Consider the following 57,207-nt stretch of genomic DNA (forward strand, 5'->3'; position numbering starts at 1 on the left):
GGAAGGGTGCTGTGGTGGGTGTGAAGGGGCCGGAGAGCGGCGGCGTGAGCGAGGTGGGGAGTGGGCCTGTGCTGAGTTTTGAGCATGGGCCTGTGCCGGAGCGCAAGGGTGGAAGGCAAGTGGATGAGAAGGAGGCGATGAAGCAGTATGTGGAGGCTGTGAATGAGCAGTTGCGGGAGTTCGGGGCGAGTCCGATCCGCGAGAAGATGAATGAGTTTACGGAGGAGATGCAGTATGTGGTGGAGCTGGGGGACAGGCCGGAGTTTTATGATACGTATGATGATGCGTATGAGGCCGTGCTGCGGCATTTGGAGGAACGGGAGGATGAGGTGGTGGCCGGGCTGAAGAGCAGCTTGCGGCAGTACCGGGATAAGGATGAGGGGTATGTTGGGAGGGTGCAGGATGAAGCGAATGAGGAGATGATGCAGCATTTGAGCGATGTGGGGCAGGATGGGCGGATGAGTTTTGACCGGAGCAAGTTGAGTGTGCCGATGACGTTGGCGCAGTTGAAGACACAGGGTGATTTTATGCGTAAGTCTGCCGAAGGCCGGGAGAGGATTTATGCGGCGCAGATGGGAGTGGAGGCCGGGGTGGATGCTGCCCGGTTGCGGGTGTACGGAGCCAATGTGGCGCAGGAGTTTGCGAACGGACGGTATGAGGTGGTGAGCAGATTGTACCGGGGGGCTAATCCGTTTGACGTTTATGAGGAGTGGACGGAGGGGATGACGAAGGTGTTGATTAAGGATAATGAGTGGACGGTGGCGGAGTTTGAGGATGAACTGAAGCGGCTGGAGGGTGCAACGGGTGAGACGTTTTTGGCGACCGGGGAAGGGGTGGACAGGTTACAGGCGGTTTGCGAAGGGGTGAGCAAGGCGGCGCGAGCACATTTGATGGGGCACATTTCCGATGAGAGGCTGCCGGATAAGTTGCGGCGGTGGTTCAAGATGTTCGCTTTGTTGTTTGCCAAGTATTTTGAGTTTGCACAGGATGTGATGCTGGCGAAGAAGATGCTGGGCGCGGACGTACAGGGGAAGATGAGCGAGAAGTTTCGCCGCCTGTTGAATGATTTTGCCGGGTTTGACGAGGCGGCGATTGCGGAGCGCGCGAGGAGGGAGGAACAGGCGCAGATTGAGGCGGAGGCGATGGGGGATGTGCCGGAGATTGGAGAGTGGGTGGCCGGGAGGCTGCCGCACCCGAAGACGGCGGCTGAGGCCGGTTCCGATTTAACCGGAGAGCTGCAACGGATTTATGATGCCCTGACGACGACGCGGACGGCCAAGGGCAGACGCAGGAAGGATGGTACGCTGGGGAAGAGTTTTGAGCAACGGGTGGTGGCGCGTGCAGAGCAGTTTTTCAGCCGGGAAGGGCGTGTGTCCGATGTGCTGGAGGCGGCGAATGAGGCCGGGTTTGATTTTGCCGATTCCGGGGAGTTGTTGAGCGCGGTGTATGATAGCGTGGTGTATGGGTATAAGCGGTATGCGGCGCGAGGGGAAGGGCAGGAGGTGAGTTTCAGCATGGGGGACAGGGTAAGGCGCGTACCGATGGCGGAGGCCCGGCGTGTGGCTGATGCGTTCCACCGGGTGGAGGGGATGGAGCCTGTTGCTGCGGATGTGCCGGCAGCGTATGCTTCTGATTTGAAGGATGCGCTGGGGGATATTCGGGAACGGTATAGAGTGTTGCAGAAGGAGACTCAGGAACAGGGGTATGCGCTGGTGATGGGGGACGGGAAGCGGGTGCAGGTGGGAGGCAAGGGGTGGAGGGAAGTGAAACAGCATGCAGCCGATAGACGGGTTTTGGCTGCGTTAGCCGTGCTGCCGGAGTTGGCCGGGCGGGCTGAGTTTATTTATTCCGGCGAGAATTCAGATTTGAAACGTAAGCCTAATATAGCCAGATTTCATTATTATTTGACGAAAGCGGATTTCAAGGGGGCTTCCGATGATGGGAGTGCTGATTTGGCCTATGTGAATATTGCCGTGGCAGAGGGGAAGAATGGGGAGTTGTTTTATGATCTGGATGCTTCCACGGTGGAGGACGTAGATAGCATGAAGGGTACTTCCGCCACCCTGCAACGACCCCGCGTCCCAAACACGGGCGAGGCAGGGGATGGAGTACCCCACAAGGGAAGGGTAGCGTTGTTGAAGGAGTTTGTCAATTATGTTGACAGAGATTTAGCTGGACAAGGAAGAGAAGGGCGTGAGGTGAGTGTGCAGGATGTGGAGGCGCAAGGTGGTTTTGATGAGCATGGGGTTCTGGCTGCGGAGAATGCGGTGGTGGTGAAGCCGGATGGCGATGTAACGATGTCTGTCCGCGCTCTGCATGCAAGTCCTCACAGTTTCCGGAAGTTTGATACGGCGTTCATGGGCAAGGGCGAGGGAGCGCAGGCGTATGGCTGGGGGCTGTATTTTGCGGAGAATCCGAAGGTGAACCGGAGTTATCTGAACCAGTTCGCGCAGGACAAGGCGACATGGAGGTTCAGGGAGTTGGAGGCTTCCAATGTGGATGATATGGCCAGAGGGTTGCGCGACCGAATAGTTTTCCCGGAACATGTCAATCGGTTTGAACCAGGCGTGTTGGATGCCGTTTATAGTGTTCTTGGCGATTTGTCTGACGCCAGAGGGGATAAGGGGAAGATAGAAGCGATTAAGGAGGAATTGAGGGAAGATATCCGCATCAATGAAGGTTATTCTGACCAATATCCCCAGGCAAAAAGACAGGCCGATGCTGAAAATATAGCTTACCAATATTTGCTTGATCATCTGGACGAGATAGAGGTCAGGACGGGCATGCCTTCCAATTACCGCGTGGAGCTGAATGTGGAGGATTATTTGGACTTCATGGAAGGAGGGGAGCTGCTGTTTTGGGATAAAGGGTACGGCTCATCTACAACATCCAGAATAGGGGATTGGCTTCTGGATGAGGGCAAGGAAGAAGCGTATTCTTTGTTCAACGACAAGGATCCGGAAAATGGGTATTGGATGGGGGGCAAGATTTACCGCTCGTTGGAGGATGCTTTGGGAAGCCCCAGAGAGGCGAGCGAGTTTCTGTTAAGGCATGGAGTGAAGGGCATCAGGTACGCAGACGGTTTTTCCCGCTGGAAGGCGGAGGAGAAGCAGACGTATAATTACGTGATTTTTGACGGGAACGACATCAAGATTACGGCGTTTGCGGACGAGTCCACCGGGGGAGCGTGGGCGGATTATGTGGATGGGTCGGCGACGTTTTCTATAAGGGAAAAGGCGTCCATCAAGAAGAAGGCGGTCGCTGACGGGACGTTCATGAAGGCGCCTAACGGAGCGAATACGAATCTGACGGAAGACCAGTGGCTTTCCGTGCGCACGGAGGCGTTTAAGAATTGGTTTGGGGATTGGGAGCATGACCCGGAGAATGCCAGCAAGGTAGTTGACGAGAACGGGGAGCCGAGGGTGGTGTATCATGGGAGCGGGGCGAAGTTCAACACGTTCTCACATAAGTTCGCCATGAAGAACGGCGCAGTGAAAGGACGCGGCTTTTATTTCACGGATGATCAAGGTTATGCGGAAGGCTTTGCGCCGAAGGGCGGACATCTTTTTAAAGTTTTTCTGAATTTGCGCAATCCGTTTGATGCGGAAAAACTTTCACTGAGCAAGAAAGACGTCGAGCGCGTGATAGAACATCTTGACCCTGACGGAGATCTTATTGTTTCTGATTATGCGAGTAGCGCGAATGGTTATCCTGGGAAAGCGTGGTATCGGAAGGCGTTGAAAGAAACGGTTGATGCGATTGTGGACAGCAGCGTGAACGACGCGGATATTATCAGCGAACTCTATACTATTGGTGGTCAGGAAGCGGCTCTTCGTGCGGTCGCGGAGACGCTTGGACGTGATGGCTTCATGTCCCGTGGGCCTGTTAATATGCAGATAGTGTTCTCTTCCACGCAGATCAAGTCCGCCACGGATAACCGGGGGACGTATGATCCGAAGAATCCGGATATTACGTTTTCCATGCGGATGATGCGTGGTGGGCAGAGTGTGTGGGATTATCTGGCTGGGGTGCAGGGGCATGCTTTTGAACAGGAAGCAAGGTTGTATGAAGCAATGCAGAAACGGCTGGAGAGCGCGTTGCAGGCGAACGGGTTTACAAGGGATGGAGTGTATAAGGATGAGCAGGGAAGAGATGATGAGGCTGTGAGGGAGCGGATGCTGGCCGTGATGGCCGTATGTGATGCCGTGGTGACGGAGCTGCCGAAGGACGTGCGCGGAGGGATCAGGCCGGAGGTTGTTGCTTCCTACCGGGAGGAGGTGATGGCGAAGAAGACGTGGAGAGGGCGGATGAATGCGCTGATGCGTATGGTGAAGTATGTGGATTGGCATATTGTGAATGAAGGGAAGAAGAGCCGATTTAAGGAGTTTGAACGGTTTAGAAAATGGGCGGCGGCAAGCGTGGGCGAGAACCGGGTACGGCGTGGGAAGATGAATGCGGAGATTCAGAAGCGGCTGGATATGGTGGAGAGGGCGTTAGAGTTGGATGCGGATGAGCTGGAAACGGCGAAGAATACGGCTGAGAAGGTGGTGGAGGAGAAGGCATTGATTGGCGGGGCTGAGTATGATGAGGCGGTGGAGTGGGTACGTGCGCTGGATGCGTTTGGCGGGTTGTATGAGAGGAATATGCACGGGAGGCTGACGGCTGATTTGGAAAGAGTGCAGGCCGCGCTGGATGCCCTGAAGGAGATGTATTCTGCCGGGAGGCTGGCGAATGAGGCGTTTTGGGAGGATCGGCGTGAGCGTATTGCGGATTTGCTGGATGAGGCCGGGAAGGGGCTGGGGCGTGAGCAGCCGGTGAGCGTGAATGAGCGCACCGGAGCGGCGAAGCATGATGTGGGTGTGGGTAAGGGGATGCGGAATTTGGTGCGGGGGTTTGTGAGTTTTGAGAATTTGATGGAGGATTTGTTTGGAGAGGGGAAGGTGACGGAGTATTTTGCAGAGGGCATCAGGAAGGCGCGGCTGGAGTTTAATGATGTGCGACAGAGGCGAGTGTTGCGGTATTACGGTGCCTTGTACCGGATTGCGAGGCCGGAGGAGTTTTTGAAGAGGGCTGACAGAAAGGTGGATGGTCAGGTGAAGCTGGGCGTGAGGCGTGTGGTGGATGGTATGTTGAAGGATTTAAGCGAGAATCGGACTTGGGGGATTGAGGTGAAGATGCCAGGCGAGTTCAGGAGTGAGCGGGTGCGGATTGAAGAGGCGCTGGCGGTTGCGGAGGGTAAGATGGAAGCAGAGCAGATGCCGAAGTGGGCGAAGAATCAGAAGGCGATGGATGCCCTGAAGATGGCGTTGAGCGAGATTCCGGCGAAGAGCAGGAAGGAGTTTGTGAAGTTTTCATGGCTGGAGCAGGGCGCGGAGCTGGTGGAGATGGAGATGAGCGATTTGGAGGCGGCGTATTTGCTCCAGATGTCCGCGATGCCGGAGTATGAGGATAATCTGGAGGCGTTGGGTTTTGACGAGGCTGCGATTGGGAAGGTGAGGGATCATATTGATGTGCGGGCGTTGCGGGTGGCGGAGTATTTAGGGGAGGAGTATGAGCGGGGATATAAGGAGTATAATGAGGTGTACAGGAGGTTGTTTGGGTGTGATATGCCTAAAGTACAGAATTATGCTCCGGGGTTTTTCGTGACGGATAATGCCGCTGAAGCCGTTGATCCGATGGAGTCCAGAGGGAGCGGATGGCTGAGTGTGGGGAGCATCAAGATGCGTCGGAAGCATTATGCGCTGCCGCGTGTGGTGAGTTGTGTGAATGCGTATTGGGCGCACAGTATGCAGATGGATCACTGGGCGAGTTTTGCGGAGATTATGAGGGATATGAAGGCCGTGTTGCTGAATGGAGAGCTGGGGAACAAGATTGATGCGGTGCATGGGGCGCAGGCAAGGACACATTTGACCAAGTGGGTAAAGGATTTAGAATTTGACGGTTCGCAGGATTCGGGCGGAGCCGGACAAGCTCAGCAAGTAGTGAGCCGGGTGTTGGGGGCGATGGCTCAGGGTGCGCTTTCATATAACCTGAAGACGTGTCTGAAGCAGCTCCCGGCCATGTTTTCCAGCATGGCGGATATGTCCCCCTCAGATGCCATGAAAGGGTTTATTGGGGCATTGGCGAATCCGGGACAGTTGGCGGAGGTTTGGATGAGTCCGACGATACAACAAAGGCTGATGCAGGGCATGAGCCCTGAAATGAGGCAGGCTTTGACGGCGAACAGGATGAAGGTGAGCATGCTGGGGGATGCCGTGGAAGCCGGGATGTTGCCGATTGGATTGACTGATGCGGCATTTACAACGTTTTCCGGGGGTATTGCGTATATGGCGGCCAAGAAGATAGCCATGAAAGAGGGATTGAGTGATGAGGTTGTGGAGCAGAGGGCGTTGGCCGCGCTGGACAAAGCGGTGCGGAGGACGGCTCAACCTATTGAGACAGAGCAGAAGAGCCCTTGGGAGATTCATGCGAACGCGCTGGGGCGTATGTTTATGATGTTCCGCTCTGATCCGCGCAAGCAGATAGCGTTGAGTTATATGGCGATTGCGAAGTGGAAGAGGGGAGAGATTGGTATGGGAGAGGCTGCGTGGCGGTTTGGTCAGGCGTGGGTAGTGTATGGGATCATGAATCAGGTGATTGTGGAGTTTCTTAAGTGGGTGATGGGGCAAGGTGACGATGAGGAAGAGTTGGATTTGTGGGATAGGTGGAAAGGGTTTGCGGTGAGTGGAGCGATGGGGGCGTTTTCCGGTATTTTTGGATTGGCTGAGGTAATAGAGTTCATCTATTCAAAACTGGCTGGCGAAAAGTACATGAAGTTTAGTAATACGATGGTCGATCATGCTGAGGCGTTATGGAGAGGAGGAGAAGGTGTAGTGAGGATGTATAACGGTGAGGAAGAGGAGTATGGGAAGGTAATGAATCAGTTGGGAAGAGGGTTGAATGGTATGGGATTGTTTGCGGCGGCAGGAAGGCCGGAGATTGGAGCCGCGGTGCAGGTGATGGGGCGTATTGTGAAAGAGACGAAGAGTATGGCCGGAACATGGGGGCATCTGTGGGATAATGAGATGGCTAAAGCCAGAGAGCAGCAGAGATTGATCCAAGCGACTAAAAAAGAAGAGAAGGAAGCACGGAAAGCAAAAATGGAAGAGAGGAAGGAGTTGATGGCGCGAGTGAAAGGTTTGGATTTGGCAAGCCGTTTGAGAGTGTACCAAGAGGCGGGTTTAGACAAAGATGAAAGGAAACTTATGGAAAACCGGGTGAAGATGGATGGAGCTTCCGAGGTTGTGAAGGCTGTGAGCCGGGTAAAGAAAGATAAGAGGAAAGAGCTGGTAGAGAAGTTGAAGGGGACGATGAGTGACGTAGAGTATGAGGAGTTTGTGACTGAGCTGAAGGAGAAGGGAGTGAAGTGGAAGTGATATGGCAGGTAATGCTATTTATAATGCTATTATTTCATAATATACTTATTATTAAATAGAAATATAGTTCTCCGTGTACCATCAATAAACCCTGCGAGTTCAAAGGCTTGCGGGGTTTTCTTTTGAGATGGTTTATCATGATGCTGTATGCCGGGTTCCGTTCCCTTTTTGAATGTTTCTACTTCCCTTTTTCATTTTTCCTGAAGTGTTGTTTAACATTCCGGGTTTGCTGATAAAAAACGGCTGCCGCGCCTTTTGGCGGGGCAGCCTGTATTGGGAAGCGGTTCCTGAATAAGGAACGAATCTAGGCGCCGAAATCAAGGGTTTTAGGCTCGCGGCTCCAGACGCGGTGCTGTTTCATGGCCGTGATGAAGGAGGGCATCAGGGATTTGGTGTCCTTCGGCATGAGCAGTCCGGCATCATCCATATCCTGGGGCAGGGAGGCTGCCTCAAGCATGGCTCTGGCGTTGCCGGGCAGTCCGATGGCTTTCAGGTGCCTGTAGGCCTGGCGCAAATGATACTTGGCATCTCCGTCTTTCAGGAGCGCTGCGATGCTTTGTTCCCCTTCCGGGACGATGACGGAGTCAAACAGGACGGAAGGAGTGCCGGACAGAGTCCCGTTAACCGGCAGACTTTCCCCTTCTTCCGTTGTTACGCTTCCCATGTGCGGGGCAATGATTTGGGGATGGATACCTTCTTCATGCAGGGCGTCGCAGATTTCTTTCACGGATTTCAGGCTGACGCCGTCCGCTGCCAGTAAAGAGACGCGGAGGCCTTTAAGGTTTCCGTCCGTATGGGCGTACAAGCTCAATGACGGATCTTTTTCCAGTCCGCAGACGGGCCTGGGCAGTTCCCTGCCGAGTTGTTCCCTGGTGAGTTCAATTCCCAGGTTGCGGGCCACTCCGCTTGCCAGGTCCGGATCAATGCGCGTCAGAAGGTCCACCACGCGTTCCCGGATATAGGGGCGCGTCACCTTCCCCAGCTCAAAACTGAACGCGTTGATGATATGCTCCTGTTCCACGGGAGTTTGACTCATCCAGAACAGCCGCGGGTGGGAATAGTATTCCGCGAAGGAGGGGCTCCGCAGACGTTCCTTGACACCGCTTACCGTCTGGGGGCTGGTGGTGAAGCCGCCTTTCTCCGGGGGAGTTTCTCTCGGCCAGTTGTTCCCGATGGAATTGGGATCATAGTTGGCCGGAGAGGCGTCTATCTGCATACGGTGAAAGCCGTCCCTCTGGTTGTTGTGGAAGGGGCAAATGGGGCGGTTGATGGGAATTTCCGTGAAATTGGCTCCTCCCAGCCGGTGCCGCTGGGTATCGCTGTAAGAGAAAATACGGCCCTGGAGCAGAGGATCGTCGGAAAAGTCAATGCCCGGCACGATATTGGCGGGGCAGAAGGCTGCCTGTTCCGTTTCCGCAAAGAAGTTGTCCGGGTTGCGGTTCAGCACCATTTTCCCGACGATTTCCACGGGAACCAGTGCTTCAGGAATGAGCTTGGTAGGGTCCAGAATATCGAAGTCGAATTGGTCTGCGTCCTCTTCCGGGATGAGCTGCAGCCCCAGCTCGTATTCCGGATAATCTCCGGCTTCAATGGATTGCCAGAGATCCTTGCGGTGGAAGTCAGGATCGCGTCCTGTCAATACCTGGGCTTCATCCCACACCAGGGATTTTTTCCCGTACAGCGGTTTCCAGTGGAAACGGACGAAAGTGCTTTTTCCTTCTTCATTGACCAGCTTGTACGTATGAATGCCGAACCCTTCCATCGTACGGAAGCTTCTGGGGATGCCGCGGTCCGACATGGCCCACATGACATTGTGCAGAGTTTCCGGCTGCAGGGAGACGTAGTCCCAGAAAGAATCATGGGCCGTCTGTCCCTGGGGCATTTCATTGTGGGGTTCCGGTTTGACGGCATGGACGAAATCCGGAAATTTGATGGCATCCTGAATGAAGAAGACGGGCGTGTTATTGCCTACCAGATCATAGTTGCCTTCCTTGGTATAGAATTTGGTGGCCCAACCGCGGATATCCCTTACTGTATCCGGAGATCCTCTGAAGCCCTGCACGGTGGAAAAACGCACAAAGACCGGGGTTTTTTCTCCCGGATCCTGCAGAAAAGCCGCTTTGGTGTACTTGGAAAGGGATTTATACACCTGAAAATAACCATGTGCCCCGGAACCTCTTGCGTGAACCACGCGTTCCGGTATCCGCTCCTGGTCAAAATGAGCCATTTTCTCCAGAAAGTGGAAGTCCTCAAGCAGAGATGGGCCTCTGCTTCCTGCTTTAAGTGTGTTTTGATCATCGGATATTTTAATTCCCAGGTTGCTTGTGAGGGCCTGTCCCATGCCGTTGGAGCGCATGGCATCCAACGCCCTGATTTTTTCCGTAGCGTTATCCGGCATTTTCATGGAACCGGGCGCGGAAGGTTCCGCATTGGGCGGCGTAGGTTTCGGAGTGGGTTTGATTATCTCCGGATCAATCGTATCCGTATAATGGGGAGCGGCTTCTTTTCCGTTGGGAAAAGGGGCGATGTTGTTTTCCATGGGCGGTTTCTTTTTTTTCATTGGCTTGTTCATGAGGGACCGAATTTTTCTATGTGGGTAATAGTTCGACTTCCCTTTTTCCGGGGATGTTCCGCCCTGTTTTGTCATCAGTATTTCTCCGGATCTGATGAAAAATTTTTTATAGAAACTGGTATTTAATATTTTATGGGATAAAGAACGGGCTGTGTGGAGAGGGCTTTTTGATTGGCATGTCTGTGATCTCTGTATCCCATGTTTCATTGTTGGCAGGGAGAAGCGGAGATAACCGGGATATGGCCGCGGGCTGGCAGAAAACAGTCGATTTCCTTTCTGAGCGGTGTTTCCTGCATCTGGAGCCGAAGGGAGAAACGGAACCGCGTTGCCGGAACGGCAGGGCAGGGACAGCTTTGCGTACATGAAATGGAACGGAGCTTCCACAAATTTTCATAGACGAGGGGAATAAATAGGTTATGATTTTTATGTCAATCGGGTATTGGAGAGAAGGCCCGCGCCGTCCGGCGCGAGACGGTTTTTCCGGTATGGAACCTTTTTCCTGTTAATTTAAAGTAATGACGGTGCAAGAAATAGCTGAACAGAGTTTGAAGAACCTTCTGGCTTCGCTGGGGTTTTCCGCGGATATCGAAGTAACGGAGACGGACGGCATCGTGTGCCTGAATATTGCTTCTCCGGATTCACAGTACATCATTGGGGGGGACGGGGACAGGCTGGATGACCTTCAGTACCTGGTCAACCGCATGATCCAGCGCAAGATGGAGAATGCTCCCCGCGTGAAGGTGGATTGCGACCATTACCGGGAGCGCAACGAAGCCCGCCTGCTGGAAAAGGCCCGTTCCCTGGCCGAACGCGTCCAGGAGAGCGGCAGGCCGATGAAGATGCCGCCGTTGAATGCCTACCACCGCCGCCTGGTGCATAATGCCCTTCAGTCCATGGAAGGAATTGTGACGGAGTCCGAAGACGGAGACAGCCGTTACAAGCGCATTACCATCAGAAAGGGCTGATGGATGGCAGTTTATTCATGAGGGCTTTAGCGGTCATTGCGTTTTTGGCGCTGGCGTTTCCGGGACGTGCGGAAATGGATGCCCTTTCCGTCTCCTGTTCTGCGGCTCCCTCCCTTCCCTCCCCTGTTCTGGTTGTGTACGGTTCAGAGGAACCCGGTTCAGCGGAAGCCCGTTGGTTGAAAGCTCTCCAGCCGGGCACGGAAGAACGCCGCGCGCTGGATGAATATGTGCGTGACGTGCAGTTTGTCACGGTTCCCAGACATCCTTCCGTGAAGGATTGGGAAGAAGACGGCAGCCTGTCCCGTGCGGCGATGCATGGTGTGCGCATGCTGCCTTCCGTGGTTTTTCTTGACTCCAAGGGACGTGTATTCGACTTGGTGGAAGGAGGGGCCTCTGCAGCTTCCCTACGGGAAAAAGTGTCCCTGCTTGCGGAAAAAGCGCAGCGCGTGCGGCCGGTGACGCGGGTGAATGATATTCCGAAGGGCGGGGACCCTGCGGCAGAAGCCTCCGCCATTTGCCGGGAGCTGGAACAGGTGCCTCCGGAAGCCTGGTTCCGGGATTATCCTGGCACCATGAAGCGTCTGGAAAAATTGAACTGTACGGTTCCGGCTTTTCTGAACGCCCGGGAGGTGGCCCTTCGTCTGGAGAAAAACAGGAAAACGGCTGAATTGCTTGGCGAGTCTTTCCGGGCCAGCAAAGCTTCTTCCATACGAACATGCCTGGAAGCATGGCGTGCCTGCGCGGATGACCCCTCGTTATCCGTGGAGGAGCGCCAGTTAATTCTGCTCTCCATGGTGCATCCCCTCTGGGTGCGGCTGGAAGAGGTTCTGTACCGGGAAGCCCACACTCCGGAAAGCGAGGATGCCTTCAACCAGGCGGTTGCGGTTTTGGAAGAGGTCCGGGACATGAACCGTTCCAGCGTTTGCGGCAGACGGGCGCACCAGCTCAGGGAAGAGCTGAGAAGAGCCCGTCTGGCGGCTGCGCGGTATGATTGATGTGTCTTTCCTGAGTTGCCGGAAATGGACAGGAAGGCCCCCCTGCTTCCGTCACGGAATCAAGGGATGCGTTTTCCTCCGTGATTCCTCTTTCCACAGGAAGGACCGGGCAAATTGGCTTGATTTTGCCCCTGTCCGGGGCTAGTCTTCGAACCGTTATGACAGATTCATCCATCCCGGACATGATGGCGGAGGCTCGCCGAGGCCAATGGACTGACCAGCAACTGGCCGCCAAGGCTGTGGAACTGGCGGAGTCCATTTTAAAGCAGTCGAATGCCGGGATGAGAGGGAAAGAGAAGAGGCAGGCGCAGCAAATGGAGCGTATGATGAATGATCCGGCGGGCAAGGCGTTTACGCTGGCGCTGGCGGATCGGGTGTTCCGTCCTTCTTCTCCGGCGCGGGGCGCGGAGTTGTTCCGCTATCTTCTGGACGGATATGGCGTTCCCCGTTATTTGTCTGCGGCCGACCGTTTCGCCATGAAGATGGGGGGGAGATTTTCCGCTCAATTTCCGGGTGTGGTCATTCCCGTGATTACCAGCCAGTTGAGAAAGGAGAGCTCCAATGTAATTCTTCCTGCCGAGGATGGAAAACTGCGCCCCCACCTGCGCCGCAGGCGCAAGGGCGGCATCCGGATGAACATCAACCAGTTAGGGGAGGCCATTCTGGGTGAAAGCGAGGCGCACCACCGTCTTCAGCAGGTCGTGGACCGGCTGACAGACAAGGACTGTGACTATATTTCCGTCAAGATTTCAGCCATTTTCAGCCAGATTCATCTGGTAGCCTTTGAAGAAACCGTCAAATTGATTCAGGAGCGTCTGCGCATCCTGTACCGGGCGGCCATTACCAATGCGGTAACGTTGCCGGACGGTTCCAGAAAGCCCAAGTTCGTGAATCTGGATATGGAGGAATACCGTGATCTTCATCTGACGGCGGAAGCGTTCAAACGTACGTTGATGGAGGATGAATTCATGCATCTGGAGGCGGGAATTGTGCTCCAGGCCTATTTGCCGGATTCCTGGGAGGAGCAAATGAAGCTGTGCGCCTGGGCGAAGGAACGCGTGGAGCAGGGGGGAGCGCGCATCAAAATACGCCTGGTGAAAGGCGCCAACCTGGCGATGGAGAAGGTGGAGGCCTCCATGCATGGCTGGGCGCAGGCCCCATATGGCACGAAAGCCCAGGTGGATGCCAATTACAAGAGAATGCTCCATTACGGCTGCATGCCGGATAATGCCAGATATGTGCAGTTCGGCGTGGCTTCCCACAACCTGTTTGATTTGTGTTATGCCATGCTGTTGCGTGAGCGGGAAGGCGTGCGTGACCAGGTGGAATTCGAAATGCTGGAAGGGATGGCGAACCATCAGGCGCGGGTCATCCGCCAGGCGGCGGACGGTTTGCTCCTTTATGCCCCCGTGGTTCTGAAGGAAGACTTTCACAGCGCCATTGCCTACCTGGTGCGGAGGCTGGATGAAAATACCAGTGAGGAGAACTTCCTGCATGATCTCTTCGGCATGACGCCGGGGTCCCGGAGCTGGGAGGTCCAGAAAAAGAGGTTTTTGAAGGCCTGTCAGGAAAAGGATGAGGTGAAGTACGGACCCAACCGCACGCAGAACCGCGCTGCGGACCCCATTCAGCCTTCACATTACCGGGATGCCTTTGCCAACGAGCGGGATACGGACTGGTCTCTGAGGCAGAATGCGGAATGGATCAACGGGATGATTGCCGCGGAGAAGGAAAAATCCGGCGAGGAAATCCCTCTGGTTATAGATGGTGAGGAAATTACGACTAATCTGTGGGGCGTGGGGCGCGATCCGTCCCGCCATAATGAAGTTTCCTATAAATTCGCTTATGCGGACTTTGACCAGGTTGAACATGCCTTGGTCACGGCGGACAGGGCCCGTTCCTCCTGGGCGTCCAAAAGCATTGGCGAACGCGCTGAAATCCTGCACCGGGCGGCGCAGGAGCTGTCCAGAATCAGGGGGGAAGCTATTGCTGCCATGGTGAGGGATGCCGGGAAGGCTCCCACGGAGGCTGATGTGGAGGTGAGCGAGGCCATAGACTTCTGCCGCTATTACGCGGAAGGCCTGGACCGCGACGGAATGAACGACGGCGTGGAAATGTCCCCGCTGGGTACTATTTGCGTAATGTCTCCCTGGAATTTCCCCTTCGCCATTCCGACGGGCGGTGTAGCTGCCGCCCTGATGGCGGGAAATGCCGTGGTGTTCAAACCGTCTGAACTGGCCGTTTATACGGCTTGGCAGATTGTACAGGCGTTCTGGCGCGCCGGTGTGCCTAAAAACGTCCTTCAATTCGTGCCGATGCCGCGCAATGAAATTTCCCGCAAGTTTTTGATGGACCCCCGCTTGAACGGCGTGATCATGACGGGATCCTTCCGCACCGGGAAAATGTTGCGCGAACTGCGGCCTGACCTGCATGTGCTGGCTGAAACCAGCGGAAAGGATGCCATGATCATCACCGCTACGGCTGATCCGGATCAGGCTGTAAAGGATTTGGTGAAAAGCGCTTTCGGTCATTCCGGACAGAAGTGTTCCGCCGCCAGCGTGGCTATTGTGGAGGCTTCCGTTTATGACAATCCCGCCTTTTTGCGTCAGTTGAAGGATGCCGCCGCCAGCCTGAAGGTAGGCGGGTCCTGGGAAGTCAACTCCGTGGTGACGCCGCTCATCAGGGAGCCGGAAGGGAATCTGCTCCGTGCGCTGACGCAGCTGGAACCCGGGGAGGAATGGCTGCTCAAGCCGGAACCTTCGGAAGACAACCCGTGCCTCTGGTCTCCCGGCATCCGGCTGGGGGTGAAACCGGGAAGCTGGTTCCATCAGACGGAATGCTTCGGTCCGGTATTGGGAATCATCCGTGCGGAAAACCTGGAGGAAGCCATTGACATCCAGAACGACTCCGAATTTGGCCTTACCGGCGGCCTTCAGTCCCTGGATGAACGGGAAATTGCCTTGTGGAAAACTAAAGTGCAGGTGGGCAACGCGTACATCAACCGTGTCATCACCGGCGCCATTGTCCGCCGCCAGCCGTTCGGTGGGTGGAACCATTCCTCCATGGGGCCTGGAGCCAAGGCCGGAGGTCCCAACTACCTTACCATGCTGGGAAGTTGGGAGGAAAAGGCGCTGCCCCAAAAGCTGCGTACGCCGGGTGAACGTATCTCCGGACTGGTGGAAAAACTGTGTTCCGAGCTGCCGGACTGCGCCAAGCGCATCCGTTCTGCGGCCGGGTCCCAGGCCAAGTGGTGGATGGAGGAATTCGGCGTGGAACATGATCCCTCCCGTGTTTACGGAGAAAATAATACCTTCCGCTATATCCCGGTGAAGGGAATTCTGGCCCGTGTGGAAAACATGTCCGACGATAACGTCGCCATTCTGCTGCTGGGGGCGAAACTGTGCGGGGTGCTCCTGCACCTGAGCATAGGGACGAGCCGCCCTTGGGTTCAGAAAATGCATGGTTACTATGCTTCCCTGACGGTGGAAACGGAAGCGGAATTGATCGTCCGGATGCCGGAAGCGCTTCAAGGCGTACGGTTCCTGCGTGGAACAGATATTTCCGAGGCTCTGGCCAATGCCGCCCGTGCCCGGGATGTGGAAGTACTGGACCGTCCCGTGCTTGCCAATGGGCGGTTGGAGCTGCTGGGTTATTTCCGGGAACAGGCTGTTTCCGAAACCGTTCACCGCTACGGCAATCTCATCCCGCCGCCGGGCAGTTTTAAAACAGACAGCGTGTGAAGGGTAGGGAAGGCCTGAATCCCGGCTTCCGGGTATCTTAGCCATAAAAATGAAGGGAAATCCTCCTGCCGGTTCAAAAGGAAAACATGGGTGTTGGGGGTGTTTCCCTTTCGTTTCGGAATAGCTCTTCACCGAAAGGAGAGGGGGGAAAGTTTCACTTGCAAGGAGGGAAGAGGAGTATCCTGTTGAATGAAATATGAACTTCGCCGAATGAGAAAATTTTCACCAGGCCTCACGGTGAACAATTCCGGTGGGGCGGGAAAAGGTTCCATGATCCTTATGGAGGAAGAGGCGTGGAAGTCTGCAGGAAGCGCAGGCTTTCCCGAAGAGCTTTCCCCTGTTGCCGGGGGAGGGATTGGGTGCTTTTTGCTTCTTTTCTCCATTTAATGATAGAACGTTTCCGGGAAACGGGTATATTATCAGGAACGTTTGCGATGACGCGGCGCTGTTTTTTCCACGTAACCATGAACACCAACCAATCATTGAATTCCCGCGGCAGCCACATCGTCTGGGTGGATTTTCTGCGTATCCTGGCCTGCTTCCTCGTTGTCCTGGCCCATTGCTGTGATCCGTTCGTTGGAAGTTTTGACGGTTCCTTCAACTTTAAATCCGCTGTCTTCTGGGGAAGTCTGGTACGGCCGTGCGTGCCTTTGTTTGCCATGATCTCCGGAGTGTTGCTCTTTCCCGTCACCTTGGAAATGGGCGCTTTTTACTCCAGGCGCCTCAAGAGGGTGCTGGTTCCGCTCATTGTCTGGTCACTGGCGCTTCCCTTGCTCTACTTCGGATACTTTGCCGCAGGCGTTCAAACGGCCAGCCCCAATATCGTGATGGACACTTATACATGGAGCGCCACCGTCGGCAAGCTGTATACCTTCTTCTTCAACTTCAATTATGATACCACGCCCCTGTGGTACGTATACATGCTGGTGGGCCTGTACCTCTTCATGCCCATCATGAGCGCGTGGCTGACGCAAGCCAGGAGGAAGGATGTGAAAATCTTCCTGGGCATCTGGATATTCAGCATGACTCTCCCCTACATCCAGATGCTTGCTCCGGCACTGGGGTATGAGGGCAATTACGGCAATATGGGTATTCTGGGTGTTTGCGATTGGAATCCGTATGGTATGTTTTATAACTTTTCCGGATTCCTGGGATACATGGTGCTGGCGCATTACCTGACCAAATACCCGCTGGCCTGGAGTTGGAAAAAAACGCTGTCCATTACTATTCCCCTCTTTTTGATTGGTTTTGCCGTTACGTTCTTCGGCTTTCTGGAAACGCAGAAGCACTTCCCCGGTCAATATTCCAAGCTGGAAGTGCTCTGGTATTTCTCCGGAATCAATGTATTTCTGATGACCTTTGCCATCTTTACCATCGTCAGCCGGCTCAGAATCAAGGCTGGTCCAGTGCTGAGCAAGGTGGCGGCGCTTACTTTCGGCGTGTATCTGTGCCACTTCTTCTTTGTCCAGTGCTCCTATGACTTCGTGAACTTCATCGGGCTGGGAAGGCTGCCCTCCGCCGTAAAAATTCCGTTGATGGCCTGTCTGGCCTCCGCTGTCTCCGCGGCGTTGGTATGGCTGTTGAGCCTGAACAGGTGGACGCGCAAAAGCATCATGTAAACCGCAGATATTTTTCGCAGGTCGCTTCGGGGACACGGCAGTACCGGGATGTCTCTTCTTTTGTGGAAAAGAGAATGAAACGGTTTCCGGGGAGAGGCCTGCAAAATTCTGGACGGGAAAGAGGGAACAGGCTAGGATGTCCCAGCATCGTGTACAGGCCTAGGTTGCCGGAGATGCGGGCTTTTTAACGCATGAAAAGCTCCTTTCCCGGTCTCCCTTCCGCCGACCCCAAGCTCACAGAAAATTCCCGGGACACCGGCGATTTTCGTAATCCGTTGGGGTTCTAATCTTGACAACTATCATCTCTTTTTCACGGCCTGGAATCTTTGTACCTCCCATGGGAGGTTGGCGCAAAACACCCGTTGCACTGTTGATAATCAAACCATAGACGTTCAGGAGTCGCACTCTCACGAGTGCGTGGATTGAAACGCCCCGCGATGAAAATCGTGTGGGATATGGGCCGGTCGCACTCTCACGAGTGCGTGGATTGAAACTTCCCGAAGAGAGCCGGATGCCGGGGTAGTGCGGTCGCACTCTCACGAGTGCGTGGATTGAAACATCAGTTCGACGATTGCCACGGCTATATCCAGCAGTCGCACTCTCACGAGTGCGTGGATTGAAACTCTTGCCCTGCGGAAGTTTGGCGTTAAGGGCATCAGTCGCACTCTCACGAGTGCGTGGATTGAAACCTGTACGAGGAAGCCGACCGTTTCAAGGACTTCCGTCGCACTCTCACGAGTGCGTGGATTGAAACCCGTCGTCGGTGGCGAAAGCGTAATCAAGGATGAGTCGCACTCTCACGAGTGCGTGGATTGAAACCGCCCGGTTTGATTATGAAAAAGGCGCGGCGTATGTCGCACTCTCACGAGTGCGTGGATTGAAACTTTCAGCATGGTCCGGGTGCGGGCTTCCGTCTGCGTCGCACTCTCACGAGTGCGTGGATTGAAACTCGTCTGGAACGACGTGTACGGCTGGAAAGTCTTGTCGCACTCTCACGAGTGCGTGGATTGAAACAACCATAACAAAACTGTTGCCCAGCAATTCAAGCGTCGCACTCTCACGAGTGCGTGGATTGAAACCGGAAAACTACATCCCGGAAGACAGCGTAGCCGCGTCGCACTCTCACGAGTGCGTGGATTGAAACGATGAAGATTTAGCAACGTAATCCTTATACGCTTGTCGCACTCTCACGAGTGCGTGGATTGAAACCTGATGTTCGTCCAGAGGCTCCATTGCTTTTGGTGTCGCACTCTCACGAGTGCGTGGATTGAAACCCGGAAGATGGTCAGTGCCCATAATGAGGGCGCCGTCGCACTCTCACGAGTGCGTGGATTGAAACTTCGCCGGGGACTTTTGACCAGCCAGTGAGATGAGTCGCACTCTCACGAGTGCGTGGATTGAAACCGCTACAGACCAGGACAAACTGCTCGCCGCTGAAGTCGCACTCTCACGAGTGCGTGGATTGAAACGGCACGTCCGGATTACGGACGGTGATGCTGATTGGTCGCACTCTCACGAGTGCGTGGATTGAAACGGAATCACGGTATGGGATGAGGCCCATGTCGTGGGTCGCACTCTCACGAGTGCGTGGATTGAAACCATCCCCGCCCGGCCTGTGGTAGTGGTGACGCAGGTCGCACTCTCACGAGTGCGTGGATTGAAACCGGGAAAAGCTGGAATCCAGAATGGAAGAAATAGGTCGCACTCTCACGAGTGCGTGGATTGAAACTGCATCGAAAACGGCTTTGTAACCGAATAACAAAAGTCGCACTCTCACGAGTGCGTGGATTGAAACTCCGCAAACTGCTCTGATACGGTAATGCGGGCCAGTCGCACTCTCACGAGTGCGTGGATTGAAACTCCATCTCCTGGGCTACCAGCCGCGCCCGGGCTTCGTCGCACTCTCACGAGTGCGTGGATTGAAACGATGTACAGAACGAGGGTTAGGCCATCGTACTTAGTCGCACTCTCACGAGTGCGTGGATTGAAACCTGATCAAAGTGAACTGGGATGCCTACACCGACCGTCGCACTCTCACGAGTGCGTGGATTGAAACCGGGCGAAATACGCAGGAAGAATTTACGGGGCTCGTCGCACTCTCACGAGTGCGTGGATTGAAACCTCTACGCTCTCGCCTGTGTCGACCCCGATGTAGGTCGCACTCTCACGAGTGATCTTTATCAATGAAGGGTGGAAAGGGGTGAATTTAGGGTGAATAGGGGTGAACGCTAGGAAAATCAAGGGGAGCAAGCATTGAGTGATCAGAGAAAGACTGTGTAGAAAATATCGGCGTCAGAAGAGGAAATTATCAAGCATCGTGGAAAATAATCATGGTAAGATGTCCCGCATGTGTACACCTGCATATTGCATCCCCTTGTATGGCTCCATGACTGTTATCTCGCCCGAAGACCGAAGGAAAAAGAATCCGCAAATTTATCATCTCCATGATACCGCTGTCGTGTTGATGTGGACAACCCGTGAAAGAAGAAAGACGACATGCTGGGTGCGGGATGTGCTCGACAACGTGTGGATTGTGATCAGGAACGAAAGAGAAGATGATTGAAAAAGGCCGCCAGGAACAACCTGACGGCCTGAATTGTATCTGCCCATTGGGCTAATCATCGCAACATAAAGCACGGACAAAGGGCGTCATTTCCTCGTCCTGATGGTCTTCTATCAGCTTGTCTGTCCTTTCGTCCATAATGCACAGGACGCTTGAATAAAGACCGTCAGCAAATAGTGATTGCTTGGTGGCAACAACAAGCGCATGTACTGCATAGCCGGACTGCTGGCCATTGCCATCTACAACATAACAGTTGATGTTGTCTCCTGGCTTTAAGGTAGGCATGATGATTTTTCTGTTGTTTCAATCCGCGCCTCCGCAGGGATGCGAAAAGTTACAGGGGGAATTCGTCTTCAATTACTGTTCCACTCCATCCCCTGGCCGTTTTCGGTTCGGGGGCCGGGGTGGCCCTGGGCACTCGGACGGCTCCCATATGATCCGCCAGCCCTCCCGGAGGGAGCGTTCCCGGCAGGGCGTGCGGTTCGTAGGTTTCCACGCCCGTTTCATCCGCCATCTTCCGGGCGGCGGCCCGGCCCCGGTTGATCACCGTGTAATTCAGATGGCGGATGTGTTCAGGCTTGGCATATTTCCGCAGCTGGTCATAGACATTTTTGCCCGTGCAGGACAGATGCAGCTGATCCCTCACCACTTCTGCCAGATAGTCCGGCCCAGTTTCAAACCGTTGCATGCTGTCCCGAAGCAGGTGCAATTCCTTGTCCATTTCCGTGTAGGTGTTGTCTCTGATGGCTTCATATCCCAGGTAGGTGGCAAAACGATTGTAAATTAGCGTATAATCCTTTTGTGTTGCGCGGGTGAAAGAATCCGTGTGTCCGGTGGCTTTCCAGGTCTCGTCGTGCCGCCATTCTTCTAGGAACGGCACCGGGCAGCCGTATGCTTGTAGCTGCTTGTAAGCCTGGGAGGCCAGCTGGGCCAGCACAGCCTTTTGCTTATTAGTGAGGGGCTTATTGCTCATGATCGGATTGTTGCTTGGGATGTTGCAGAGCCTTGATCAGTTGTTGCCGCTGCTTGGGCGTCAGATAGATAAGGGTGGCTGTTGCTGCGCCTTTATTAGTACCTGTCCAGATAGTTAGCACGGTCTGGAAGCTCATGTGCTCGACCTCAATCTTAGTCATGCGCTGATCCTTTCCGCCGTGTCGGTTTTTGGTTCTACCCAGTAAGCCTCCGTCTGCTCAATGCGCAATCCCAGGGAGGCCAGCCGTTCGTCATCCAGATCGGCCTTGAGCTTGTCCTTGTCGGGCTTGGGGTCGGACACTTTGAGATAGGAGGTCAGGCCCATTTCCCTGATTCTGGCGCAGACGGCTCCCCAGGTGAATTTGCGGGAGAGTAGTACCAAGGTGGGGTTGCCCAGCCGCCAGCCCCAGCGAGCTTTGCCAGTCTCTCCGGACTTGGAATCACCTTGCAGCAGAGTTTCCCGGTTGCGGGTAGCGTATTGCTCGGCCTGGGCCAGCTTGACGGTAATCTGGTTGTTGAGACCTTTAATCACGCCGCCGTATTCTTCTCGGGCGGCCAGGATGGCCTTGTCCAGCTGGGCCTGTGCCTTGTCTCGCTTGACAGTCAAATCGGCAATCTTGTCCAGACATTGTTCATATTCGGCCAATGTGGACAGCCCGGTGTTGCGTGTTGTTATTTTAGCCATTGTTGTGTGTACGTTTTTTGTTAAGTGATTTTTGCTTGCGGTGGATTGTTTGGAGAACATCTTTCAAGGTCCGTTTGGGGTCAGTAATCCAGTCATAGAATTCTTGTCCCTTGACCGGAATCCATACATCCCCAACCTGCTCTAGCTTGATGGCAACTTTCCCAGGCCAACGGGAATCGCAGTTTGTCCAAGCGTTACCAAGACCGGGGAAACGGTTTAATTCCATGCAGATTTTTGTGCAGATAGTTTCAAGTTCAATGGTCATTTTTTTTGTCCTCAAGATTTTTTCATTGATAGCAATGCGCCATTTTATCTGTTTAGAGGAAAGGTTCCTCTTACGCCATGTTTCAGAATAAAATATATATTCGGTATTATTAATAGTTTTGTTGATCAGTGCTTCCTGTAAACATGATAGATTAAGTGGTTTAGTAATATCCTTCAGAACTCTCCGCATAGCGGAAAAATTTTTGGATACATCAATATTTAGAATTTTTTTCACACAACAGTTTCCTACAATGAGAGAAATTCCGTTGTGAATATTTCTGATTACACAATGCTCAATGATGAGATGGCCGCAAATACACGTTCCAAATTCTCCGTCTTCGGGAAAATACGTTTCTACGTGTTTCCATTCCAATTTAGCAAGGTGGAAATTTCGAGATACGGAACATGCCAGCAGTTTTGACTTGAATCGACGAATATGGGAATTATTCATTTTTTTCTTTTTTCTGTTCGTGAGGTATGCATGAAATGCGCCCTCACTATTCAGGAGCATTTTCAAAATACATTTTTCCCTCATATATTTCCCTCTCGTCTCTTTCTGAAAACGGCCGGTTTTCTCATTTGATCACTTTTCTGCCACTAGATCTTTCATGATAGCTATGATGATCAGAGGTTAGTTTTTTCTTGCTGGATCATGGTTTCCTACAAGGAATATCTCATCCTCGAGTAACCGTCTGAGCAGGTGTATGGCGTCGCCAAAGTGCCGCAGTTTTTATTGTTGTTGGTGCCGTACATGATCGTGGTGTGGTTATGAAACTTGATCATCATGAAGGGCGATCAGGCGGGTAAGCTTGCCCAGCATGGCGTCCCGTTGGTCTGCGGGGATGTTCACGGGCCAATCCTGGCCCGTGCGGATGATGTGCTGTAGTTTGTTCCTTTCCTCCCAATCCACCACGATGCGGACGCATTTGCTGTCTGCCCGCATGGTGGCGGAGGTGATGTAGGTGCGGATGTCCAGCGTGCCGTTGGCATACCGGATCAGGGCAATGTATAAAGGCGCGGGCATAGTCAGGAGGCAGTGGCCAGTTTTTCCAGTTGTTTGTGGACGGCTACAAAATAGCCCCATGTAAATTCCTTGCCGGCCTTGCGGGCGGTCGTGGCGCCGGAGCGCATGCGCTTGGTATAACGTCCTAGGCCGTACTGCTTGACCATTTCCTGCACGATTTTGAGCGTGGCCGGGTCGGGGTCCGGCAAGCCGAACGCCTGCCAGACGCGCTGCTGGTCGGCATAGGTGATGTTCTTGGGCAAGTAGATATTGATGCCGCGCAGGATGGTCTGGCTCAACACTCCTTCCCAGCTCGCAGGCATCCCATGCCATTTTACCTGTCCGTTTTTGGACTGCCCGGAAAGGGTCTTCCCCCATACATCCGTGCCTACCAGGGCCATGCCGCAATGCGTTTCATCATAGATTTCCCTCAGGGTTTCTATGGTTTTGAGGCCCCGCGCTCCGGTCATGCACACCTGATGCACTTCGTCAAAAATCAGGAGATGGGACGGAGTAACCGTCTGCTTGATACGGTCCACCATCTTTTCATAGCGAAGGTTTTGCCCAAGGCCCAATTCACGGGCAATCAGGTTCACGACACGCAAGGCGGATGGGGACGTGGGTATGCGTACCAGCACCACACGGCTTGTGTCGCAACCGGCTTGACGGTCGGCAATATCCTTGCGCCGCTTGTATTCTTCGCAAGCCCAGGTTTTGCCGATTTGAGGGTTCCCCACCAAGCTGACAATCTCCTGGTACTCCACGGAGTATTCAAATGCCTGGGTGATTTTGCGGAATATGTCCGTATCAACAAAAGGAATGCCCGCAACCCACGTTTTGTTGTTGTACCTGCGCCGGAAGTTGGCAATGCTGTTCACTACCTGGTCCGGAGCGGCTTCCCGGCTCTCATAAAAGAGTTTGGAAAGCGTGGAGGGGGAATAGCCCACAGTTTCGGCGGTTTGCTTGAGCGTCCATTTTTCCTGTTTGGCCGTCGCCACCAGCCAGGAAAGCAAGTCCTTGGTCCGTGGATCGTAGCCGGATGCCGCCAGTGATGCGGCGTAATTGTCCCAGAGGGATTCGGTTGTTTCTATTGCGTCCATATTGTTATTGGTTTGGTTGTTGTTTGAAAAAAGAGCTTTAGCCGGGGATCATGTCTTCCAGGGAAAGGTGATATTCCGCTCCTGCTTCTGGCTCCGGTTCGTCTTCCCTGTCAGGCAAGGATGGAGCGGCGAACACGTCCACGCCGGGGACAGAGGGGGCGCCGGGCAGCGCGTCCCGGTCATCCGGGAGAACGTCAGGCTGCTGGCGCGCCAGACGGAGCACGGCATCATTGTGTTCCTTGAGAGCCGCCGCGCTTTCCCTGGCGGGGGCATTGCGGACTTTGTAGTCCATCATCAGATCAGCGCGGCGGGAAGCGATCAGGCCCATTTGGGATTTCACGGCGTCCTCGTCGTTCCGGGCGGCGGCCACGCTCAACGGAGCCGCCCCCAGGATGCCGCCGCGCTTGTCCAGCACGATCACCGTGTCCGGCTTGAACGGGTTGATCACTACGTCGTGCTTGTCGTCCGCCAGTTCATGGCGGCGCCCGTCGTCAAGGTCTGTATAATAGGCGTGATAGATGCGCGGTTCCGGGGAAAGCGTTTTGTCCTGCAAGGTCATGTACCCCCGTTTGACGGTCAGGGTACGCACCTTTTCCGGTCCCAGCAGGGTGACGTACAGGTCCAGCGGTATGCGCCAGAGTTGCTTTTTGCCCTGTTCCCACACGGCGGAGGGAGACAGGCGCGTTTCCCGGAGGCGGGAGGGATCGGCCAGCACCAGCGCGCGGATGGCCTGCCATGCCTGCAATTCCGCCTGTCCCCTGGTGGGATCGGGAAGCTTGTTCTCCGGCGTCCAGACGCCTTCCGCCAGCGCGTACTCGCGGATCATGTGGCCGCATTCCCGCCAGCCTTCCAGCATGTGGTTGGTGCGGTTGTTGATGATGGCGTACACGTCCCGCAGAATCAGACTGAACTGGTAAAAATCCAGGAAGGGGGATTTGATCATGTCGGCATACTCGCCCAGGCGCGGCAGCGCCTTGCACAGCTGGTTCTGGTAGGCGATCATGCCGTCGGTGCTTTCCGGCTGGCGGCGGTCGCGGCCTGACTGTCCGGGCAACGCCCCCAGCACATTGTGAATCAGGCTGTGCAAGCATTCGATCATGGCTTTATAACGGGGATTACCCGCGCCGCGTCCGGCCCAGCCGCCCATCAGGGCGTTGCCGGCTCCGGTTATGCCGCCCATGCCCACGCGGATCACGCCGCCCGTGCGGTCGTGAAGCGCCGCAATGTATTTTTCTGAAAGGTTGGCCGTGCCGTGTTCCATCATCAGCAGGCAGCCATCTGGGTGGTAGCCGGTGGAATAAAGGATGTTGGCCAGGAAGAGGCGGAACATTTCATTATCCAGCGCTTTGCGTTTCTTGGGATCATCCGGCAACGTCACAAAGGGCATGTGCCCCCAATCGAACCGGCAGCCGGACGCAACGTCATGGGCGCCGAATTCCAGCACGCGCACAGGCTTGCCTGCAAAGGTGACGTAGTGGTCATGCCATACGTCGTCGAACATGTATTGACCTCCCACGGGCAGCCCCACGCGGGAAGTGCGCACGTAAGGCAGCACGGCAGCGGCGGCGCGCGATCCCCATTTGCCCTGCTGTTTTTCGGCTTTGGTGCGGGCCAGCACTTTGCGGAGATTGGCCGCAGAGCATCCGGGCGGCAATGTGGCTTTGGTCCAGTCCTCGAACCCCGGCACTTGTTCCCGGCCGGAAATGATGCGGTGCTGGATTTCCAGAATGCCCTGCTGTTCCGATCTCTGGTGCTTGTCCAATATGGCCTTGCCCCAGGCAATGAAACGGGGGGAATGCACTCCCGTGTCGGCGGTGCGGGATTTAAGCGTGTTGCCGTTCACCAGGGCGCGCCAGTTGCCGGGGTCTTCCCGCCAGGCATAATATCTTTTTTTGGCAAGCCCCTTGCTGCACCCCATGGCCTTGGACAGCCGGTCGATGATGCCGCCCGTACCGCATACCGGCAAGCCGGAAGGCAAGTCGGAAAGGGCCGCCAGCCAGCAATAAACCCGGTCGCGGGTAGGCATGTCAAGTGCCAGCCAGTCTGGATCATGGGCAGGTACGGGTACTTTTTTCATAGTGGCTTAAACTGCGGGGAAAGGGATTGATGGGAGGCCGTCGCCGTGACCGGCAAACACATCCGCCACAGGAAGGTTGTTCGGATTGCTGGGGCGGTCCTGGGCGGATTTGCGGGCGGCCTGTACCTGGTCCAGGGTGGAGCGCAGCACGATTTCCAGGGCGGCCAGGTCGTCCTTGTCCAGTAGAGCATGGCGGCCAAGATCGCAGAATTCGCTTAAGCCCTGGCAAAGTTTGTTTTTGGCATAGGCGGCCAGCTTCCTAGCTTCCGCGAGTTCCGCTTCTGGATCGGTTTCTTTTTCCCTTGCCGGGCGTCCGTCAGGGTTGCCGGATGCCTGGAATCCGTGAGATTTGGGCGGAGTGACCACGCCAAAGTCAAAGTAGGCTTGCCGGAGACTGTCAGCGTCGGAAAGCTTGCTGATCTCTTCCAGCGTGCGGGCGTCTCGGCGTCCGCTTTCTATAAGCGCCACATCCACCGTGCCCAGCCTTTTGGCGCGCTTGAGCACTTCCCGGTGGAGTTTCATGTATTTTTGAGCCGTCCTTTTATCAAAAACGAACCATGATTCGCTTTTGGGGCTATCCTTTTTACTATTAAATAGTTTTTGAAAATCACCATGTTGAGAGGCGGATTTCATTCTACCTAGCAACCCGCCCAACACCACCGCCGTCATCCAGCGTTTTTGTTCAAGGTTTTGAATCTGATTTGTCAATCCGGTGATTTGGCCGTGGAGCGCGTTGGCCCGGACGATTGCAATTTCCCAATCCCGGTTGGTAGTTGTCACCTCATTTTGAGGCATGATCTGAATCTCATATTTCATCTTTGAATTTTCTGAAAGCGATTTTGATTTTGCGCATGGCGGCGCGCTCAATGCTGAAAACCCGTTGCCGGGTCAGGCCCAGATAGAGGCCAATTTCGCGCTGTGTCAGGCTGCCGGCATGATCCAGGCCATAATGGCGCCGGAATTCCGGCACCCGCCAGAGGGCCTGCCAAATGGCCCATTCTTCCTCCGTCATGGGGGTGTTCATGTTCACGTCGGCCTCAGGTTGCATGGCGTTACTTGGTGAGGGGTACAGGCAACACGGCGGTGCGGGCATCCTTGAGGCCCTCGCGGATCTGGGCGGCTTCCTTGTCCAGGCAATACACCACCGCCCAGGCCACCAGCCAGCCCATCAGGGCCATAACGGCAACGGCTCCAGCAAATTTTGCAATGTCCCGCATAGTGATATTGATGTTAATGGCGGAGGCGTTCAGGAAGCTTGCTAATCCTGTCCAGCAGAGCTTTACTCTGTCTTATCCCTGTGAGGACGCTGGCCAAGTGCTGGTAACAGACACCTAATTCCGGGGCAGCTGTTCTATAGCTCCAGCCCTTGTCCTTGAGTTCTTGCCGTGCTTTCACCAGATTCCCGGTCAGGGCTTTGGCCTTGTGTTTCTCTTGTGCTCGTGCGAACATAAGAAATCAGATATACGATTTATGAATTGAGAGCAAGGAAGAAATATCATAATTATGAATTTTTCTCACAGACTGATGGAGGCAATGGTGCGGAAAGGCATTAACCAAAAAGAGCTTTCAGAAATTGCAAGTGTTCCTCAAGGAGCTATATCAAACTATTGTAATGAGAAAGGCATGCCATCCTCGGAGGTGCTTTATAGGCTATCAAAAGCACTGGAAGTGTCTATGGAATGGCTTATATCTGGAGAAACATCTCGCACAAAAGATCCTGCCCCGCAGGACAATCATTGGCGAGACCGCGCTCTCAAGTCTGAAGAGAAGCTGAAGATGCTGAAATCAGCCATGCAGGGGTGGCTGAAAAAAATTTAGCAAAAATGTTCGCGGGGGAACAGTTCTCTTGACATAACCAAAAAAAAATAAGAAGTTGCCGGAAATAATATGAGTGAAGAGATAGCTATGAAAGGATCTGAATACGAACTATCTGGTGATTTTTTTATCAAATTATCACACGATGGAGTTATGACATCACGTTCCTTAAGGGATGTTCTGAGCGGATTAGATAGCGTAATAAAAAGTTGTACTCCGATTCTTTCCGAGGTATATCAGGAACGGGTAGCATTGGAAGGGCTTGCCATTGGATCAATACAATCAGGTAGTTCTTGGTTAAAAAAACTCAAGTTTATTACTGAAAAAACTCTACCAGCATTGAATAGTATGGATCCAAAAATCGTTATTCCCATCTGTCTTGCCGCTGTCTTATGGAAGGGAATAGACGTTTTTAAAGAGGGCGGTAGAACGAATAATTTGATAGGAAATGATATCCGTATAGAAAACAATGCTCCCATCATTATTGGGGAAAATACGTCTCCACAACTCAAGGAAGTATTACTAAGACAATATCCAGGACGAGAAATGGAAATAGATGCGGTTTTAGAGGCTGTGGATAAAGCCTTGGAAAAAAAAGTTACATTGTTTGAATCAGCAAAAAAAGGATTAGTTAAATTAAAATCCCCTAATGGACAACCTGTTTCCGCAATTACTTTGGGAAATGAAGAAGAAGGGTCTGCATTACCGCCGCCAATTTTGACACAAGATCAGTTAAATTTTGTGCCTGATAAATACGAAGAGCCGGAACAAAAGGAGCAAAAAGCCTTTTTTGGTGGAGTCTTGTTAAACGTAACGCGAATGAGCAAGAGTAAGGAGAAAGTAAGTTGGTCAGCACAAGTAGAGGAGGATGAAAATATACCTTTACCTAAAACAGTAAAACAGCTCATTGTTGATTCACCAGAATTACAAAAAGAGATATTCGCCCACTCTCTAGATAGGCCTTTTCGTGCAGATATTTATGCTGTTTATATCAGAGATGGTAAGGGAAATCCTATTTATAAGAGGTACATTTTAAAATCCATAGAATAAAGGATATTTGTAATTTGGAGAAAAATAGTAGGATGAAAACATGGCAGATATACACTCTAATTGGCCTTGCGGCATGTATAACCTTGATGCAAGCATGGACCACTTACCGTATGGTGCAATCAGAGGCTGTATTTCCAATGAAAGCAGTTCAATATCTAAAGAAGAAAGAGTTTGATAAACAGTTAAATACATTAAAAACAACTACTTATTACTGGAGAGCTATCCCAAAAGATCAATTGACGGAAGAATATGTACAAGAAGAAATAGACAATGATGACCTTGTAAAAAAGGGGAGTGTTGATCGAGATACTGTTGAAGATAATCTCCACAAATTACTAGATCCTATTTACGATGAAGAATATGTCGGTACTTTGTACGAAACTGATAAAGATGTAGTTATCGTTTACAAGAAAACAGAAACAAGCCACGCTACCACGGAAGACTTTTTCTATCATGATCCCAATAATCCAGAGGATTGTGATCCTTTCAAATAATCTTTCCTACATTCCTCTTACAAACCCCATGCAATATCATTGCATGGGGTTTTTACATGGCCTGAAATATTGGAACAAGGCTGTTGCCCGTGTGTTATATTATGCACATGGACGCAAATATCACTCGCTGGGTGAAGGGGGGAACTTGTGGAGTGACGGAGGCCGCCCGAATCCTTGGTTACAGCCAGGACACCGTGCGCCGGATGATAGAGGACGGCGAATTGATCGGTTGGCGTGCCAGGCGCGGAGGCCGTAAATTTTTGATGTACAGGGCGCAAGTAAAAGATGTCGCATCCAGGGCGCAGGCTCAGGCGGTGCAGTATGCGCGGGACATGCAGCAACTGACGCTGCCCCTTTAATTTTGCCGCAAATGCCGCAAATACAGCTTTTGCGGCAAACGCCGCTTTTGCCGCAAACGCCGCAGCACCATCCGGGAAATGGGCTAAACTGCCCACATGAACGACGCGCAAAAACAAGATTTTGGAGCTGCAACGGATAGTGGAACGCATGACGAACAAACCCTCACGTTGGGAAACGTCGGGGTGAGCGAGCCGAAGGCGAACGAATCAAACGCCGGGGCAGCTGCCACGCAGCAAACGGCAAAGAATAATACGCCCTGGTATTTGAGCCGGACATTTTGGATCAACGCTGCCGCCCTGGCCTCTTTATTGGTGCCGGCAGTGAGGGATTGGCTTGAATCCAACCCTGTGGAATTTACAGCCGCTCTTGGGGCGGTCAACGTATTGCTCCGGTTTGTGACCGTGGGCAAATATCAATTTGCGGAGCCGACCGGTGATCAGGATGGAGGCGTTGACGAGTCAGCGCCGAGAGCGTCCAACACGTCCTGCGCCGGCGGCTCCGCCCTCCTGCTGATGATCGGCATGTCCCTGGTTATGATGACCTGGGCTTGCAGCAGCGCGGATAAGCAGACCGCCGCCAGCGTGGCTCTTACGGATGGCCAGGTGGTGGTCATCCGTGGCGGCTCGTCCCTGGTGGTGGACCGTGACAATCACAGCGTTTCCTGGTCCCAGTCCACCCCGGACGTGGTTGTGGTGCCGCCCGTGGTGCAGGCTACTTCCAAATAATCGTTATTAACTTTGACTATTAACTAATTATGAAAGTAGCACTGGACATAGGGCATTGCTCCACGGGCGACCAGGGCGCAGTAAGCCGCGACGGCCTGGCAGAGCATCCTTTTTGGGCGCAGTACACGCCGGCAATCGTCAGAGAACTGGAAAAGCTGGGGCACCAGGTGCGCGTCTTCCGGCGCGAGGATTACAGCCGCAGCATCAAGAATGAATGCGTAGCCATCAACGCCTGGGGCGCCGATGTAGCCGTGAGCCTGCATCTCAACTCCGCCGATAGCCCAGCCTGTAAGGGGGGGCATGAAGTGGTGCACTACGACGGCAGCAAGAAAGGCATTGCCCTGGCCAAAGCGATAGACGCGCAGTTTGACCTGATTGCGGAGCTGGCCGACCGCAACATACGGACGCCTTATGCCAACCGTGGCGACGTGTTTTTACAGGGCACCGTGTGCCCGGCGGTGATTGTGGAAGGGGCGTTTTTGTCCGTGGATTCTGATGTGGAATTCTTGCATGAAAAGGGTGAGGTACTGGCTCAGGCCGTTGCTCACGGCATCCATGCTTACGCAGTACAATGTGGGGCCTGATTGCAGATGCCGCATCAGGTATTCCCCCTGAAGTGGTCGGAGGCATCATCGTGGCTGTCCTGAGTGCGTCCGGCGGATGGGTAGCCAGGGGGCGCAAATCCCCCCAGCAATCAGAGGATGCCCAACGCGTTTATCTGGAAGATAAATTCGCCACCCGTGAAGAAGTTGCCGAAATCAAGCAACAACACCGGGCGGAGGTGTCCGACCTCCACGCGCGCCTAACCGGAATCACGGTCAAGCTCAATGAGATGTACGGACAGCAAAACATGATGATTGAAATTCTTAAATCACGGAAATCACTATGAACCAACATGCCAAGGTTAAAATCGCCATCCTGCGCAGTCTCAAGCGGATGCCCAAGACCTACACGATGCGCGACGAAGCATTGCGCGCAGAGGTCTGTCTGGACGTGCAGCCGCGCCCCACGCTGCTGGAACTGGAAGACGCTCTTACGGACCTGGAACAATCTTCCTGCATTATCGGCACCCGCAACGAGCTGACCGGGGAACGCAAGTGGATGATCACGGATGCCGGAATACTACAACTTGGACAGATATGACCATCCCGGACGCTATTGTTACCATTGCTTCCATGGCCTTTAGCCTAACCGCTTTATATTTATTCATTAAATACCGATGAAGAAACTCCGTCAGGACAGCGTAGCTGCCAATCTGCCGCCCTACCTCCGGGATGCGGTGGACGAGATGTTTTTCTCCGGCACGACCTACAAGGCCGTGCAGGAACGGGTGGCGGAAGACGGCATCACCTGGAGCCTGACGAGCATCGCGCAGTATTACCACAACCACGTCCAGCCGCTGATGGCGACACGCCGCAAGGACATAGCCGCCAAGCTCAACAAGATGGACGCCTCCGACCTGGACGAGGCTACCTTGCAGGCTGTGCGCTCCACGGTGTTTGACCTGGCAACCTCACCAGGCAGCGACCCCAAAACCCTGAAAACTCTGTTCGGCATCGTGCAAAGTTACGCCAAGGGCAAGCTGGAATCCACTCGCCTGCAACTGGACATCGACAAATGGCAGACGATGGCCGCCCAGGCACTGCTGGACAAGGCGCTTTCGCCGGAGGTCCAGGCAATCGTCAATGGCGAGGGCAGTGACGCCCAGAAGGTGGCCATGCTGCGCCCGCTGCTGTTTGGCAAGGCACAAACAATTACACCGGAATTTATCAATGGATAAAGGCAACTCCCAGCCCCTGATCAATCTGCTTACCTTCCAGGAAGTGGCCTTTTGGCTGCGGCTGCGCACCATGTTTTTTTTGTGGGCTCGGCAGCGCGGCAAGTCCTACCTTATTGCCGCCAAGGCGATAGACCGCATGCTGGAACGTGCCGGACGGAGTTGTTATTTTGTCAGCGCATCCATTGCCACGGGCAAGGAAATCGTGGAAAAAGAGGCCCAAATCTGGCACGACGCGCTGGCCAAACTACGGGCAAAACAGGAAGCCCTGGGCAAGGAACTGGGCGGCAATGTGGTGGACAAGCGTTCTCACAAGCTGCTGGCCGTGGATGATCTGGCGGAACTGATGGACAAGCAGACGGCCCAGGTGCGCATCTACCATACGCGCACCTCTTACAGCCGCACCAAGATTCTGGCCCCCAACCCGGACACGGCGCGCGGCTGGACCGGAGATGTGTTTGGCGACGAGGTAGGGTTCTGGCCAGACTTCCGGGCGGTCCTGGACGCTGTGGAGCCGATCATCTCCCGCAATCCTGATTTTCTGATGTGGATGTTCACGACGCCGCCGGAGGACGACAAGCATTTCACCTATGATTTTCTCAACCCCGGCCCGCTGGAATTCACGCCCAACGCCCAGGGGAATTTTTACAAGACGGAGGCCGGCTATCCGGTCCACCGTGTGGACATTTTTGACAGCGAGCTGGCGGGACTGTCCCTGTTCGATCCGCTCTCCGGCAAGCCGGTGGCGTTTGAAGAATACCGCGCCCACGCCATGGATAAGGCATCTGCCGATCGCAACTATGCGCTCAAGTTTGTTCAGGGCGGGCAATCCGCCGTGCAGCTGGCGTGGCTCAACAACGCCATGTACAAGGGAGCGCAGTGCTGCACGGGCATTGATCTTAGCAAGGAGGTACTGGCAGCATGAGCAACTATGAGACATTGATACCGTCCACATGGGCGGAACACTTGAAAGGCGGCAAGGTATGCCTAGGCCTGGATGTGGCGTCCACCATTGAGGACAAGTCCAACCCGAGCTCGCTGACAGTGATGGAGCAATGGGAAGGCGTCTATTATGAACGGCTGGTTGTGCGATGGAAGACGGAAGACCTGGACGTGATGGAATCCATCATCCGGCACGTCCTCAAACCCATCGCCAAATCATATCGCAAGGCCTTGGTGGTCGATAAATCCAATGAAAAATTTGCGGCTAACAAACTGCGACAAAGACTGTCCGGCGAAATTCGCGTAATCGGATTTGCTGGGAACAACAATGTCATCTACGAGGGAGAAAAGACCGACGCCAAAACGGCCATGGGGTCCGCGTACTGTGGCGCGTTGGAAGATGGCCTGATCGCCATGCCCTCCGGCAAATGGCTGAGGGATGATCATCGGCTGGTCAAGCGCAACGGGGCCAAGTTTGAGTGCAAGCCGGACAAGAACGGCAACCATGCCGACACGTTTGACAGCGGCAAACTGGCCTACTGGGGATTTGTGGGCAAAAGCTTTGTCGTAGTTCCCCCCGAACCGGGCCGGCGCGACGTGAACAACTCCTGGGCACAAGCTGCTAATCAGGCGGGCCTGTGGAATAACCAAAACCTTGATGAAAGACCGTTTGCATGAGCCGGAACAATAAATTCAGAAAGGGAGGAACTCTGGGCAATCTCACGCTGACACCAGCACAGGCTGCCCGCCTGAAAAGCGACAGCAAGCCGGTGGTATTTACCGAGCAGGACTTGCGCGACATCCTGGGCGACCAATCCCGGCATCTGTCCTATACGCCTCCCCTAGACTTTTTGAACATTTCCACCGTGCGCTCCTGTATGAATGAAGCCCTGCGCGGAGCGTACGCACAGGTGCAGTGGATATGGGAACAGCTGGAACCGGCCGATGCCGTGCTGGCCAGCTGCGTGGAAAAGAGGGACACCGCCCTGAAAAAGCTACCCTGGCGCATCGTCAAAAAGAAAGGCCTGAGCGATTTGGAAGACGCTATTGCAGACGCCCAACTCAGAACGGCCAAGGACTTTTGCAATGCCATATCCAATATGGACGAAGCGATCGCCGCGTTCGGTCAGGCATCTTTCAGGCATTTCCGCCGGTTGCAAATGGTGGAGACTTCCCGTGAATTTATCCTGCAAGTTACCGATAACTGGAATTGGAGCCGAGACGGCTACAATGGGAAATGGCAGTGGAACCCACGCGCGACATTTGGAACGGCGCGGGCGGAAGAGGTACCCGTGCCAGAATGGTCCATCCTGACGCGGCTCTGCCCGCGTCCCATTGACCAGGTGGCCATGATGCTGTGCCTGGACCGCAAGAACGCCAAGGCACAGTGGATGACCTGCAACGGACGTTACGGCACGCCGCCGTTTTTTGTGATCATGCCGGAAGGAACGGATGAAGACACCAAGACGCTTTATCTGAAAATGGCCATGCAGTGCATCAGCAACAGCTGCGGCACACTACCTCCCGGTGCTGATGTCAAGGCCGTGAGCGTACCGGCCAGCACGCCGGACATGTTTCTCAAACTGATCGACCTGTCCACCCAGGAACTGGTGCTGCGCTCCACCAACGGCCAGATGACCATGCTGACCGCTCCTGGGGCAGGCACCAACACGGAAACCGGCTCAACGCACGAAGACGGCTTTGACGATTTGGCTGCGGCCGAAGGCAAGGACATTGCCGGCGTTCTCAACCGGGGTATGGTGCGGCCCATCATCGAACAATGGCACCCCGGCCAGGAAATTTACGTGGAACTGGAAATCAAGCACCCGGAAGCGGACGACACGGTGGCCAGCGTCACCAACATTTCCCAGCTGGCCGGAGTAGGCTACCGAACTCCCGACGACCAGGTGCAGGAATTGACCGGGTACAACGTCACCACCCAGGCCATGCCGGGAGCTGACGGGCTGGGCTTGCAATCTCCCCTGCTGCGGGAGATGCACACCCGTTATGCGCCAACCATGCTGTGGCCGGCAGCGCGTGAAGCGTTTGACCAGTCCTGCATGCGAAAAGACTGCAACAGCCGCACCCAGGAACCGGCATTGAGCAAGGATGAACTCGATACCCTGCGCCGTATGGCGGAGGTGCCGGGAATAGGAGAAGTGGCCAAATTGGCGGAAACGCTACAGGCCCCCTTAAAAGCCGCCATGGACACCGAGATGCAAAACGGCCCGCAAGAGCCGGGAACCCTCGTTGCAACCCCGTTGCAAATCGCAAATTTGGAGGATGACGACGAAAGGAAGGACACCAACGGGAAGATGAGCCGGTCGGAAGCGGCCAGACACGCCGCCAGAGTGCGCTGGGGGCAGGAAGGAAGAACCGGCCGGAACCGTGGCGTCGGGCGTGAAGGGGAAACCAGATCCGGCAGGAGCAACACGCCATTGAAAGCCGGCCAAAATGCCACAGTCACCGAAAAAGTGGATGCGGTGGAAAAGGCCATCACCAGGACGGCCATGAAAGGCGGCAGCGTGAAAACTGGCGTGAAGGTCGGCAAGAAAGATCTAACGGTGGATGGAGGGCATAAGGACTACTACGGAGCCAAACACGCGCAGAAGCATATAGACAAGGGAGAGACAACCGCCCGGAAAGCAGCCCAGGCCATTGTCACGGGCAAACGCTCCAAAGATGGCACCGGAGTAGTGGCACGGGGCAAGAAAGGCTCCAAAGCGGTTTTGTTCAACGACGGGAAAAAACAGATCAAACTGAACACGGCCTACAAAGACAAACGACCATAAAAGAGAAAGGCCCGGTCATGAACCAGGCCCTACGGGCGGATAACACGGGCTTTGGCCCCAGTTTACTTGCTCAAGCTCATGCGTCACCGCAAAAGCAAGTTGCCGACCGGATCTTTAAGCTAACACACAAGAACTAAAGAACAAGAGCGAATTTAAGACATGAAAGTGATACCGTTTAACGAAGCGCCCCATGCGCCCTATGAACTGGGGAAAGTGCCGGCTGCCGGATGGTTTGCGGTGGAGCCAACCTGCGAGTGGACGCCCAAAATGCAGGATGAACTGCGGCGAGCCTTGAACGATCCTTCCGACACGGTGTACCAGGCCCGGCTGGATGCCCAGGGATTGATGATCCTGGAAGACAGTTTTTCCCTGGAAGACACCGACGGGCGCGGTCTGCCCACCTCCGAGCAGCACAAATTTGAAAAGGCGTTCGGCTGGGTGAAGGCGCTGCACGCGGAAGGGGATATGCTCTGGGCCTGGATTGAATGGACCCCCAAGGGACACCAGGCCGTGAATGAAGGGGAATATGTGTTCTTTTCCACAGAATACGATTACCCGGATTTTGAAGTGATTGACAACCGCGTGGTGGCTCCGGTCCGGCTGGCCGGCCTGAGCGTAACCAACTACCCCAACCACAAGGGACAACTCCCGATGACCAATTCTCGCAAACAAGCAAACCGAGATAACCAACAAGACAAAGACATGAAACCGACCAACAAGACCCGCACGGCCATCACCAAGCCGAAGCGTGACAAGAACAGCGAGCTGGACCAGACGCCGGATGAACCGACCGAGGAAAAGACGCCTCCCACCCCTCCGGCCCAGGAGGATAACAAACCCGCCGACACGAATTCGGACACTGACCCAGATGACCCGGAAAAGGACACCAACGACGACGGCAGCGCTGCCGTAAACATCCTGATGCAACTCGCGGAAGAGATGGATCTGGACGAATCCGCCAACGCGGAAGACGTGCTGGCCGCCGTCCAAGGCCTCAAGTCCAAGGTGGAGGAACTGACCGCTGCTCTGGCTGCCGCCAACGCATCCGGAGGACCGGACACCAACAGCCGCAAACGGCGTTACCCGAACCTGGCTCCCCTGCGCGACGTCAACACGCGGATGCAGGGCCAGAAACCCAACCGGGATGTGAGCGTGCGCATCAACGGAATGAGGCGCGACGTGAACACCCAGGAGAAAGCCATGACGGACTACTGCCAGGGCCGCGTGGATAAGGAAGAACACAAGCTGGGGCGTCAACTCAACTCTGCCGAATACGCCCGCGTCTGGCGCGATGCCCGCCAGGACTACCAGGACGGCCTGCGCTAAGGCATCCGGCAACAACCAACACACCAACACACGAAAGGAAATCAACCATGATCGTCTATGACAAGCCGGTGCTGCGCCGGCAATACACGGAGGAAGCCAGCAAGCAGGGCCACCTCCATGAAGGCAAATTTGCCTCCATCAATGCTGCCGGGGAAATCGCCCTGGAAGACAACGACACAATGCCCCATGGCGTGATCAGCGAGCCGGACGGCCAGCTGCGCTCCATGCTGGGCAATCGGACCGGGGCATCCATCATCCTGTGGTCCAGCCAGTCCATCGTGCAGGCCCAGCTGGGCACAGACCCCGGCACCATCAAGATGAACACCCCGCTCAAGCGTAACGCTGACGGTACCGTTTCCGCATCCTCGGAAACCGCCGGCGACCTGATTGTGGGTTACGCTGTTCAGGACGTGGCCACCACCAAGGCCGGGCAGCTGATCAACGTGATCATGTGCAAGCCCTACAAAGTGGAGGCAGCCTCCGAATAACATCATTATTAACTTTTAACCATTAACTGATATGAGCACAAATTACACTTACTGTTACTCGTTGCACCAGATGGTGGTGGGCTGGTTCCGCCGTTCTCCGGTCAATCCATTGTCCTTTATCGCGCCGTCCGTGAAGGTGGACGGAGACAGCGGGACGTATGACTATTTTCCCCAGGGATATGCGTTCCGTCGCGTGGACACCTCGCGCGGACGCCATCAATCCGCCCGCAGCCTGGACCTGGTTTGCACACCACATCCATTTGCCCTGGAGGACCACAGTCTGCGCATCGGCATCGACGATCAGGATTTGCATTTGTCCAGGGAAGAACTGGACGCCCGCCGCTCCGAAGTGGCCGCCCTTAAAGCGGAGGCCAGGACGGGAACGCTTCTGGGCGTCTGGCAAAGGTCCATGATTGCCGACGGGTTTGACCATTTCCGCAGCCAGGTTCAGGCGCGTTCCGGCGTGGGCAACTGGTCGTCTTCCTCCGCCGATCCAATGAAGGAACTCAAGGACGAGATTGACCGCATGGAAACCCAGGCCGGCATCAAGCCCAACCGCATTCTGATTCCGAGCAAGAAGTGGGATGTGCTGGGGGCCTCCCCCGCCATCCTGGATGCCATCACCTACAACAGCGCCAGGGAACTGACCGTTGACTTGTTCAAGCAACTGCTGGGCGTCCATGCCGCCGACGATCTCCAGGTAATGGTGGCCAATGTCTCCGTTGGCAAGGATGAAGCAGGACCATCCGTGGAGTTTGAAGGAACCAACTTGCTGGGTGACGACGTATGGCTGACCTATGCCCAGGAGGGAATGACCGTCGGGGACTTCTCCGGCCTCAAGGTGCTGAGCGCCGGCGGCGACGCCTACGCGGAAAACGTAGAAAGCTACTACGAGCGCGGCATCCATACCACCTGGTACGAAATCAATATGAAGCATACGTACGCCGTAACGGCTCCGCCCTGCGTGAGCCGCCTGACGATCAGCTGATCATGGCCTCCCGCTTCCGTTGCGGAAGCGGGAGGCAAAGACTAACAACAACTAAAAGACCAAATCATGATGACAAAACCTAATACCAGCAAGACCAAAACATCCGCCCCCATGGCTGAACCCCAGGGCGACAATACCAAACCGGCAGACGGAGAACCCACCGCCCCCAACATGACCAAGCAAGAATATGACGCCTTGACCGGCACGGCATCCCAAGAAGAGGATCCTCCTAAAACGGAAAACAGAGAAATTAAAGGACAGGAACCTGTATCATCCGCCGCCACCTTGCGAACAGCTGAACCTTCCCGCGTGGAAATTGCCGCGACTATTGCCTCCGGCCTGGTGGCTCACGGACGCTATGCAGCACTGCTGCGCGACGAGCGCATGATCCGCGAGCTGGCGCTCAACTCCCTGCGGGTGGCCGATGCCCTGATCTCCGCCGCTAACCCCCAAGCCTGACCGCTTCATGAAAGCCTGGATCAAGCTGACGACGGATGACCTGGCCCTGGTATTCAACGCCAAGGAATTGGCCGTTGTGGCACCGTCCGGCCCGGACTCCGCCAATCCCTGGACGCTGGACACCCTGGACGACGTGACAGCCATGGTCAGGGAATCCATCGCCAGCAATCCGGCCAACGCGCTGGACGATGACCAGGCAACCATACCGCGCACGCTGCGCGCTGCCGCGATGGACATTGCGGCGGTGCGTCTGCTCAAGCGTTTCAGCATGGCCATCACCGACGAGCGGCGCAAGGCGGCGGATGATGCCGCCGCACTGCTGGCCTCCATTGCCAGGGCGGAACGCAAGGTAATGGGGCCGGACGGCAAGGTGCATGTGCCCGCATCGCACAAGCCGTCCATTATCGCCCCGTCTCCGGCCTACGGCAACGACGGCACAGGCTGGTACCCGGAGCCATGATCGAGGCATCATGGCAGTTAATAGTGAATAGTTATCAGGTAATAGCATGCCCGCTCCCGGTCAGTTTATCCTTAACAAGCAAGTCATCCCGTCCGAGCTACGCAGCCGGGAATGGGAAGCTGCGCGCGTGGATTACTGGCGTATGGAGCGGGCCTTTGTGATGGCGGGCAAGGTGCGATTTGAGGATGCCCAGGCTTGCCGGAATGCTGCGGCTGCTCTGGCCAACGGGAAAGTGTCTCTGATTGAAGCGCGCCGGGCGGTCCGGGAAGAACTGGAACGCGCCGGCTACCGTCCCACGCCGGGAACCGCCGGAACGATTAAAGACATCTACACCCCGCGCCGCCTGGATGTAACCTTGAAAACCAATGTCAACATGGCGCGCGGATATGCGGAAAAGAACCGGCTCACGGGCAATGCCATGTACCCGGCCAGCGAGCTGCACCGCAACCGTCAATCCCGCGAGCCCAGGGACTGGCAAACGCGCTGGAATGAGGCCGCCGCCTCCGTCAATTATGAGGGTGTGGCCAGGGACGGTTCTTTCATTGCTCTGAATGATTCCCCCATTTGGGCGGCGCTGTCCCGGTGGCGGACGCCTTACCCGCCTTTTGACTACGGCAGCGGCATGTGGTGGCGTCCGGTGAAATGGCGTGTTGCCGAGAAAAAAGGCCTGGTAACGGACGAAGATATGGCCCGCATCGAATCTCAGCGGCCGGAGTCGTTCAACCATGATGTTGCCTTGGACACCAATATCCGGGATGAAGACTTGGGCGCAGCCCTGGCCGAACAGATGAAGGGCATTGCAGAATGGGACGGTTCCTCCCTGCGCCTGGTGGACCGCAACGGCACACGTCCCTATGATGCCGGAGAGATTGGCCGGGTGATCGCCACCCAACCGCGCGAGGACGTGCCGGCATCTCTGCGCACCAACTACCAGGCCGACGCCCTGGCTGAATTTTTAAGCAATCCCGACGGCTTCCGGGCCGATGCGCCAGAGAACCGCGCGGGATTGGACATGATTGAAGACGTGGCGCGCCTGTTTGGCCGGATTCTGCCGGACGCAGCCCCGGAACTGGAAACGTCCCTCACCCTGACAGCGCAGGATCTGGCAGCCCTGCAATCCGGCGTCTATCGCGTGCCGCTCACGGTAGCCGCATTACCGGCTGTGCCCGTCGGGAGTGCGTCCCCTGCCTCCGGCAACGTGCGCCTGGTGGTGCAAGGCGGCAGCAGCGCCCGGCGCATTGACTTGGCGGCGGCTGCCATCGGCCGCCAGGTGGCGCCCGGCAGCCGGGTATTGTTGGGCGGTACGGCGTACCGCGTCATCGGCATCGACACGGCCACCAGGCCGGCAACCATCACTGTGCGCGAATTATGATCAGTCTGAATGTGACCATCATGGGCGGCATTGCTTTGAAACTTGGGCGCAAAGAACAGGCCCAGGTGAATGAAGCCATTGCCTTGGACCTTCAGGACAACCTGCGTACCCGCTTTGAGGATCGCGGCGGCCGGTCTTTTTGGGCGGACGCTGCCCGCGCCACCGTCGTGGAACCGGACGGCAATGACCGGTTGGCCGTGCGTGTGTACAAGCGCGGCGTCCGGCACCAGTGGCTTGGCTCCATTAAGGCCCTGGGAGGTCCGCTACGCGCCAGCGGCCGACCGTCCGAAGTGACGGGAGAACCGACCAAAAATCTGGCCATCCCGACGGAGTATGCCCCGTATGGGTTGAGCATCCAGCAGGCAGGGCTGGGGGGAAGCCTGGTGTTTGTGCCTTGCAAGGGGCCTGCAACGGGGGTGCTGGTTGGCGGCAAAGACGTTCCCATCACGAGGGGACCGCGCAAGGGGCAGACCCGGCGTGTGGCAGATCCGCAAAGCCCGATTTTCTACATCCTGATGCGGGAGGTCACCATACCGGAACACCCGGATGTGATGCCCGATGAAGACGAAGTGCGCAGCGTGGCCGAGGAAGCCGTACATGATGCCCTGGATTTTTTAAGCAGAAAGAAGAAATCATGAAGAAAGCGCCCAGTTACCTTTATGCCCGTAAACTGATGGGACATTTACAGGGGGACACAGATCTTGCCCCGCTGGTGATGCCGGGCCTGTTTGACCGCGTGAGCCAGTGTGACCTGCTCCTGATGACGGCCAATTCCCAGTATTGCTGCGTGGCCGTCACACCGGGCGATCCAACCAACACGGACCAGGCGCAGCGCACGCGCACCACACGGATGGATTGCCCGATGGTAGTCGGCATCTACATGCAGCAGGAATCCCTGTTGCCGCCAGGGTATGAATCCGTGGATGAATATCTGGCCGACGTCGCGGCTACCATTATTGCGCGTGTCCAGAACTGGATGCGTGATGAAGAGGACAACCAGGAAGAACCGGTCGTTATTGGCGTAACGCCGCTGGATTTGAGCAAGCTGGAAAAAATCAAGAACCTGGTAGGCAAGGCCGTCGTGCTGGCTCCGAGACTTTTTTATTAACCCTGAACCATAAATTAAACCATGGCAAAAGCAGAAACCAAACAGGAACAGGCCCCGGCAGCAGCCGTGGGGGAAGCAACGCAGGAAGCCGCCGTCAAGGTGCGCATCCTCAAAACGGGCACCGAGATTGACGGCTGGCGCTTTGCCGCCCGCGCCCTGGTGACGGTAACGGCCAAACAGGCCGCCGCACTGGAAGCCGACAAGGCCGCCAGGCGCGTGTATTAACATCAGGCTCAACTATTAAAGAAAAAAGACTAAACATCATGAGTGAAGCAACAAGACGAGTGAACTACCTGATTGGCGGCATGCCGGTCAGGATTGCCAAATTCGGAGTGACGGACGGCAGCAAGACGGTAGGAGTGGACGCATGTCCGGCAATCCCCACCTCCGAAGCTCCCGGCCCCTGGCTGTACCTGGGCAAAATCAAGAGCGGCCAGGTGGAGCAGGTCAAGAAGAACGTCCAGATTGAGGGCGTGAATGATGCCACCGGCATGTATGAAATGGAGGATGTAACCATGGTGCAGCAGTACAAGCTTAAATTCACCACGCAGTACATTGCGCCGGAAGTGATTCAGCTGGCTTTTGGCGTGGCCGGGGAATTGGAAGACAACCAGGAAGCCGTGCCGTTTGTGTCCAACGGAGAAATCAAGGTCTGGCTTTATGGACGCCTGACGGACCACGCGGAAAACGGCAAGGAACTGATGGAGTGGTGCGTCATGGGGAGATTGCGGCTGACTAATACTCCGAATTTCGCGTCCGACCCGGCAACCGCTGAATGGGAATTGAGCATTGAATACAGCCCTTTGCAAAAGCTGACGCCCAAGGCGTTGGCATCTCCGGCGACGGCCTGATGAAAACCCGGAGCGGCGGGGGCACGCAGCCTCCGCCCTCCGCAATCCTAATCACGAGACATGGAACTGGTAATTGATGGCAGAACAATGGCGCTCCGCTGGCCCTCCGGGGTGCCGGTGACGGATGTGTCCCTGGTGCTGGGCGATACGGTGCCGGTGCGCATCCGTGTGGAGCATGCCCTGGATAATTGCACACCGGCGCTGGCGGTCAAGCAGACGATAGGCAGTCCTGACCTGATCATGACCGTGACCGGGTTTGTTCGTAAGGATGACTGGCAAGAAGCGTCCTGGGTGGTCAATACGGCGCCGCTCCAGGAGGCGCTGGACAGTGCGGACAGCGTGGCCCTGGTGGCCGAGGTGGTGCTGGTGGCCCCTGATGGAGCGCAGCACACGTCCCGCCCGATCCGGGTGACGGTGCGCCGGGACATCCTGCCGGCGGATTATGCGCCGCCCGCAGAGGTGTTGGCCGACTGGTCCGAACTGGTAGCCGACGCCCTGGCCGCGCAGCTGCCGGACGCGCTCAAGGAGGCGGGCGTGGAATTGGAAGCCGCGACCGGGCAATCCACCTTGTCCAGCGGAGATGCCGCCGACACCTGGACCATCGTGGGTGGCTACGCGTTCACGTGGGGAGACGAGATACTGGCCGGGCATCTGCCCGACAGCTGCCGCCTGAAAAGCATTTCCACTGTTTATTTTTTTGACGATCCCGCCCTGAATCAGTATTGCCTGCGTGTCTGGCGGCTGACGGACGGCGCTTACAGCCTGATTGGCACCTCCGCCTATGTGTCCAACCTGTCCAGCGGCCAGACGGCCACGTGGGTATTTACGCCGGGCATTCCCCTGACGCGCGGGGATGTCATTATCATCCAGGTGTGTGAGGGGACCGAGATGACGCCCTACGCGCTGGGCATGCACGCCGTCCTGACCCCTTCCGTCCCCGGACGCGGTTTGATCACGGAGGTGTCCAACCCGCCCACCGTGAATGGTACGATGGCTCCCTTGATGACCGTGGTGGTGGACTATGACGACGGCATCACCCTGGGAGGGATGGAGCTGGCCACCGCGCGGCAACTGGATAGCCTGGGGCGGGATGTGCGCCAATCTTCCGCGACCGCCGAGGCTGCGGCGCGGACGGCTGGCCAGGCAGCCGCTACCGCGTCCACGGCTGCCGATAACGCCGCAACATCTGCCACTAGCGCGGCCAATTCCGCGACGGCGGCCCAGCAAGCTTTGGCAGCCATGCCGCAGGTGGACGCTTCCGGCAACATGACGCTTCCCGGCAATATCACCGCCGCGGGAGGCACGTTTGCCGGGGCCGTCAACGCCAACGGAGGCATCAATTCCCCGTCCCCTATAGCAACCATGCAGAGCATGACGACCCTGGGGGCGGGATATGCCGCCGAGGCTTTTGATTTATCGGGATATGTCGATTTGCGTAACATCGCATTCGCCAATGCTGTTAATGTCAGCAAAGTGACATATCCGTACTTGATGGACAAAGATCTGGTTATTTTCAGGGAGGTTTCCGCCGGGAATAACTTCATGTCTTATCCTCTTATTAAGTTCGATAGGTACAATTTTGCCTGGGGGACATTTCCCCCGTCATCTATGGTGTTGAGCATGGGGGGAACCTACATGAATTTCGAGGCGGGGGAACACAATGCTTTCATGGGATTTGCTCTTGGGCAGACTTCCATTGACGCGCAAAGCGTTTCGGAAGTGGCTCCCCCCTATATCTATCTCAAAATGTACAGCCGTGCGCGGGCGCAAACGACATTTTCCATTTATTACAATACTGGTGACGGGGAGCAAGTCATTGAAAAACCCGGACGAACTCAATCCATCAACAGATTGTATCTTATTTACGAGCAAGTGAATAATTTGTCCGCGCGCATTTCGGTAGGAGTGGTGTACAGCTCATCCAACCTTGGCGTGACATCCAGGGAGGTGACCATCTACAGCATGGGGGAAATTGCTGTTGATTATTATGCCTGCGCGGAAAAAGTGATCCCCTTTTTCGCCAACAACACCACGGCTCCGACAATCACCTCCATGAATAGAGCTTTGGGATTGGGCGTTTATCCTGGCATGTTGATAACTGATTATTTTTCAAAAGTAATATGAATGCAGAAATACAAATTCAGTTTCCTCAGCCCGGCAACTGGCAGGAATTCACCCTGACAGCCGTCTATGAGGACGCTGGAGGTTACACCCGGACAGTCCGCTACACTCCTGCCGATATACCCGCGGAGCAGGCCCCGGCCATGCAGGCCGTCGTTGCCGCGCTGGTAGGGCTGGCGGAACCGTGGCAGGCGGTGCAGGTGTGGGCACGGCTGAAAGAGTTTTACGCTCCGGAGGAAGCCGTGGAACTGACCGTTGAGGCCGTCAATCCGCAGGGCGGGCGGAGGGTGTTCACTTCCCGTGATTACCCGGAGTTCGTCATTACCGACCCCGCCGCCGTGGAGTTTTTCAAGTTTTTCACGACCAGCAATCTTTAACGATTATGGACGCTTACCGCTCGCAGGATACAGTCATCTACCGCCCAATCGGAGACGATGCCCCGGAGGCGGTGGCCTTGTGCAGTTACGGGGATGTGATGCCGTCCCTGGTAACTGTGGTTCCCTCCGTCCAGGTGCAGCGCGAGGCCGTTATCGGCAGCCGCTGGATGCACCAGGCGGCACGCGGCAATGCCGGGTTGCAGATGTCTTTTTCCCTGGCGCGGGCTTTCAGCACTTACGCCGCCGCCAGGGCATGGGGACTGGACATAGCGGAATTGCTGGCGCTGTACCCGGAGGGCATGATCACCTGGATGACCGCCTATCATGCCGGCATCCCGCAGCGCACGCGGGAATACCACGCCACCCTTGACCATGTGCAGCCTTTGCCGCCGACCAATGATCAACGATATGGGGCCGCAGCGTTTTGGGGTGTACTGGAAATTCAACTTTTTTTAACAGGAGACATTGATTGACCTATGGATTATGACGTAAGCATCAGCATCGGAACCACGGCCAACCTGGGAGACCTGACCAAAGCCAACAAGGCGGTGCAGGATTTGGCCAAGGCTGCCAAGCAGGTGCCGGATAGTTTACTTTCCGGAGGCGTGGGCGGTACTGCTGCCCCGGCTTATACCGCGGCAGCCACCGGAGGCGGTATGACCTGGCGGCTGGAGGGAGCGGCGGAACTGTCCAATGCCGTCAAGACGATGGACGGCGCCCTCAGGCAGGCGGGCAAGAATTTCACCGTGACCTCCCAGCGCCTAGACAGGAGTGCATCCTTGTTGTCCCGGAGCATCAGCACGCTTACTTCCCTGCCCGGCAAGCTGCAAGCCTGGGGCAGCAGTACAATGCAGTCCTGGAACCAATTCAACGGCGGCCTGCAAAACCTCAAAAATGTGATCGGATTGGGTAAGCAGGCATGGGACCTTGGCTGGTCCATAGGAGAGTCGCTCAATGAGGCATTTGGCGTCAAGGCCAAGCAGATTGACGCCAAGCTGGCCGGCATCATCCAGGCTGCCCAGGACAAGCTGGCCCGCTGGCAGGATAGTATCAATTCCGCCCGCGCCCAGCACCGCGAGGACGCCTTTCTTAAACAAGAAGCCGCAGGCGTCAAGCAGGTCAATAACGCCTACGCCGCCCGGCTGCGCACCATTGAGGCCATTGACCGCAAGGCCATGGCCGGGCTGGAAATGCAGAAGAAACTGCTCCAAATTGAAAACGAGAAGAACCGCAGCATTGTCAACCAGCGCCGCATCCGGGGTGAGATTACCGAATCCCAGACGCGGGATGAATTGGCCAGGATTGATGCCAAAGACGCCAACGAGCGCATGGATATTGAGCGCAAGCAGGCTGACCAGGCGGCACAGACGGCCCAGGCCAGGGCGGATGCCGCCGAGGAACGCTACCGTAAACTATTGGAGTTTTCCCGTTCTTCTCAATCCAAGCAACTGGTGGAAGGGTTGAAGCCGATCCAGGTCATGGAAGAGGCCGATGCCACCAAGAGAGCAGAAGAAGATCTTGCTCGCTGGAAGGCAATCCAGCAACGCCAGAAGGATGCTCAAAAGAAAATACAAGAGGCCATTAAAGACCAGGCACGCGCCGCTACCATGCTGCCCCTGGCAGGCGCTCCGATCGCGTTGGCACGCAAACAGGATGAAGACCAGGCACGGCAGGACTATGAGGCCGCTGTGGCTGCCCAGCATGAATTCATGCGATCCAAAGGGATGAGCTTTAACGAGACGGACAAGGGCAACGAGGAGCTTTTGAAAAAGAAGGTGGATCAGCACCGGCAAGCGCTGGGGAAATCATATGAGCACATCAGCAAAACGGGGCTGGTAGGAGATTTGAACGGGATGAATGACGATGAACGGCTGGCCGAGTATGTTCGGATTTTACAGCTGGCGCAATCAGTTATAAAGGATGACGCATCCCGCCTGGAAGAAGCCCTCCGGGAAATGCAGGACGCCAGGCAGCAGGCGGCGGAAGCCAGTTCCAGGCTGAGGGGGGTACTGACGGAGCACCAGGCCCAGACGGCGGCCAACGAGGCCGTAAACCAGGAGACGGCCAAGACCAACGCCCAGCAGGATGCCGTGAAACATACCGATGTGATGGCCTCAGCCTTGGAAGACCGGCTCCGCAAAGAGATTGAAACCAAGCAACGGAACCAGGAAAAACAGAAGGATGCCCTGTCCAAGACCAATGAACGGCTGGATGCCAGCATGGGACGCTTCCAGCAGTATGCGGAGAGATTTGAGGGCAATGACGCCTTGGCCGCCAAGCTCAAGCAGTTTTCCGATATTTTCGCGCGGTTGAAAGCACTGCCGCGCAGCGCCTGGAACAAGAAGGATTTGATGGATGCCAAGGCGGCCGAGAAATTCGCCAAAGAACTTTCTGAGGCTGCCAAGCATTCAACCAATCAGGATGAAAAGGGGATTGCCCAGGCGGCTATGCAGGCCATTAAGGCTTGGCAGGATGCCCTCAAGAAAGAACGGGCCATCAAGAAAAATGATAAGGAGTTGCGCGATCTGGAGCGCACTGCCCAGGATGTGGCCAATTTGTCCGGCAAGCTGCACGATGGCCAGGAGAAGGTGCTGGAGCTGGATGACTGGCTGGCCAGAATGCGTCGTAAGGTGCTGGGACGCTCCGGTGAGATCGCCAACAAGGAGCCGATAGGAGCGCTTCCGTACGCCGAAGAGATGTTGAAGAAGGTTCTTTCCGAACAGGGCGACGGGGGAACATCTGTAACTCAGGGCGAGCGCAAGCTGCTGGAGCATCTTAAAAGCAGGCTGGAAAATGATGACCGCCGCCTGGAAGCAGGGAATGAGTTTAATGAGATGATCGGACTGATTGACCAGATTTTAACCAGGTATTCCTCCGCGCAGTCCGCCCAGGGCAAACTGTCCGGAGAAGTGGCCCGCCTCAAGGCGCGGCTGGATAAGATTGATTCCCAGGGGAAATTCGGACCACGCAGATGAAGACTGTTGAACTTACGGACAAGGCCCTGGAAGACGCGTCTTACAGCTGGCAGAATTTTACGCCGATGTGCGTTTCCTGGCGGCAGATAATCCGCCGCAACGATGAGCCGCCTCCCTATCTATATAAAGAGCCGGCGCGCATTGTCTGGCACGGCTCCACCATCATGGAAGGAACAGTCCGGCGTTGCCGTCCCTCCTTTTCCGGCAACAGCTGGGCGTGGCAAATAGATGTGCATGACATCCTCAAACCTCTGGAAGGGACGCTTTGCTTTAACGCCTCCGGCAGCCTGAAAGGCGCTCTGTATGCCGCTGTGGAGGGCGGCAGCGGTGCGGATGCTCCGCGCAAAGTGTCTATTGCCGGGACGCTGAACCGCATCCTGAAAGATGCCCGCAAGCATGGATTGCTGGGGGCGGATGTAGGAATTCAGGTGGACGTTTCCCCCGCGGCCTGGGTGTGGAACACGGCCCTGGCATGCGATACTTACGCGGGCGTGTTGCGCAAGCTGTTGGGGGCACGCCCCGGCATGGTGTGCTGGGTTGATTATTCCGGTTCTTCTCCCGTGATCAGGGTTGCGGATGGTGCCGTCCTTCCTGCGGTCACGCTGGATCGCGCCGGGAATTTGCTGACGGCCATCGATTTGGACCCGCGCCATGACCTGGTTCCCCCTGCGGTGGGCGTGGTACTGACGGCCGGGAACATGGCCCGTCAATCCCAGGTTTGGCCGCGCGGGGCTTCCCTGCGCCAGGAGGGATGCGTAACCGTGCAGCTGGCCATGCCCGGAACCACACCGGAAACGGAAGACGAACCGCCCAGCTCCGAATCTCCCATCTGGTCTTTCTTAAAGCCCGAGATACTGGTGCTTGGAGACAAGCTGCCCACCGGACCTGATGACGCGGCCGAGTGGTGGCAGGGGAAAGTTCCCAAGCTGGCGGAAGTTCCGGGGGCGCGTTTCGGGGCTGTGAAGAAAACCGTTCTGAAAAACAAGGCCAGCGACGCCAGCAATTACAGCACGGCGGAAAGCGCCCAGGTTTATGAGTTGATCAAAGGGGATTTGTCGCCGGCATGCAAACTGATCAAGTGGTGTTATGTATCACTGACGCAGGAAGTTTATATCACGGTGCCGCCCCGTCCGGGGTTTGAATTGCTTTTTGGCAAGCAGAAGATCGTGAACGGCCAGAAACGCTGGTACAGCAAACTGACATGGAGGGGGCGCACGGTCAACACTCCCAGGCGTTGGTACAGGGCCGACAAGTCCGGGACAACGGGGCCGGAAGATGGTTCCTCAATACCGGACAAGCCGGACACAGGAGGGACAGAGCAAGAATGGCCGGATTATACCGGCGTCCTGCGGGATTATTATGAGATTACCCGGCAGCTTCCCTGGGAGGGGACGTTGCAGTCCTTGCGGGCCTTGTCTCCTGCCGGGCTGGTAGGCCGTCAATTATCCATTACAGGCGGCCGCGCGGAATGGGTGGATATGTCCACTGTGGTGCAAGGGGTAAACGTAGATTTAGCCGGTAACAGAACGTCTATTAACACAGGGGTGCCGGCGCATTTATCGTTGCAGGATATGATGGACCGCGCCAAGTCCCTGCAATCCGGCCAAGATGATCTGGACCAGGATGACCAGCAGGACAACCCGGTCCAGACTCTCCAATATGACGATGATGCCCGTAAATCTCCGGAGGCTCCCACTTTCGGGCCGGAAGGGGAAGTCGTCTGGACCGAGGCGCCCGACCGTCCAGCGGGTTTTGGGTTCCAGGTTGTCCTGGATTGGGATGACGATAATACTACCGTGACCGGCTATCGGTTGCGGCCGGGGCTGCTGCTGCTCAACGGGACGACGTTCTGCAACGCCGCCCCGGAACCTACCGAAGGAGACTGGTACAAGGGGGCCGTTACCAGTGGGGAAATTTGGCTCAATGTTAGGTTCAGCGGCAAAGGGAAGTACCAGGGCAGCACGGTAGCGTATTCACAAGGGCCTGTCAGTCCTCTTCGTCTCCAACCGGAGGAACCGGACGGGGAAGAGTTTTATTACTCCTTCCATCTGGCCACCATTACAGCCGATCATGAAGTCATCCAGTATGAACTGGGTTCCATCCAGATTCCCGTTCATGGCGGTTCCAATTATCCCTACGGCCCCGCCTAAACAAGAGAGAAATAACGATGATCAGAATTACCATTTTAACCTTCAATCGTGATGCGGCGCTATCCCTGGCGGCATTGCGTTGCGTGCGCCGGCGTTTGCCGGATGCCGCTGTAACGGTAGCCGATGATGGACACGATCCGGTCACGGCAGATGTGGCCGCCCAAATGCAAGCCCTGGGCGCCATGTATGTGCAGACGGATTTTCCACGGCGCGGCAACCTCAACGGCAGTTCCTGCGTGCGTGGCATCCTGGAAACGTTGCTGGACGGCACAGCCGATGACGATGTAGCCATCAAGCTGGATGCCGACACGGCATTGCGTTCTGACGGACCTGTGCGCCGGATGCTGGCGGCGGGTACGGAAGGCTTCGGCAGCTGCTGCGACGGCCGGATCATGTGCGGCCTGTGCTACGGGTTCACGGGTTCCGCGTTGCGCCGCATGCTGGCAGTTCTGGACCGTCTGCCCATTGGGGGTGACGATCCGGAGGATATAGCAACGGGACGCTTGGCCATGGCCGCAGGGGTTCCGCTTCACATAGAGCGGCCCTGGGCGGCATCACGGCCGGAGGGGCGCTGGGCGGCCTACCGCTGGCCAACGATGCCGGCAGTAGCCAAATATGATCGGCTGGACGTGGTGACGCTGGGCACTCTTCACATGCCCCGGCAGCAGATGGACGCAGCAGAGTTCATCCGCGTATTTGACGAGTTGGCCGCCAGGGACGTGATCGGGGAGTAGAGGGCAGTTCAAGCCGTTTTCAAGGGAGGTGCAACCAGGTTGCAATGGGGATGCAGCGGACAGACGTTCAAGGGCGTTTTTCCACAATGCTTGATAATTTTTCTACAAAGCATTGCGACGTTACACAAGGAGTGCGTGGATTGAAACTTCTTCTTCTTCTTCTTCACTGGAAGATTCAATATTCAGTCGCACTCCGCAAGGAGTGCGTGGATTGAAACAGCGCGGTTGACAGCGTGAAAGCGTGCACTGGGGTCGCACTCCGCAAGGAGTGCGTGGATTGAAACGAATTCAAGAGTGCAATTAGTCATCCGGCAACCCGGTCGTACTCCGCAAGGAGTGCGTGGATTGAAACCAGCAACGCGTCCATGTTATTTCCCCTCCCGTTTGTCGCACTCCGCAAGGAGTGCGTGGATTGAAAAAGAAAAAGCTCTCCGAGCTTGTTTGGTCTAGAGAGCTTTTTTGTTCCATCATCTTGTTAAGTTGTCAGGAAGAGGGGTGATTATTGAGATTGAGTTCTGCCGGGGGGAGGGACTGGAGCAGAGCCAGGATGGGGTCCTGTGGTGCAGCGCCCATTTCCCGCTGGCGTTTGAATTCCTCCTCTTCCTGCTGCAGGGCTGCCAGTTTGGTGTCTTCCACCAGCGCCTTGAATTTGTCCGCCTGAGAGTATTCCCCGTCCTCGTCCCGGAAAACGCGGGCCAACCAGCGGCGTTTTTCTTCCGTACTGAGCAGGGGATTTTTCATGTGCCGGGGAATGTATTTTTGTCCAGCAGGTTTCCGGCAAGCTGTTCTCCATCCGCAGTGGGCCGGTAAACATAAGGGCGACCGTCTCCAATACGGTTGACATATCCCTGCGCAATGAGATCCTGCAGGATATTGGTGACGGTATTAGGGTGCAGGCGTGTGGCTTCCGTAATGGTGCTGTGGCGCCTGTACCCGGCAATGACGGCCAGGATGACCTGGGCACTGCTGAGGCGAAAGTCCAGCCTGCGGACGTTGGAGGCAAATATCTGTATGAAATCCAGTGCTTTCATGAGTATGTATTCACAATTTATTATTATGTTATTTGCTTATTATTCTCATGTTATTCACATTCTTCCGGGCAAGAGGGCGATTTGATTTTTCTCAGCAAATCCAGCAGCGGGTGGGAATCATTGGAAAAGCACTGCACCGCATTGACGGTAGCCGCCTGCGGAAGAATGATTTTATGGAATTCCTGGTTAAGATTCTGGCGCAGGCTTTGGTTGCCCGTCAGGGGCATGGCCAGTTTTTCTGCCAGCCGGGTGGCCAGTGCGTCCATGAAGAGGGGATCGAATTGGTCGGCGTTTTCAATATCGGCAATGTAGCTTAGGGGAAGCGGGGCGCAGGAAGCATGAATGCGGCGTCCCTGCATTTTCCATTCCGAGCATTCCACATCCAGCACGCGCAGGCAGTCTGCGGGCAGCGTGAATTGATAGGGGGTCAGGGAATTGGGCGCCTGTGCGGAAACGGAGTCCAGAGTGGTTTGCGTGGCGGCGAAGGTCCAGCGCGCCATGCAAAGGGTTTCCCTGCGGGCCGGATGGTAATGAAGAACGCAAAGGCGGGATGCCGTGGATTCATTGGCAATCAGCGCGTCCAGAGGTGCCTCCCCTATTTTGGAGAGGGCCGCGTTGCATATGTCCAGCGCGGATGGCGTATCCGGCTGAAGTAAGGATTCATTGATCATAGCGCCCTATGTTTTGGAGGAAACGGATGCGGAATGCATCACGTTTGGAGGCGACCTCTTTGATGCCACCAATGGCATGTATGCGTCCGGTTTTTCCTCAGGTGCATTTTTTGCCGATTTGTTTATTTGATAAATGCAAGCACTTGCCCGGATTGTCCGGGCAGGTGGAGAGAGCTCCCTTTCCTTCCATGGGAAAAGAACGCTCCCGCCGCATGGATTGTCTGTGAGGCGGGCGTCCGGCATCCTCTGGAGCCTTATATCCGGCAGAAGGGAAGGGGAATCAGTATCAACCATGAATAGAAAGCAAAAGAAATTATGGGATTTATGAAACCGTCCACACCTTCCGCTTCTGCTCCGGAGCAGACCATCCCGGTCAAGGCGGAGAGCGTGGAACAAGAAGTAGGGGAAGATTATCAGGCCCGGGAACGGCAGAGGCAGGGAATGATTTCCACCATTCTGGCGCGCCGTCATTCTTCCGCCGGGCAGGGGGAGGTCAATCCGCGGACTCTGCTTAGGAAAACTCTGGGATAGGCGCTGCCATGGAAGAAAGAACTGCGGAATTGAATTCCGTGTACAAGTCCCTGGCCGCCCAGCGCGCGCCATGGGAAACGTGGTGGGACCGTCTGAGGGATTACGTGCTGCCTCGCCGCCTGAATCGGGAAGGGGATGTTTCCCTACCCAACAGGGACGCCATGGACCGCATGACGGATACTACGGCTGTGGAGGCATGCCAGAAGCTGGCCAGCGGCCATATGTCCTATATTACGCCCAGCCATGACGTATGGTTCAAGTGGTCGGCTCCGGATGACCGGGGAGGCGACGAGGCGGAGGCCTGGTATAACCAGTGTTCGGAAATTGCCCTGAAAGAATTGTCCGTTTCCAATTTTTATACGGAGATTCATGAGTGTTTTCTGGACCGGGTGGCTTTGGGGACCGGAAGTCTGTTTACGGGCATATCCTCGGACGGAAGGCTGTTGTTTACCAATATTCCGTGCGGACAGTTCGCCTGTGCGGAGAATGCGGAAGGCCGGGTGGATACCTACGTCAGGGAGTTTACCTACACGGCTCATCAGGCACGCTCCATGTTCGGGGTGAAAGCTCTGGGGCCCAAGGCTCGGGAAGTTCTGGAGCGCGGAGGCAATCCGTATGCCACAACTCTGAGGTTTCTGCATGTTGTGCGCCCGCGCACCCGGCGCAGCCGCCGCAGGGAGCAGGCCTCCCACATGCCGTTTGAAAGCGTTTACCTGTCTCTGGACGACCAGGTGATTGTGGAGGAAGGGGGATACATGGAGTTCCCTTATCTGGTGACCCGCTTTTTGAAGTGGGGCAGCGGCCCGTACGGTCTGGCTCCCGGCAGGCTGGTGTTTCCCGCCATCCAGCAGGTGCAGTTCCTGAACCGTATTCTGGATACTCTTGGCGAGGTGGCCGCCTTTCCCCGTATTCTGGAGCTCGCCAACCAGATTGGGGAAGTGGATTTGCGGGCCGGCGGCAGGACCGTCATTACCCCGGAGGCCGCTTCCCTTCACCTTCCCCGGGAATGGGCTACGCAGGGCAGGTATGATGTTGGGATGGACCGTCTGACACAGAAGCAGGATGCGATACGCCGTGCCTATTATCTGCCCATGCTGGAGCTTTGGAGCGGGCACCGCGGCAATATGACTGCCACGGAGGTCATGGCGCGGGAGAATGAGCGCGTCTTGATGTTTTCTCCTTCCTTCACGCTGTTTGTGAGTGATCTGTATTCCACAATGACACGCATTTTTTCCCTGCTGTTCCGGATGGGCAAGTTTCCCAGGCCACCCCGTGCGGTATTGAGGGTAGGGAGGGACGGCTCCGTTGCCGTGGGAGAACCCAGGGTTGTCTATCAGTCAAAGATTGCCCTGGTGCTCAGGCGCTTGCAGAGTGAAGGGATGGACCGCAGCCTTCAGCGGCTGAATATGATGATGCAGGCTGCCCCGGATTTGGCGGATCATGTGGACTGGGACCACTGTTTCCGCCTGTCCGCCCGTGTGGACGGCGCCCCGGAGAGCATGCTGAGGCCCTGGGCCGATGTCCGTGCCATGCGGAAGGAACGGGCGGACCTCCAGCAGGGAGCCTCCCTGGCTCCGGCGGAAGAGGATCCTTATGCTTCCCTCAATCCTTTGCTTGACCAGTTAACCGCGATTCAAAAATGAACCAGGATACGACATTGCAGCAGGAGGCCTCCGTCCGGGAGGCCCGTCTCAAAAGGCGCCAGCTTCTCCGGGTGTTTGACACCCCGGACGGGCGTGAGGCGCTTACCTTTCTGGAAACCCGTTTCCAGACTGATTTGCCCGTTTTTCAAGGAAGTCCGGGGAATTACGACCCTCTGGACGCCATGAGGAGGGATGCCTACAGGGAGATCTTTCTGTACATCCGCCGCCAGCTTCAATTAGCCATTAAAGAAACCACAGAAGAAGAGAAAAATGATTGATTCCATTGATAACAGCATGGCCGCTCCTTTCAGGGATGCGGAGGGTTCCGGTTTCGTTTCCCCGGAGACGGACGCACTGTCCGAAACCGAAGTTCAAACTGAACCTTTTCCTCCCCTTCTGGGTGAGGACGGTGGTTTTGCTCCGGACTGGTACGCCCGGTTTGATGAGTTGAAAGGGATGGAGAAATCTCTTTCCAAGTTTAAGACGCCGGAGGCTCTGGCGAAGAGTTACGCGGAGCTGGAACGCCTGCGACGTTATCCCGGCGTGGAGAATGAAGAACAGATGGCGCGGTTCCGCCGGCTGGCCGGATTGCCGGAGTCGGAGGAAGAATATCGCCTGGAACGTCCAGAATCCACGCCGGAAAGCGAATGGAATGCTGACCTGGCAGAACGCATGGCCCGCACGGCCTATCGTTACGGAGTGCCGCCGGAGGCAATGAACGCTCTTCAGGAGACGATGGCCCAGGCATATGATGAGGCCCGCGAGCACATGGAAGATGCCCGGATGGAGATGGAAATGCAGGCGGAACAGTCCCTTCAGCAGGAATGGGGTTCCAATTATGAACGCAACATGGGCAGGGCTGCTGCCGTTCTTCGGCGGCTTGCCTCTGAAACAGGGGTGGATGCGGACGCTTTACTGGATAATCCGGGACTCGGTTCCAATCCGGATGCAATCCGCCTGTTGTACCAGGCATCACGCCTGCTTGATGAAGCTCCTCTCCATCATACAGGAAATGCGGTGCCTTCCCCCGCGGAGGAAGCCATGCGGATGGAATCGGATCCATCCCATCCTCTTTATGAGGCGTATATGAATGTGAACCATCCCAATCATAAATATGCCAATGAGTTATATGATCGTTTGACTACCCGTTAATTTCCCGGACGTTTTAACCGGTGGAGTCTCATAAAAAGCAAGCCCGGCGGAATGCTTTCCGCCGGGCTTTTAATAGTCATTGTTTCATCAGGGAAGGAGGGGGTAAGGGCTGGGGCCTTAAGCTGCCCTCCTACCATTAGCGTCCCGGGAAGGGGCTTGTGTTCAAAAAAAGTTGGAAAAACATTTTTCCCTGTATGGGAGACCAATGAGGTTAAATACTCATTATATCTTTCACTGTAAGTGAGTAAAGATAGGATTATCCCGTATTTTTCTTATCAACGCAAACTTTTGCATTAACCGTCTCTTTATGCCGGCATTTTTCAATTGAGCCTGTTACGGGGAAAAGAAGATGCTATGTCTATTAACTGGAGGGAGGCAATGAAAAACCCCGTCCGGAAAGGAACGGGGTTTTAAGAAAAATGGTACGCGGTAGAATTATATTATTGTTGATTACAAATTATTTTATGATTTATTTACATAATTTTTTACACAAATAATATTATAGTCTGCCTAGTAAACGGTGCATATTTTGATGGCGGATTTTGTTGCGGTGTTGGTAGCTGACTTTCCATTCCGGGCCATAGGCTGATGCCAGCGGAAGCAGGTCAGAAAGGTATCCTATGGCATGCTCTACCCAGAGTGTTCGATCGCCTATTTCCCATGCGAAAAAAACAAGGTTTGGTGTCCATATACAGAGGCCCTTAGTGTTAACAGATTTTTGTATATCATCGTGGAGAAGTTTTTCTGGAGCGATGGAAAGACCCGCTATTTGACAGTATTCAGTGTAGTAGATGAAGGTTTCTGTTCTGGCGTCGTAGTCATTCATTTTATTTGTTTTTATTGAC

54 protein-coding genes and 1 CRISPR repeat array are annotated in these 57,207 nt (G+C 55.5%); of the genes, 37 read left to right on the forward strand and 17 right to left on the reverse strand.

Going from position 1 to position 57,207, the window contains the following annotated elements:
• The first annotated feature begins 20 nt into the window (after positions 1-20).
• Positions 21-7,415, forward strand: a complete 7,395-nt coding sequence (locus WW58_RS01885; protein ID WP_288143391.1) for an ADP-ribosyltransferase-containing protein — start codon at positions 21-23, stop codon at positions 7,413-7,415.
• Between the two features lie 304 nt (positions 7,416-7,719).
• On the opposite strand, the gene katE is transcribed toward WW58_RS01885, so the two are convergent.
• Complete coding sequence (gene katE, locus WW58_RS01890) at positions 7,720-9,975, reverse strand: catalase HPII (protein WP_215439827.1); 2,256 nt, start codon at positions 9,973-9,975, stop codon at positions 7,720-7,722.
• A gap of 527 nt (positions 9,976-10,502) precedes the next feature.
• Here katE and WW58_RS01900 point away from each other — a divergent pair.
• From WW58_RS01900 to WW58_RS01920, 4 genes are all read left to right on the forward strand, one after another.
• Positions 10,503-10,952 (forward strand): Jag family protein, encoded by a 450-nt coding sequence (locus tag WW58_RS01900; RefSeq protein ID WP_022197364.1) that lies wholly within the window; start codon positions 10,503-10,505, stop codon positions 10,950-10,952.
• A 17-nt stretch (positions 10,953-10,969) separates the two neighbouring features.
• Positions 10,970-11,947, forward strand: coding sequence for a hypothetical protein (locus WW58_RS01905; RefSeq protein WP_215490279.1), 978 nt, complete (start codon positions 10,970-10,972; stop codon positions 11,945-11,947).
• A gap of 158 nt (positions 11,948-12,105) precedes the next feature.
• Complete coding sequence (locus WW58_RS01910; RefSeq protein ID WP_102758494.1) at positions 12,106-15,687, forward strand: bifunctional proline dehydrogenase/L-glutamate gamma-semialdehyde dehydrogenase; 3,582 nt, start codon at positions 12,106-12,108, stop codon at positions 15,685-15,687.
• 464 nt (positions 15,688-16,151) lie between these two features.
• A complete protein-coding gene (locus WW58_RS01920; RefSeq protein WP_046435050.1) occupies positions 16,152-17,306 on the forward strand; it encodes an acyltransferase in 1,155 nt (384 codons plus the stop codon).
• A 398-nt stretch (positions 17,307-17,704) separates the two neighbouring features.
• Positions 17,705-19,427: direct repeats of the CRISPR family, unit length 31 nt; unit sequence GTCGCACTCTCACGAGTGCGTGGATTGAAAC.
• A 493-nt stretch (positions 19,428-19,920) separates the two neighbouring features.
• Here WW58_RS01920 and WW58_RS01925 read toward each other — a convergent pair.
• The 12 genes from WW58_RS01925 to WW58_RS01970 all read right to left on the reverse strand — a co-directional run bounded on the left by WW58_RS01925 (position 19,921) and on the right by WW58_RS01970 (position 27,419).
• Positions 19,921-20,154 (reverse strand): hypothetical protein, encoded by a 234-nt coding sequence (locus tag WW58_RS01925; protein ID WP_046434941.1) that lies wholly within the window; start codon positions 20,152-20,154, stop codon positions 19,921-19,923.
• Between the two features lie 49 nt (positions 20,155-20,203).
• A complete protein-coding gene (locus WW58_RS01930; protein WP_046434943.1) occupies positions 20,204-20,842 on the reverse strand; it encodes a hypothetical protein in 639 nt (212 codons plus the stop codon).
• Positions 20,832-21,002: a hypothetical protein gene (locus tag WW58_RS12765; protein ID WP_162610370.1), complete on the reverse strand. Its 171-nt coding sequence runs from the start codon at positions 21,000-21,002 to the stop codon at positions 20,832-20,834. The genes WW58_RS01930 and WW58_RS12765 overlap by 11 nt, the downstream gene beginning before the upstream one ends.
• Positions 20,999-21,526 carry a host-nuclease inhibitor Gam family protein gene (locus WW58_RS01935; protein WP_046434945.1) on the reverse strand — a complete coding sequence of 176 codons (528 nt, stop codon included), beginning with the start codon at positions 21,524-21,526 and terminating at the stop codon, positions 20,999-21,001. The genes WW58_RS12765 and WW58_RS01935 overlap by 4 nt, the downstream gene beginning before the upstream one ends.
• The gene (locus tag WW58_RS12770; RefSeq protein ID WP_143296651.1) at positions 21,519-22,241 is read right to left on the reverse strand and encodes a hypothetical protein; all 723 of its coding nucleotides are present in this window, start codon (positions 22,239-22,241) and stop codon (positions 21,519-21,521) included. Before WW58_RS12770 ends, WW58_RS01935 begins: the two co-directional genes overlap by 8 nt.
• Positions 22,242-22,556: 315 nt before the next feature.
• The gene (locus WW58_RS01945) at positions 22,557-22,814 is read right to left on the reverse strand and encodes a hypothetical protein (RefSeq protein WP_046434947.1); all 258 of its coding nucleotides are present in this window, start codon (positions 22,812-22,814) and stop codon (positions 22,557-22,559) included.
• A 2-nt stretch (positions 22,815-22,816) separates the two neighbouring features.
• Positions 22,817-23,893: an AAA family ATPase gene (locus WW58_RS01950; protein WP_046434949.1), complete on the reverse strand. Its 1,077-nt coding sequence runs from the start codon at positions 23,891-23,893 to the stop codon at positions 22,817-22,819.
• A 37-nt stretch (positions 23,894-23,930) separates the two neighbouring features.
• Positions 23,931-25,970 carry a hypothetical protein gene (locus WW58_RS01955; protein ID WP_046434951.1) on the reverse strand — a complete coding sequence of 680 codons (2,040 nt, stop codon included), beginning with the start codon at positions 25,968-25,970 and terminating at the stop codon, positions 23,931-23,933.
• Positions 25,971-25,976: 6 nt separating this feature from the next.
• A complete protein-coding gene (locus tag WW58_RS01960; protein WP_288143392.1) occupies positions 25,977-26,765 on the reverse strand; it encodes a hypothetical protein in 789 nt (262 codons plus the stop codon).
• Between the two features lie 10 nt (positions 26,766-26,775).
• Positions 26,776-27,018, reverse strand: a complete 243-nt coding sequence (locus tag WW58_RS01965) for a sigma factor-like helix-turn-helix DNA-binding protein (protein ID WP_162610368.1) — start codon at positions 27,016-27,018, stop codon at positions 26,776-26,778.
• Positions 27,019-27,022: 4 nt separating this feature from the next.
• Complete coding sequence (locus WW58_RS12775) at positions 27,023-27,187, reverse strand: hypothetical protein (RefSeq protein WP_162610367.1); 165 nt, start codon at positions 27,185-27,187, stop codon at positions 27,023-27,025.
• Positions 27,188-27,200: 13 nt separating this feature from the next.
• The gene (locus WW58_RS01970; RefSeq protein ID WP_046434957.1) at positions 27,201-27,419 is read right to left on the reverse strand and encodes a hypothetical protein; all 219 of its coding nucleotides are present in this window, start codon (positions 27,417-27,419) and stop codon (positions 27,201-27,203) included.
• Positions 27,420-27,473: 54 nt separating this feature from the next.
• Here WW58_RS01970 and WW58_RS12780 point away from each other — a divergent pair, with 54 nt between their 5' ends.
• The 28 genes from WW58_RS12780 (at position 27,474) to WW58_RS02110 (ending at position 51,334) form a co-directional block, all read left to right on the forward strand.
• Positions 27,474-27,788 carry a helix-turn-helix domain-containing protein gene (locus tag WW58_RS12780; RefSeq protein WP_087393293.1) on the forward strand — a complete coding sequence of 105 codons (315 nt, stop codon included), beginning with the start codon at positions 27,474-27,476 and terminating at the stop codon, positions 27,786-27,788.
• A 69-nt stretch (positions 27,789-27,857) separates the two neighbouring features.
• Positions 27,858-28,835 carry a hypothetical protein gene (locus WW58_RS01980; protein WP_143296649.1) on the forward strand — a complete coding sequence of 326 codons (978 nt, stop codon included), beginning with the start codon at positions 27,858-27,860 and terminating at the stop codon, positions 28,833-28,835.
• An 86-nt stretch (positions 28,836-28,921) separates the two neighbouring features.
• Positions 28,922-29,329: a hypothetical protein gene (locus tag WW58_RS01985; protein WP_288143393.1), complete on the forward strand. Its 408-nt coding sequence runs from the start codon at positions 28,922-28,924 to the stop codon at positions 29,327-29,329.
• Between the two features lie 107 nt (positions 29,330-29,436).
• Complete coding sequence (locus tag WW58_RS01990; RefSeq protein WP_102734099.1) at positions 29,437-29,688, forward strand: excisionase family DNA-binding protein; 252 nt, start codon at positions 29,437-29,439, stop codon at positions 29,686-29,688.
• A gap of 96 nt (positions 29,689-29,784) precedes the next feature.
• Entirely contained in the window at positions 29,785-30,414 is a 630-nt protein-coding gene (locus tag WW58_RS01995) for a hypothetical protein (protein ID WP_046434965.1), read from the forward strand.
• Positions 30,415-30,443: 29 nt separating this feature from the next.
• Positions 30,444-30,998, forward strand: coding sequence for an N-acetylmuramoyl-L-alanine amidase (locus WW58_RS02000; RefSeq protein ID WP_046434967.1), 555 nt, complete (start codon positions 30,444-30,446; stop codon positions 30,996-30,998).
• Positions 30,986-31,303, forward strand: a complete 318-nt coding sequence (locus WW58_RS02005) for a hypothetical protein (RefSeq protein ID WP_046434968.1) — start codon at positions 30,986-30,988, stop codon at positions 31,301-31,303. Before WW58_RS02000 ends, WW58_RS02005 begins: the two co-directional genes overlap by 13 nt.
• Complete coding sequence (locus WW58_RS02010) at positions 31,300-31,557, forward strand: hypothetical protein (protein WP_046434970.1); 258 nt, start codon at positions 31,300-31,302, stop codon at positions 31,555-31,557. The genes WW58_RS02005 and WW58_RS02010 overlap by 4 nt, the downstream gene beginning before the upstream one ends.
• Positions 31,558-31,633: 76 nt before the next feature.
• Positions 31,634-32,194, forward strand: a complete 561-nt coding sequence (locus tag WW58_RS02015) for a phage protein Gp27 family protein (protein WP_046434973.1) — start codon at positions 31,634-31,636, stop codon at positions 32,192-32,194.
• On the forward strand, positions 32,187-33,116 hold the full coding sequence (locus WW58_RS02020; RefSeq protein ID WP_046434975.1) for a terminase large subunit domain-containing protein: 930 nt from the start codon (positions 32,187-32,189) through the stop codon (positions 33,114-33,116). The genes WW58_RS02015 and WW58_RS02020 overlap by 8 nt, the downstream gene beginning before the upstream one ends.
• Positions 33,113-33,811 (forward strand): hypothetical protein, encoded by a 699-nt coding sequence (locus WW58_RS02025; RefSeq protein WP_046434977.1) that lies wholly within the window; start codon positions 33,113-33,115, stop codon positions 33,809-33,811. Before WW58_RS02020 ends, WW58_RS02025 begins: the two co-directional genes overlap by 4 nt.
• Positions 33,808-35,925, forward strand: coding sequence for a phage portal protein family protein (locus WW58_RS02030; RefSeq protein WP_046434979.1), 2,118 nt, complete (start codon positions 33,808-33,810; stop codon positions 35,923-35,925). Before WW58_RS02025 ends, WW58_RS02030 begins: the two co-directional genes overlap by 4 nt.
• A 159-nt stretch (positions 35,926-36,084) precedes the next feature.
• Positions 36,085-37,251, forward strand: a complete 1,167-nt coding sequence (locus WW58_RS02035) for a phage protease (protein ID WP_046434982.1) — start codon at positions 36,085-36,087, stop codon at positions 37,249-37,251.
• 47 nt (positions 37,252-37,298) lie between these two features.
• The gene (locus WW58_RS02040; protein WP_046434984.1) at positions 37,299-37,739 is read left to right on the forward strand and encodes a hypothetical protein; all 441 of its coding nucleotides are present in this window, start codon (positions 37,299-37,301) and stop codon (positions 37,737-37,739) included.
• Positions 37,740-37,770: 31 nt separating this feature from the next.
• The gene (locus tag WW58_RS02045; protein ID WP_143296648.1) at positions 37,771-38,727 is read left to right on the forward strand and encodes a hypothetical protein; all 957 of its coding nucleotides are present in this window, start codon (positions 37,771-37,773) and stop codon (positions 38,725-38,727) included.
• Positions 38,728-38,793: 66 nt separating this feature from the next.
• Positions 38,794-39,186 (forward strand): hypothetical protein, encoded by a 393-nt coding sequence (locus tag WW58_RS02050; protein ID WP_046434989.1) that lies wholly within the window; start codon positions 38,794-38,796, stop codon positions 39,184-39,186.
• 7 nt (positions 39,187-39,193) lie between these two features.
• Positions 39,194-39,646 (forward strand): phage protein Gp36 family protein, encoded by a 453-nt coding sequence (locus WW58_RS02055; RefSeq protein ID WP_046434991.1) that lies wholly within the window; start codon positions 39,194-39,196, stop codon positions 39,644-39,646.
• Positions 39,647-39,692: 46 nt separating this feature from the next.
• A complete protein-coding gene (locus WW58_RS02060; protein ID WP_046434993.1) occupies positions 39,693-41,018 on the forward strand; it encodes a hypothetical protein in 1,326 nt (441 codons plus the stop codon).
• Positions 41,015-41,656 (forward strand): hypothetical protein, encoded by a 642-nt coding sequence (locus WW58_RS02065; RefSeq protein WP_046434995.1) that lies wholly within the window; start codon positions 41,015-41,017, stop codon positions 41,654-41,656. Before WW58_RS02060 ends, WW58_RS02065 begins: the two co-directional genes overlap by 4 nt.
• Positions 41,653-42,126, forward strand: a complete 474-nt coding sequence (locus WW58_RS02070; RefSeq protein ID WP_046434997.1) for a hypothetical protein — start codon at positions 41,653-41,655, stop codon at positions 42,124-42,126. The genes WW58_RS02065 and WW58_RS02070 overlap by 4 nt, the downstream gene beginning before the upstream one ends.
• A 21-nt stretch (positions 42,127-42,147) precedes the next feature.
• Positions 42,148-42,351 carry a hypothetical protein gene (locus WW58_RS02075; RefSeq protein WP_046434998.1) on the forward strand — a complete coding sequence of 68 codons (204 nt, stop codon included), beginning with the start codon at positions 42,148-42,150 and terminating at the stop codon, positions 42,349-42,351.
• A 38-nt stretch (positions 42,352-42,389) separates the two neighbouring features.
• Positions 42,390-42,977, forward strand: a complete 588-nt coding sequence (locus WW58_RS02080) for a hypothetical protein (RefSeq protein WP_143296647.1) — start codon at positions 42,390-42,392, stop codon at positions 42,975-42,977.
• Positions 42,978-43,037: 60 nt separating this feature from the next.
• Positions 43,038-45,101, forward strand: a complete 2,064-nt coding sequence (locus tag WW58_RS02085; protein ID WP_046435002.1) for a hypothetical protein — start codon at positions 43,038-43,040, stop codon at positions 45,099-45,101.
• On the forward strand, positions 45,098-45,475 hold the full coding sequence (locus tag WW58_RS02090; RefSeq protein WP_046435004.1) for a hypothetical protein: 378 nt from the start codon (positions 45,098-45,100) through the stop codon (positions 45,473-45,475). The genes WW58_RS02085 and WW58_RS02090 overlap by 4 nt, the downstream gene beginning before the upstream one ends.
• A gap of 5 nt (positions 45,476-45,480) precedes the next feature.
• Positions 45,481-45,948, forward strand: coding sequence for a hypothetical protein (locus WW58_RS02095; protein ID WP_046435006.1), 468 nt, complete (start codon positions 45,481-45,483; stop codon positions 45,946-45,948).
• 3 nt (positions 45,949-45,951) lie between these two features.
• A complete protein-coding gene (locus tag WW58_RS02100) occupies positions 45,952-48,450 on the forward strand; it encodes a hypothetical protein (protein ID WP_046435008.1) in 2,499 nt (832 codons plus the stop codon).
• Complete coding sequence (locus WW58_RS02105) at positions 48,447-50,600, forward strand: hypothetical protein (protein ID WP_046435010.1); 2,154 nt, start codon at positions 48,447-48,449, stop codon at positions 50,598-50,600. Before WW58_RS02100 ends, WW58_RS02105 begins: the two co-directional genes overlap by 4 nt.
• Positions 50,601-50,617: 17 nt before the next feature.
• Positions 50,618-51,334, forward strand: a complete 717-nt coding sequence (locus WW58_RS02110; protein ID WP_046435012.1) for a hypothetical protein — start codon at positions 50,618-50,620, stop codon at positions 51,332-51,334.
• Positions 51,335-51,817: 483 nt separating this feature from the next.
• Here the strand turns inward: WW58_RS02110 and WW58_RS02115 are convergent, their stop codons facing one another.
• The 3 genes from WW58_RS02115 to WW58_RS02125 are packed head-to-tail and all read right to left on the reverse strand — an operon-like array spanning position 51,818 to position 53,036.
• On the reverse strand, positions 51,818-52,075 hold the full coding sequence (locus WW58_RS02115) for a hypothetical protein (RefSeq protein WP_046435014.1): 258 nt from the start codon (positions 52,073-52,075) through the stop codon (positions 51,818-51,820).
• The gene (locus WW58_RS02120) at positions 52,072-52,365 is read right to left on the reverse strand and encodes a BlaI/MecI/CopY family transcriptional regulator (RefSeq protein ID WP_031931492.1); all 294 of its coding nucleotides are present in this window, start codon (positions 52,363-52,365) and stop codon (positions 52,072-52,074) included. Before WW58_RS02120 ends, WW58_RS02115 begins: the two co-directional genes overlap by 4 nt.
• A gap of 50 nt (positions 52,366-52,415) precedes the next feature.
• Positions 52,416-53,036 carry a hypothetical protein gene (locus tag WW58_RS02125; protein ID WP_031931491.1) on the reverse strand — a complete coding sequence of 207 codons (621 nt, stop codon included), beginning with the start codon at positions 53,034-53,036 and terminating at the stop codon, positions 52,416-52,418.
• A gap of 324 nt (positions 53,037-53,360) precedes the next feature.
• On the opposite strand from WW58_RS02125, the gene WW58_RS02130 reads away from it, so the two are divergent.
• From WW58_RS02130 to WW58_RS02145, 4 genes are read left to right on the forward strand one after another with little or no spacing between them, the layout of a single operon-like run.
• On the forward strand, positions 53,361-53,567 hold the full coding sequence (locus tag WW58_RS02130) for a hypothetical protein (RefSeq protein WP_128153555.1): 207 nt from the start codon (positions 53,361-53,363) through the stop codon (positions 53,565-53,567).
• Between the two features lie 8 nt (positions 53,568-53,575).
• The gene (locus tag WW58_RS02135) at positions 53,576-55,210 is read left to right on the forward strand and encodes a portal protein (protein ID WP_046435018.1); all 1,635 of its coding nucleotides are present in this window, start codon (positions 53,576-53,578) and stop codon (positions 55,208-55,210) included.
• Positions 55,207-55,488, forward strand: coding sequence for a Bbp19 family protein (locus WW58_RS02140; protein ID WP_022197355.1), 282 nt, complete (start codon positions 55,207-55,209; stop codon positions 55,486-55,488). The genes WW58_RS02135 and WW58_RS02140 overlap by 4 nt, the downstream gene beginning before the upstream one ends.
• Entirely contained in the window at positions 55,481-56,362 is an 882-nt protein-coding gene (locus tag WW58_RS02145) for a hypothetical protein (protein WP_046435020.1), read from the forward strand. The genes WW58_RS02140 and WW58_RS02145 overlap by 8 nt, the downstream gene beginning before the upstream one ends.
• A gap of 499 nt (positions 56,363-56,861) precedes the next feature.
• Here WW58_RS02145 and WW58_RS02150 read toward each other — a convergent pair whose 3' ends face one another.
• Positions 56,862-57,188: a hypothetical protein gene (locus WW58_RS02150; protein WP_046435022.1), complete on the reverse strand. Its 327-nt coding sequence runs from the start codon at positions 57,186-57,188 to the stop codon at positions 56,862-56,864.
• Between the last annotated feature and the right edge of the window lie 19 nt (positions 57,189-57,207).

It is taken from the genome of Akkermansia sp. UNK.MGS-1, from assembly GCF_000980515.1.
Taxonomy (GTDB): Bacteria; Verrucomicrobiota; Verrucomicrobiia; order Verrucomicrobiales; family Akkermansiaceae; genus Akkermansia; species Akkermansia muciniphila.

Excerpts from the sequence above, each read along its gene's own strand:
- katE (WP_215439827.1), bottom strand. The coding sequence starts at position 9,975 with ATGAAAAAAAAGAAACCGCCCATGGAAAACAACATCGCCCCTTTTCCC.
- WW58_RS01900 (WP_022197364.1), top strand. The coding sequence starts at position 10,503 with ATGACGGTGCAAGAAATAGCTGAACAGAGTTTGAAGAACCTTCTGGCT.
- WW58_RS01905 (WP_215490279.1), top strand. The coding sequence starts at position 10,970 with ATGAGGGCTTTAGCGGTCATTGCGTTTTTGGCGCTGGCGTTTCCGGGA.
- WW58_RS01910 (WP_102758494.1), top strand. The coding sequence starts at position 12,106 with ATGACAGATTCATCCATCCCGGACATGATGGCGGAGGCTCGCCGAGGC.
- WW58_RS01920 (WP_046435050.1), top strand. The coding sequence starts at position 16,152 with ATGAACACCAACCAATCATTGAATTCCCGCGGCAGCCACATCGTCTGG.
- WW58_RS01925 (WP_046434941.1), bottom strand. The coding sequence starts at position 20,154 with ATGCCTACCTTAAAGCCAGGAGACAACATCAACTGTTATGTTGTAGAT.
- WW58_RS01930 (WP_046434943.1), bottom strand. The coding sequence starts at position 20,842 with ATGAGCAATAAGCCCCTCACTAATAAGCAAAAGGCTGTGCTGGCCCAG.
- WW58_RS12765 (WP_162610370.1), bottom strand. The coding sequence starts at position 21,002 with ATGACTAAGATTGAGGTCGAGCACATGAGCTTCCAGACCGTGCTAACT.
- WW58_RS01935 (WP_046434945.1), bottom strand. The coding sequence starts at position 21,526 with ATGGCTAAAATAACAACACGCAACACCGGGCTGTCCACATTGGCCGAA.
- WW58_RS12770 (WP_143296651.1), bottom strand. The coding sequence starts at position 22,241 with ATGAATAATTCCCATATTCGTCGATTCAAGTCAAAACTGCTGGCATGT.
- WW58_RS01945 (WP_046434947.1), bottom strand. The coding sequence starts at position 22,814 with ATGCCCGCGCCTTTATACATTGCCCTGATCCGGTATGCCAACGGCACG.
- WW58_RS01950 (WP_046434949.1), bottom strand. The coding sequence starts at position 23,893 with ATGGACGCAATAGAAACAACCGAATCCCTCTGGGACAATTACGCCGCA.
- WW58_RS01955 (WP_046434951.1), bottom strand. The coding sequence starts at position 25,970 with ATGAAAAAAGTACCCGTACCTGCCCATGATCCAGACTGGCTGGCACTT.
- WW58_RS01960 (WP_288143392.1), bottom strand. The coding sequence starts at position 26,765 with ATGCCTCAAAATGAGGTGACAACTACCAACCGGGATTGGGAAATTGCA.
- WW58_RS01965 (WP_162610368.1), bottom strand. The coding sequence starts at position 27,018 with ATGCAACCTGAGGCCGACGTGAACATGAACACCCCCATGACGGAGGAA.
- WW58_RS12775 (WP_162610367.1), bottom strand. The coding sequence starts at position 27,187 with ATGCGGGACATTGCAAAATTTGCTGGAGCCGTTGCCGTTATGGCCCTG.
- WW58_RS01970 (WP_046434957.1), bottom strand. The coding sequence starts at position 27,419 with ATGTTCGCACGAGCACAAGAGAAACACAAGGCCAAAGCCCTGACCGGG.
- WW58_RS12780 (WP_087393293.1), top strand. The coding sequence starts at position 27,474 with ATGAATTTTTCTCACAGACTGATGGAGGCAATGGTGCGGAAAGGCATT.
- WW58_RS01980 (WP_143296649.1), top strand. The coding sequence starts at position 27,858 with ATGAGTGAAGAGATAGCTATGAAAGGATCTGAATACGAACTATCTGGT.
- WW58_RS01985 (WP_288143393.1), top strand. The coding sequence starts at position 28,922 with ATGCAAGCATGGACCACTTACCGTATGGTGCAATCAGAGGCTGTATTT.
- WW58_RS01990 (WP_102734099.1), top strand. The coding sequence starts at position 29,437 with ATGGACGCAAATATCACTCGCTGGGTGAAGGGGGGAACTTGTGGAGTG.
- WW58_RS01995 (WP_046434965.1), top strand. The coding sequence starts at position 29,785 with ATGAACGACGCGCAAAAACAAGATTTTGGAGCTGCAACGGATAGTGGA.
- WW58_RS02000 (WP_046434967.1), top strand. The coding sequence starts at position 30,444 with ATGAAAGTAGCACTGGACATAGGGCATTGCTCCACGGGCGACCAGGGC.
- WW58_RS02005 (WP_046434968.1), top strand. The coding sequence starts at position 30,986 with ATGTGGGGCCTGATTGCAGATGCCGCATCAGGTATTCCCCCTGAAGTG.
- WW58_RS02010 (WP_046434970.1), top strand. The coding sequence starts at position 31,300 with ATGAACCAACATGCCAAGGTTAAAATCGCCATCCTGCGCAGTCTCAAG.
- WW58_RS02015 (WP_046434973.1), top strand. The coding sequence starts at position 31,634 with ATGAAGAAACTCCGTCAGGACAGCGTAGCTGCCAATCTGCCGCCCTAC.
- WW58_RS02020 (WP_046434975.1), top strand. The coding sequence starts at position 32,187 with ATGGATAAAGGCAACTCCCAGCCCCTGATCAATCTGCTTACCTTCCAG.
- WW58_RS02025 (WP_046434977.1), top strand. The coding sequence starts at position 33,113 with ATGAGCAACTATGAGACATTGATACCGTCCACATGGGCGGAACACTTG.
- WW58_RS02030 (WP_046434979.1), top strand. The coding sequence starts at position 33,808 with ATGAGCCGGAACAATAAATTCAGAAAGGGAGGAACTCTGGGCAATCTC.
- WW58_RS02035 (WP_046434982.1), top strand. The coding sequence starts at position 36,085 with ATGAAAGTGATACCGTTTAACGAAGCGCCCCATGCGCCCTATGAACTG.
- WW58_RS02040 (WP_046434984.1), top strand. The coding sequence starts at position 37,299 with ATGATCGTCTATGACAAGCCGGTGCTGCGCCGGCAATACACGGAGGAA.
- WW58_RS02045 (WP_143296648.1), top strand. The coding sequence starts at position 37,771 with ATGAGCACAAATTACACTTACTGTTACTCGTTGCACCAGATGGTGGTG.
- WW58_RS02050 (WP_046434989.1), top strand. The coding sequence starts at position 38,794 with ATGATGACAAAACCTAATACCAGCAAGACCAAAACATCCGCCCCCATG.
- WW58_RS02055 (WP_046434991.1), top strand. The coding sequence starts at position 39,194 with ATGAAAGCCTGGATCAAGCTGACGACGGATGACCTGGCCCTGGTATTC.
- WW58_RS02060 (WP_046434993.1), top strand. The coding sequence starts at position 39,693 with ATGCCCGCTCCCGGTCAGTTTATCCTTAACAAGCAAGTCATCCCGTCC.
- WW58_RS02065 (WP_046434995.1), top strand. The coding sequence starts at position 41,015 with ATGATCAGTCTGAATGTGACCATCATGGGCGGCATTGCTTTGAAACTT.
- WW58_RS02070 (WP_046434997.1), top strand. The coding sequence starts at position 41,653 with ATGAAGAAAGCGCCCAGTTACCTTTATGCCCGTAAACTGATGGGACAT.
- WW58_RS02075 (WP_046434998.1), top strand. The coding sequence starts at position 42,148 with ATGGCAAAAGCAGAAACCAAACAGGAACAGGCCCCGGCAGCAGCCGTG.
- WW58_RS02080 (WP_143296647.1), top strand. The coding sequence starts at position 42,390 with ATGAGTGAAGCAACAAGACGAGTGAACTACCTGATTGGCGGCATGCCG.
- WW58_RS02085 (WP_046435002.1), top strand. The coding sequence starts at position 43,038 with ATGGAACTGGTAATTGATGGCAGAACAATGGCGCTCCGCTGGCCCTCC.
- WW58_RS02090 (WP_046435004.1), top strand. The coding sequence starts at position 45,098 with ATGAATGCAGAAATACAAATTCAGTTTCCTCAGCCCGGCAACTGGCAG.
- WW58_RS02095 (WP_046435006.1), top strand. The coding sequence starts at position 45,481 with ATGGACGCTTACCGCTCGCAGGATACAGTCATCTACCGCCCAATCGGA.
- WW58_RS02100 (WP_046435008.1), top strand. The coding sequence starts at position 45,952 with ATGGATTATGACGTAAGCATCAGCATCGGAACCACGGCCAACCTGGGA.
- WW58_RS02105 (WP_046435010.1), top strand. The coding sequence starts at position 48,447 with ATGAAGACTGTTGAACTTACGGACAAGGCCCTGGAAGACGCGTCTTAC.
- WW58_RS02110 (WP_046435012.1), top strand. The coding sequence starts at position 50,618 with ATGATCAGAATTACCATTTTAACCTTCAATCGTGATGCGGCGCTATCC.
- WW58_RS02115 (WP_046435014.1), bottom strand. The coding sequence starts at position 52,075 with ATGAAAAATCCCCTGCTCAGTACGGAAGAAAAACGCCGCTGGTTGGCC.
- WW58_RS02120 (WP_031931492.1), bottom strand. The coding sequence starts at position 52,365 with ATGAAAGCACTGGATTTCATACAGATATTTGCCTCCAACGTCCGCAGG.
- WW58_RS02125 (WP_031931491.1), bottom strand. The coding sequence starts at position 53,036 with ATGATCAATGAATCCTTACTTCAGCCGGATACGCCATCCGCGCTGGAC.
- WW58_RS02130 (WP_128153555.1), top strand. The coding sequence starts at position 53,361 with ATGAAACCGTCCACACCTTCCGCTTCTGCTCCGGAGCAGACCATCCCG.
- WW58_RS02135 (WP_046435018.1), top strand. The coding sequence starts at position 53,576 with ATGGAAGAAAGAACTGCGGAATTGAATTCCGTGTACAAGTCCCTGGCC.
- WW58_RS02140 (WP_022197355.1), top strand. The coding sequence starts at position 55,207 with ATGAACCAGGATACGACATTGCAGCAGGAGGCCTCCGTCCGGGAGGCC.
- WW58_RS02145 (WP_046435020.1), top strand. The coding sequence starts at position 55,481 with ATGATTGATTCCATTGATAACAGCATGGCCGCTCCTTTCAGGGATGCG.
- WW58_RS02150 (WP_046435022.1), bottom strand. The coding sequence starts at position 57,188 with ATGAATGACTACGACGCCAGAACAGAAACCTTCATCTACTACACTGAA.